Source organism: Pseudotamlana agarivorans (genome assembly GCF_001642835.1).
Taxonomy (GTDB): domain Bacteria; phylum Bacteroidota; class Bacteroidia; order Flavobacteriales; family Flavobacteriaceae; genus Pseudotamlana; species Pseudotamlana agarivorans.
The window spans coordinates 346029-403699 of record NZ_LXEI01000002.1 but is presented as its reverse complement, the minus strand read 5'-3'; the positions used below and the strand labels follow the sequence as shown (position 1 = coordinate 403699).

Sequence of the window (57671 nt, the reverse complement as noted above, 5' to 3'; positions counted from 1 at the left end):
TTTTATAATAAGGCGAATCGTCTAACAGCGGTGCATGATAACGTCCTGCAGCAATATTAGTAGCAAAATCGCCAGGAGCCACATTAGTCATTTCTATATTGAAGTTTTTCAACTCCATACGATATGCCTCTGTGATAAGCTCCAGAGCGCCTTTACTCGCACTATAAACACCACGGTATGGCAAGCCCATATAACCAGCTATTGAGGTGATATTAATAATTAATCCGGAGTTTTGCTTTCTCATTTGTGGCAACACCGCTTTAATCACTTTAAGGGGTCCGAAAAAATTCGTTTCAAAATTGTTTTTAATTTCAGAGTCTGGAATTTCTTCTATAGGTCCCGTTATACCAGCACCTGCATTGTTTATAACCACATCCAATCTTCCCTCCTTCTTAATAACATCTTGAACAGTATTGGTTATAGTTTCACCATCTTTAACATCGAGAGCAAGTATGGGAAATGGGCTATCTTTATAATGCTGCGGATTTCTACTGGTACCATATACAACATAACCTTTAGCTTTTAAAAACGTTCCTATAGATTTCCCAATTCCTGAAGATCCTCCAGTGATTAATACAACTTTCGACATGCAATTTTAAAATTTAAGGTCGTAAAAGTACAATAATTATTTAAGGCTTTTCTTGATCTACGTTGGTTGCACCTATGCATCTTAAAATATTTTTTATCGGACACAAAAAACAGCTACAAAACAAAGTATTTATTACTTATATTTGTAGCATAATGAAAATAATAGCTAAAAACATAAAACATTTACGGACCCTAAAAAAGTTGTCTCAAGAAGTTCTTGCAGATGAACTGAAGGTGACACGATCTCGTATTGGGTCTTATGAGGAAGGCCGTTCGGCACCAAGCATTGACATGCTTATACTGCTGTCTGATTATTTTAAATTACCCATAGATATTTTATTGCGTAATGATTTAACTAAGGCGACAGACGCTTCTTTTATTGAAGTAGGTAATCAGCGTGTGTTATTCCCCATCACCATAGATAGCGACAACGAAAACTTAATTGAAGTCGTTCCTATTAAAGCTTCGGCGGGGTATTTGGCCGGTTATGATGATCCGGAATACATTGAGCAATTACAAAAAATAAAATTGCCTTTCCTACCCACTGGAAAACACAGAGCCTTTCCTATAAAAGGAGATTCCATGTTACCAATGAAAGACGGCTCCTTTGTTATTGGGCGTTTTATAGAAGATAGAAATGACATAAAAACAGGGCGTACCTACGTTTTAGTTACATTAAATGATGGTATGGTATATAAGCGTGTTATGAATAACATCGACTTTAACGGCTCCCTTTTATTAATGTCCGACAACAAGAAATACAATGATTACAGCATTCCTATGGATGAAGTTTTAGAAATTTGGGAATACACCTGTAGCATTAACACCCAAGAATATAGCGAGGAAGAACTCAAACTAAGCAGTATTATAAATATGTTTACCGAACTAGGTATTGAGCTCAAAGCTTTAGAACGATTAGTAAAATGATTTATACCGTAATTGACGTAGAAACTACGGGACCAAGTAATAAGATTACTGAAATCTCCATTTTTAGATATGACGATGCTGTTTTAGTTGATGAATTTACAAGCCTTGTTAATCCAGAAACATTAATTCCCGATTATATCACAGATTTAACTGGAATCGATGATTACATGGTGTCTAAAGCGCCTAAATTCCATGAAATTGCTGAAAACATCTTAGCCATCACACAACAGGCGGTATTTATTGCACACAATGTGAGTTTCGACTATAATGTTATAAGAAACGAGTTTAAAGCCCTTGGTATCACTTTCAACCGAAAAAAACTATGCACCGTAAGGCTATCTCGAAAACTCATTCCCGGACATAAATCGTATAGTTTAGGTAAAATATGTCAGGATTTAGATATTCCCATACACGGCAGACACCGCGCTAAAGGCGATGTAGAAGCTACGGTTATTCTTTTTCAAAAATTATTAGAGCAACCAGATGCTCAAGATGTCATTCAGGTATTTCTGAAAAAAGACGCTAAAGAAACCAAGTTACCTAAAAACCTGAAAGCAGAAACTTATAATCAATTACCGAAAGCCATTGGGGTTTACTATTTTAAAGATAAAAAAGACACTGTTATCTATGTCGGTCATGCTACCGACATTCAAAAACAAGTTTTAAAGCACTTTAATAGCAAAGCAGAAAAAGAAGTGCTTCTAACACAAGAAACGGTCGATATAGATTTTGAACTTTCTGGAAGTGAAACCATCGCTTTACTTATGGAAGATGCTGCCATAAAAGAATACAACCCTAAGTACAATCAAGTATTAAAAAGGGCACCTAAAGCCTACGGTATCTTTAGTTATCAAGACCGCAATGGCATCATACATTTAGCTTTTAACACCCTAAAGGCAGCCCCCTCTCCTTTTCAAATCCTGTATAGCGTAAAAACATGTCAGCAATATTTAGAAAAGCTCTGTAAACAGTTTAATTTATGTCCTAAATACTGTCATTTACAGGAAGGTCTTCAAGAATGTTCTGGTTACGAAGTTCAATCCTGTAAAGGTGTTTGTAGAAAAACAGAATCGGTAGCACTCTATAATATTCGTGTTAAACAAGCTATAGAATACTCCAAAACCAACTCAAAAAATATGATCTTAAAACAACCAGGCAGACATGATAATGAAAACGCTTTTATCATGATAAAAGATAGCTTGTATTGTGGTTATGGGTTTATAGATAAAGAAGAACAAATGATGACTTCGGAAGATTTAGAGCCTTTTTTAATTCAGCAGAATGATAATGTTGATGTTCAAAGAATACTTCAACCTACGTTGCTGAGTGTTTAGTTAAAAGCCTCCTACGATTTAATTTTCTACTATTTATACTAAACACTTTCATTATTAATTTTAAGTATTCCCTGATGTAGCAACGTTTATGATCATTAAAATTTATGTAATTTAGTTTTTGAAATTAAATATATTTTCATTCATGAAACGATCACATACAACAGGGCTAGTGTTATCTGGTGGCGGTTACCGAGGGATTTCACACATTGGCGTTTTAAAGGCCATGGAAGAGTTAGGGATCAAACCAGATTATATTTCTGGAACTAGTGCAGGTGCTATTGTAGGTTCTCTATATGCAGCCGGAAATTCTTGTGACCAGATATTTGATGTTTTTACGAAAACTGAATTGTTTTCTTACCACAATTATACCTTAAAAAAACCTGGTTTAATAGATGGTGCTAAAATTGAAAGACTATTAACGTCACATTTAAAAGAAGACAGCTTTGAGCATTTAAACATTCCTATGTACGTTGCCACAACCGATTTAATTCAAGGTAAAACCTGCTTTTTTAATTCTGGGCCAATCATAAAACCTATTATTGCCTCGGCAGCGGTTCCTGGTGTTTTCACGCCAATTCCTTTAAATAACATGCTATTGTGTGATGGTGGTGTAACGAACAACTTCCCTATTGAACCTATATTAACACCTTGTGACACCATTATAGGTGTATTCTTAAATTCACTTTTAGAAACTTCAATTGAAGCACTTTCAAATACTAAAGCTGTTATCGATCGGGCTTATAGAATTTCACGTGTCAATGCATCAGAGGCAAAATTTAAGGCCTGTGATGTATTTATAGCTCCTAGCGAATTAGGGAAACATGATGTGTTTTCAAAAACTCATGCCGAAGACATCTTCCAAATGGGTTACGAAGAGGCTAAATTAAAATTAGGAATGCTCGTTTAGGGTATTTTATTTTCGAATACATAAAAAAACCATGTTGTTAGCTCAGTATAAAGATTTACTTCCCGATACAGAAATATATTTTCCTTTATTTACAAGGCTTAATAGAAAATGAGGTACAATAAGTCTCGGAAGTTCCACAGAAATTAGCAATGCTTTAAAAGTAATTTCAAATGGATATTAATTTCATTCAAATTTACCAAAATCAGGTCTATTTAACGTGTATTTAACCTGCATTGAGTATAATTTATTGTTATACATCACATCACAAGTGTTCACTTAGTTCAATTTCCGTTGCACTTAAAATTTGAATTAACATAAAAACAATCAATCAGCTCTCAAAGACTTTCTAATTTCGCCAATTAATCTTACTCTGGTTTCTTCAAAATCTAAAATTAATGATGTTTTGCTAATGTAATCGTCTTTAAACAAATCAAAATTAATTATTGGTAACTGAAATGATCTAACATGAATTTTTTGATTCTCTGCCAAGCTATCAACCATTGATAATTCCGAGCTTTCTGGATTCTCATGGTTTAACGTATTGGGATAATACAACACGATTTCAGACACTCCAAATCGCACGGCATAAGCCAACATTTGATACAAATCATTTTGTGAAATGCCTTTTTTAGGATCTGTACTATCTGAATAAACGATTTTGTACTTTGTGTCTGCAATAACCTTTTTATCGAGAAAACTCAAATACAAATCTGGTTTTAATTTAAAGTTTGTTTCTTCGTCTAAGTAGGTGTTTCCTAATTGACTTTTTGCTTTTATCTCATCGATTTCCTTATCTATAAATCCAAAAACAAAATCCTCAAAAACATATTCCATGGGTAATAGGAATGCAAAGAGCTTCATGGAACTTTTATAATTAAAGGACACGCTATTGTCTAAAAACAACACGCAATAATCTCTAATGGTTTCAAAGTTTGAAAACATGGGGTTAAAAGACATGCGTTTCATTTTATCAGCAGAAACTCGAATATCTTTAACATCGTCCAGAATAAAAATAATATCGTTTAAAAAACGCTTATTTTGATAATCCTGACTTACTCCTAGCAACAATTTTGAAACAAATTTTACACAGCGATTAAATTCATTATCCATTTCAAAAGAATCATAAGTACAACTCACTTTATGGTGTCGCGCCGTTGCTAGGTTGGCTGCGATGTAACTATTAAAGTTAATACGTCCTTTTACAAAAGAAAGCTCTCTATTTACTTCAATATACTTTTGATAAATAGAAGAATTTAGAAGCTCTCTCGTGTATTTACTGAATAGATAAATAAGAATTTCAAAAAAATCTGATTGGGTGCTCGATAAACCTGAAAGATAATTTGGGAACTTAATTTTTCTGCAATAACTCAACCACCATAAAATGTGGGTGCTTATTGCTTTTACATGTTTTGGTTGAGGAGCACTTCCTGTAAAAAATATCTTAGGTAATAAATTTAAGGTTTCGCCTTCGAAATGAATAACACCAACATATTTGTTGGACTTCAAAGTTTTGGACTTATGCAAAAACTGAATAAACCGTTGTACCTCTTCCCTGTTTTCATCCTCGGTATAATAATTAGATTTTTCTCTTTTTGCCCAAACCTCATCCAAGAAAACTTCAAGGTTTTCAAAGTGGTTTTCAGGAAAGGGTGCTGTATTTTTATATTCAAAAAGGTTAATCATTCGTTATCATTTCCATTGGCCAACCTTCAACTTTTATTCCCGAATTAGCAAGTACACGTTGTACTTCCTTTTCATCATTCATAAAATATTCTAACAATAGCGGAATCACTTTATTATTAATAACACTTTTAAAATTGAAATCATCACCCATAAAATAAGCATGACCAATAGTAAAATCATGTCCTTTTCCAGAGGCTACAATCTCATTATTCAGTGTTTTTAAAAATTCCTTTTTATGAACTTCTCTATCGGTTAATTCATATTTTGGATACATTGCCACAAATTCGAAGCGTCGCCTTAAAGCTATATCTAATAAAGCAATCGATTTATCGGCGGTATTCATAGTGCCAATAACATATAAGTTTGAAGGCACAATAAAATTTTCACTAGAAGGTAGTTTTACTTTTAAAGGAATTTGACCATGAGAACGTTTATCATGCTCCAAAAGCGTAATTAACTCTCCAAAAACTCGCGAAATATTAGCCCTGTTTATCTCATCTATAATAATTACATACTTAGGAACCTTATGCAGATCTACTTTGCGTAAATCGGATAAATTCACATTAGTAAGCAGGTCCTTTTTACGTTGATAAGAGATATCATCATAATCGAAATCTGCCTCATCTTTATCCTCAAAGGTATCAACGGTTTCTTTATAGCTGTCTAAAAATGAAATAAACTCTCTTAATGCCACATAGTATATTGAAGAATTACACCCACCAATGGCTTCCCTAATATCTTCATGTACGCGTTCAATTTTATTAATATCTGGGAAGACTTCATATAATTTCAATAAACGATTTCCTGAAACCAAATAAGATTTCACACCATTATCTGGCTTAAATTCAATATTTTGTCTATCTGTAAAACTAACCACCTTAACGGTCATCCCAGTTTTGGTTTCAAACTCTTGACCAACAGTTAAAGATTTAAAAAATTCGATGTAAGCTTCATTAATATCAATACTAACATCTTCTTTAGATTTCTTTAATTTACTTTCCTTTTGATGTACTTTATAATACTCAAAAAGTGCATTAGTAGCTATTTTTGCAAATAAACCATCTTCCCTATTAAAACTTAAAGCTAGCTGATCTACATCTGGTCTCAAGCCCTGAACAAAATCCTCATAACTATAATTTTGATGGAACGTTATAAATTCTATGCGCTTACCCAAATGGGTGTTAAAAACCTGTAGAGCTTCAGCATAGCTTAAAGTTTCATTCTGCTCTATAATCTTTGCTGCTTCTAAAACCGTATTATAGGTTTTTCCTGTTCCCGGTGGGCCGTATAATATTTGGTTTAGTGGGGCTGTATAACCAATATAAGTATCATCTTCATTTTTTATTTCATCAGATTCGTTAAAATAATCCCCTAAAAACTTAAAATAATTTGCACGACCAATAATTGCCCTTGGCACATGATTACTCTCAACTTTACTAAATTTAAAGAAAGCACTTGTGTCATCGTTATAAGCAATATTCTCAATTTCTGCTATTACATTTTTATAACTACTTTTTGAAACATTAAAAATGTCGATATTAAAAAAGGTGTTATAATAGTCTAAATTTTCACTTAGGGTATCCGATTTTTTATTGAAAAAATCAGCACTAGAATTCAAAATCAACCATTCAATAAACTCTGTTTTAATGTTTACCATATTTTCAAACAATAATTTAATATCTTCCTGCCTCTTTACTTGTACAATTGTATCGTGCCAATTACCAGCACCAGTTCCTCTTGGTGCTTTACCTTTATAAAGAGCTCCTTTTATTTCTTTTAGCTCTAAACGTTCATTTTCTTCATCTTTTGATACTACTTCACCTTTATAATGAACAATTAAATCGTGTGAACCACCATACCCCTTAATAATAACATAATCTCCTGTTTGAATCTTCTCAAATAACTTTCTAGCCCTTTTTGCCGCTGCTCGAGTATCTCCTTTTTTATAATCTATTGCTTGCCAATACCCTTCTTTTTTAAAGAGATTCAATCTGTCTATATTTGAATTAAATCCTAATCCCCAATAATTATTAGGTTTTCCTTTAATTTCATTATTCTGAATGATATTATTTCGATATGCTAAATTAAAAACAGCTTTCCTAAAAGCACTATTATCGTACGATTTTGCCAATGCATGGTTGTCTCTCTCTATTTCAATTTCAATAGCAGATTTAATAACCTCATAATTTTTATAAACGTCTCCTGAGTTTCTGTTTTTATACAGGTATGCCGTTTCAGAAGCTGTAAATGTTTCCCTATCTGAATTACCTTCTTCTAGTTCGATATACGAAATATAATCGAAAAGTGCTTTATTAACATTCAAACAATACCGCTTTCCTACATGAAAGCTTAAACGATTACTTGAGGTGCTAAACACGAGCTTTTCTTCATCTTGAATATCTAAATCTTCTTTTAATTTATCAAGCACCTTGAAATAATCAGCTAATGCTACTGCATCAACTTGCTTTACTGCTTTTATTAATGCCTTTTCATCATTTAATAATATGAAATTAACCGCTGAGTTTAATTGTAACCACTCCTCCTTAGTCTGTTGTGTATGCTCTATATAATTCTCCCAATTATTGAACTGCAAGTCTTGGTTACTAAATACTTGTTTGGTTAAACTGTGTCCTTTATGCAAGCCTCCAACTACACCGTTTTTATTTATAGTGAAAAATATTTGATAAGCATATTGCACACTAGGAGCCGTTTCTGGAATTATTGCAACCCAAGTATGGTCAGATCCATAGTTGTTCGATCCTAGAAAACTAACAATATGTTTAGATACATTTTCCAGTTGATTGGCTTGAATAACCTCATCTGCCAACCTTTCGAGTTGTATATTTACTTCTGCATTTACTGCGTTATTGTACAAAAAAGGAAATAATACATTAAAAGCGTTCCCCCAATTAGGAAACATACCTTTTTTACTCTGCTTGTAATTAGATAAACTTTGATTTACAGTTTCATTAAAATTATAGTAAACTGAAATATCTCTTTCTTCAATGGCTAGTTTTAGTGCATCTAGAATTTTAACATCAACCTTATTCCCTTTTTTAAGCTCATTAGCTATTAAGAAACGTAAGGTATTAACGGGTTTGAATACAGTTTCTGGTTTATACTGTTGGATAATCTCTTCTAAATTATCTTGGTTAGTATTTATATAATTAAAAAGCGCTTCTTCGTCTTTACTTAAATTATTAAGAAAAATGGCTTTTTCTTTTATAAAATCAACGATCATATTTGACATATTAATACTTTTATTTTTTGGTATTTGCTACATCTAAACGTAACAGAATTTTAAAAAAAATTAATCCTTTCCGGTTTGTTTTTCTTCAATGAGCGCATTGTAAATATACTCCGGCGTCTCTTTCTTTATTTTATCCATTTTACTTTGAATATAACCCGTGAGAAATGCTTTTTCTTTTTCGTTCAAATTATCAAGAACTCCAACTTGACCATAAAAACTAATGTTTTCATCATCTTTATGAACTAAGACTATTAATGGGTAACCGTTTTGAATATCATTTGGCCTAAAGGCATATTCGACATCTCTTAAATCAAGATTATTTTCGGATCCTTTTTTAGGAATAGAGCGATCTAAGAAATAACTAAATCTTACATCCTTAATTGTGTGGTGATCAAAAGGATTACTATTTGAACCAATAAAATCCAGAATCCCTTGAACTTCATATAAATCATCTTCGCTGTAGTCTGTAATTTTAGGATCCGACTTGCATGAATAAAATACACTGATTATAAAAATGGATAAGACTATGATTTTTTTCAAAATGACTTATAATATATTTTAATAAGCCTGTAAAATAAGGAAAAAAATCGAGGTACAAATGAGATACAAAAACACCTCAAAAAAGATAAGACTCATAAAAAGATTAGGACATTGTCATCTTTAAAAAATAATTTTTATTTTGTCTTAGATTTGATTTTATTGGCATTTTTTTATTTAAAATAATCCACAAACATGGTATTAAAAAGTTGTACATTTTAGATTACTAAAAAGATTTCTTTATTTATTTTTCGTGAATCAAATATATTGTTTTACTACCTCAATCTTATATATTTCAGCTGAATTAACCTTTTTAGTTTTAGGATAAATTAACTCATTTGGGCTGACAGAAAGCTTTCTAAATTCTTTGGACAAATGAGTTTATTTACCCTCAAAACACAATAAATAGCTATATTTCTTTTTACGTCCAACTAAAAGATATAATAGATAATGCATTTGTTTGAGGTAACACCTCCTATTATTCCCCCTATAAACACACAAAATACAAGTATTTTACTGCTAACTTCCTAACTAGCTTATTTTCCAAAACCAGCAAAATCTACTAAATAAATATATCCTCTGCTCTTAGACGACTCACACCATCTGCTTGCATAGTTTGTACTGTGTTTCTCATCATACTTTAAGGTCTCAACATAAGTATATCTTTCAATTGATGATACCAAGAATCCGTTCAATTCTGTTTTATTCGTATTTGGATAATATCTCGATGTTATTTGACCACTTATTCTGTTGTTACATACTACCTCCCAAAAAGTGTATAAACCATTAATTTTCTTAATTAATCGCACCGGAGCTCCTAGCTTAATACTATCACGTAAATGATTAAATACCTTGAGTCTAGTTTCTTGATAATCTTGTGCACCCCAAGAGATATTCATCTTATCAATTCCTTCTGGTATTTTAACACCCAATCTATTCATGGTGTCATCAGGGAATTTATATATTTCTCCTTTGTCTAAAGAATGTTCTCTATCATACTTTATAACAATTAATTTATATTTAGCCCTCGTATAAGCAACATAAAGCAAGCGTCGTTCTTCCTCAATGTCTTCTTCTATTTGTTTTTCAGTGTATGCATTATCTCTTCCTAATCTAGGAGGCAGGTTAGCAAACGAAGGTGGTATAATTACGGCGTCATATTCTATTCCTTTTACTTTGTGCATAGTGGTAATCACAATTTCTTGCTCTGCTTTTTCACCTTCTATGCTTCTTATATTATTATCGTAAATTTTCCCGAATTGACCATCATCTCGATTAGCGATATCTTCCACAAAATCTATCAATTCTCCATAAGTAGCATCTTCATCTTTAATACGACTAAATTCTATAAGAATACAGTGAAAAAGATTTAGTAAATAATTATCCCAATTGGGAAATCTAGCTAGACATAATTCTTTCTCCTTTGCAAAAGACTTAATCAAACTGGACTCAACAAACTGTCCTGATATCCTTTCAAACGATTTTAAAAAGTAATAAAACTCACGCGAACGATATGGAGAGCTCTTACCTCCTTGAATACGAATTCTAACATTTTTCATTTTTTCTTTAACAGTATTAAATGCCTTATAAACTTCATCGTTAGTTCGAAACATTAAGGCAACTTGACTGTACTTGTTACTACCACTGTCTTCTTTCGTTTCAATCAACTCGTTTAGCCAATCCAACCAGGAAAGCTCTCCTTTTGCGTATTTTATAATATGACAGTAAGTCTCATTGTTTTTGGGTACTTTATTTGCTACTAATGGTGGTAAAATAAATTTTGATTTATTCAAACTTAATAATTGCTCTGCATTCCTAAGTATTTCGGGGTAGGATCTATAGTTGATATTCAAGTTTAACTCTTGTGGTTTATATATCTCTTTAAATCTATCATAGAATGGTTTAGGATTCATAGTATCGCCTACAGCTGCTCTTTCATAACCATATATACTTTGGTTGGGATCACCAATAACGCATACTTTGGTGTTTTCAGGATTCGCAATCAAGCTTAATAGCTCCATACGTTCGCTGGTAATATCCTGAAATTCATCTACAAAAACATATTTAACATTACCCAACTTCTGAGCTACCAGCCCTGGTTCATTACGTGCTTTTCGGATAAAAGTAGTTGTCCATCTATCAAAATCTAGGTTATCTAGTTCATTTTTTAAGCAAAATTTACAAAATCCGTGAAACGTATATACTTTTAGGCGCTTAATTAATTTGCCATAGCCAAGAGCACGAAACAGTCGTTCAAGGCGCTCTTTTAATTCAACCACAACTGCGCGGTTATAGGCCAGAACCAAAATATTGTCGGGGTTAACTTTCTCCTCTTGAATAAGTTTTGCAACCCTTAAGGTTAAAGTATGTGTTTTTCCACTACCTGGACCGGCTATCACCTGTAGGTTTTGGTTTACATTAGTATCATAAACCTTACGTTGCGCTTCATTTAGTTCTTCCTTAGCTTTGTTTAAGGCTTCTATTCTGAAAGCTTTTAAATTCTCATGCTCTTCACCTAGTTTATCCTCCAGAAGCCTTATAATATCACTGACACTTGCTCCCCTAAAGTAATCTTTTATGTAGGTATCATAATCTTCAGTATTAATCCTTGACAAACACTCAAGAGCTAATAATCGTAGTTCACGCATTTGATTACTTTCGTTAAACTCGTTGAAAACCTGATAATCGTTTGAGGATTGATCTTTTTCAGCAAATGAAGTCGTATCTTTAATAAATAATTCTATCCCCATCGGAACAAGGCTACCATAGCCCTTCAGATAAGCTAGTGCTTTGACTATAAAAACTAACTTTTGAAGATAATCTTCTTCCTGCTCAATAATGTCTAGTTTAACAATTAAGTCAACAATATTAAAGCGTTTTTTATTCTCAATAATAAATTCTTTTGAAATGTTTTGAATTAAGACATATAGCTTATCCTTAAAATCATTCAGTAGAGCTTTCCATTCGTCATGTTTTTGATAACCATTATAAACCAGCTGGGTTATTTCAGGGTGTTTGGTATCTGGATTAATTTGAATAACCGTCTTATGACGGATTTTTGGCAAAAAGCTTATAAGCTTAAGAGCAAATTTTGATCGTTTAGTAATAAAATCTTCAGCAAGTATTTTAGCAATTTCGTCCTTACTTATTTCCTTCTCATGTTTGCCTTTTGTTTCTTTCCAAAAAATATTATCAGGTATAAAATGATTAGTAGTTACTTCCTTCCTCAAGTGATCTAAATAGGCTCCATCAAAACTTCTTTGATCTCCCAAAGAGGTTGAATTTAAAATCTCATGAGCGAGTTCAAAGAGAGCTTCCAATATAGGTGATTTTGTATCATGACACCACTTCATTTCTTCCCATTCCTTTAACTCATCGATTCGTGTTTTTGTTGGCTCAAGTGTAATTGTTCGTTCTATACGGATAAGGTCAAGGTTTTGTACACGAAATAATAAGCCTAATAATTTCCCTGGTGATAGGTCTGGAACAAACGCTTTGAGTTTGTTCATCTCAATCATTACAAATTGTGAACTTGGAAAGTTATCCTTTTGGTATTCGTTAAGTCCATTTAGTAAGGAATTAATTTGCTGTTTCAATTTATCTTCTCCGACCTTTTCTATAGAGTTGCTGTTATCATTCATTAATTGAATTGGTAACTGAGTAGGTGTATAAACTCCTAGTTTAATACGTTCTAACTTTTCCAACCAAAAGAGAGAAACTCTAAAAAACGTATCTTTATTAAATTTATCATTAAATTCATCCGATTGTTCTAACAAATCGAGTGGCAAAGCAAAAGGCTGTTCTTCATCAACTTCTAGGGTTTTAAATTGTTTTACATAGTCAAATACGATTTCCCTAACTTCATTTAAATTTGTCCAGGTTATTTGCGATTCATGTAATTTATCCTTGAGTTTTTTAAAATCATCTTTCAAAAACAGACATATTGTTTGAATTGGATTTTGAGTTGAAAACCCAGCCTCTTCCAGCATTCCTTTATGGCGTCCAGCCCTTCCCACCTCTTGCAAGTAGTCTTCAAATGTTGAAGCAGGCCCCACGTGGTAGATGTAATGAATATTCTTAATATCCATACCCATACCAAACGCCTTGGTAGCTACTAATATTACGACATCACCGGCATTAAACTGATCGTATTTTTCTTCGCGTTCGATACCATCAAGACCGGCATGGTAGAAATCTATTTTATTTCCGTAAGCTGCACTTGTATCATTTAATTTTATACTTAAAAGCTCGGCAATATTTTCTGTCTTTTTACGAGTAGGAACAAAAATTAGAACACGACTTTTTTCGGGGTCAAAACCTTTTCTTGATAAATCATTAGAGATAAAAGCAAGTGCATCATCTACTGAATCTACCTGTTCAAAATTAATATTAATATGGTCGCGTATAGGATTATATACCTCCTTGTTTTCTAATCGGCTTATCATGAAAAAATCACATTAAAATCGTTATAAACTTTTTCCGAAACGGTAGCGGAGAATAATAAAATCGGAAAGTCTTGGTCACATTGTTGTCGTTTTTGACAAACTACTTTCGCCCCGTTTAAATAATCGGGACGAAACTCATTACCCCATTGAGATACACAGTGAGCCTCATCAAAAACAACATACTCAAGACCTCCATCTGATTGTAAACGCATATTTAAGGCATTAAGAAATCCACGACTTCTAAACCGTTCAGGAGTAATGTACAAAAGTGACAACTCTCCTCCAGCCAGGCTACGATATATTAACTGAACATCGCTGCTACGATCTGAGTTAATGTATTCAACACTACCAACAAACCCCTTCTGCCATAGATCTTTTACTTGATCTTCCATAAGTGCCTTGAGAGGAGTAATTACCAATGTTAATCGGTTGGTAAAAGTACTTTTGAAAATGGAAGGAGCCTGAAACAGTAAAGATTTTCCTCCCCCGGTAGGCAAGCTGATTAAAAAATCCTCCTTGCCCGGAATTATTTTATCTAGATATTCATGCTGATAGTCGTACCAATCGAACTCTTCACCCAGAAAAGCTTTTGATAAAATACTCTTTACCTCATTGTGCTCATATGGTATTTCATTACTTGGCTTAACACTGTTAATATGCTCATCGGCTTCTTTTGCATCGGCTTCATAACTCTCCGGATCGCTCCAAATAGATATGTAATTCCGTTTGGCTTTCCAGGTTTCTCCCAATTCTGGAAAATCAGTAATACGAGGGTCGAGCAACCAAATTTGATGTTCACTGTCGTTAGCATTTATAATAGTACGCAAATAATTTATATAGGGTAATTGAAGCTTTAACAGAAAAAAGGTGTCTTTTTCGTAAGGTAAATTCGACTTAAAAGTCATGTTTTTCTCTTCAGTTTCTTCATTTTCAGAATTTTGTCCGGCGGACTGGGTTTCCATACGCTTAAACAGCGAGGTTCCTTGCGCAGTATGGCACTTTTCTGCTAAATAAAAGCTATCGATAACCACAGTTAATGCTCCAAGGTAATTGGCGTGTAAAATTGCACCTATTTGATAAAGAGGAGCAATGAGCATTTTTCGATGACTTTTATCCGTATGTAAACGCTCCAACTGACGGCCGATGGGCATATCCCCATAAGGTATAAAGTAGCCTAAGCTTGCAAAGTAGTTTTTTAGATATTTTATTTCGTCGCAATGTTGAATGAGCAATATTAAAGGTTTGCTTGAATCAATTTGTTGCAATAGCATTTTTTGATATACCCAATAACGTGAGCGATATATGGTTTCAGGATTGTAACGCACCACCTTGCTGCTTTTGGCTGTTGTGCTTTTTACAACTGCAAATTGAACTTGCCCATTATGAGTATCGTTTACATCCGGATAAATTAAATGGCTATTACAGCTTTTTAATTTTGTAATTTCCTCTTCCCAATTGTGGGTACCATATATTCGATAACGTTCAAACTGGTATTTCTCTATCCAATAATGTGAGAATACCGTATCACCAGAATCGAGATAATTTACAGCTTGCTCTTTTGATAAACCAACAATACTTTGCCCTCCCGAAAATTTCATCCAAAGCTGATTAGCCCTATCATTGCTGAGCAAATTATCAATATTTATTTCCCTTAATAGCTCTTTGTTCGAAACCGATAATAAATCGGGATCGAGTATAAATAATTCGAGTTTTTCTAACTCATCAATTTGCCTGGCAAATTGTTTCAAACTACTTACAGCTGTAAAATAAGTTTTACTGCTTTCCCAATGTATTTCATCATTAGCTTTATCCAAAATAAAATCGATACCAGGTGTATTATATAGTCTCATTTTTATGGCTACAGCTAAATTCCCCCAATAGGGTTCTATTTGTTCTACTTTACAGTAGTTAAAATAACGTTGCAAAACGATAAAACTCCAATCATTTTCATCTGTCAATTCATCGACCTTACTTTGGCTTAACAGCCTATAGTCTTCGTCAGTATCAATGAAATTACAGACTATATTACTAACCCTAAGCAGTTCCTTTTCGTATACTTGGGGTGCTATAATTAATTTTGTTTTATCACAATGTTTACTTAGTTCTTCTTTCAACCTTGTTAAAACAGGATTAGCCTTAGGTTGGGGTCTGTAAAATTCATTCCGTTCACTGAATAGGAAATTTACTGGTAGCCAGTTTAAAGCCAGTGTATTCTTAAATATTTTTATTTTTTCAGATATCGCTGTGGGGAAATAAGCAATTATGAGCTCAAAGTCACTTTCAGATATTTTTACCAGACGAAGTAACTGATTAATAAAAAGACAGTGAGTCAATTTAGCATCATCAATAGCGTGATGTACGGTTTTTAAGGCAAACGTCATAAACTCGGGACTTAGCAGCATCTCAATTAGCATGGTATCCCAAAGCTTGTTGGGTGAAATATAAATGTTGTGTTTTTCCAGAATGGGACAATCAAATTCGGTAGCGTTGTGCCCAATAAACAGTTTGTTGTTATCCTTGGTTAAGGCCTCTAATGAATTTAATGAAATCGGCATATTGTCTTTATGAACACACTTCTCCCATTGCTTTTCATCTCCAAATGCGAGTTCTAGAATTTCTTTCGTAGTTGGGTTCACTTCAAGGTCGAAGCTTATAGCATTAAACGCTGTAATCCTTGGGTATACCACCAACTCCAAGAGCCTTTTAAGCAATGCCTCGTTTTTAATTTCATGTAGCTCATTCAACACATCAGGTAAAAACTTATCCTCAATGTGTTGTAATAATTGCTCTTGCTGCTCAACTTCAAAAGATGCCATGTAACGTACGGCAGCCTTTTGAGGAAAATCTAAATTCTGATCTTGTAACCAATTCTCTATTTGAAGCTTTGGTGTTAGTTTTAAATAGGCTTGAGCCAGGTTATCAGCTCGGAATTTCTCAGGCAGATAGGCAATAAATGCTTTTAAGCTATTGAAAAGGTTCTGCGTATCTATATCCCTGCAATTGGAAAAGTAGTATTGAAGCGATACTTCAAAATCATTATAAGACTCCTCGTTTACCTCCCCTTTAAAAATATCATGGAGGGCATTAGGTATATTCTCGGTATCAAAGTGCTGTAAAAAGTGTTCTACTAATAAATCTCCATAAAAATTAAAAGGTAAAAAACCTTCTTTCCAATTATCAAATAATAAATCTGCATTTATTTTATTCTTGAGTAGCTCATGGTTTAATATAGTTTCATTAATAGTATTCCATTTTATAATGAAATTACAAATACTGGTTTCTGTTTTGAAGCATTTGCCGAAGCTTATTTCATTTATCAAATTACGAGAAGTTATTTCCCTATACTTTTTTGGATCTATATGCTCTTTAGCTACTCCAACTAATTGTATTATCTCGTCACCTAGTTCTTCCTTCTTAAGTTCAAATTCTAGCTTTTCAACTAGCACATTATTTACTCCCTCTGTAAAATCAAGCCTTGTGTCTTTCAACCAAACTTTAAATTGTAGGTCTGGATTAATTATAAAGTATAGTTTTTCGTGTAATACTCTTCGAGATTTTAAAGGCAGAAAAGATATTATGGTATGGAGGTTATTATAATGTAAAGCATCATTGATAAGGCCTATTTTACTAAAATAAAAATCTAAAGATTCTTGTAATATAGTAATACTTGTATCTTGGATGTTGCCTTTGTAAACTAGATTTAGCTGACTCTCTACCTCTATTCCTTTGTAATAATCTATAACAATGCCGACTAAATGCCACCCCCAGTAATTAAATGACAAACCTCCTTGTTTCCAATATTCAAATAGGATGCTGGTATCCACCTTTGTTTTAAGCAGTTCATTATCCAATAAGCTGTTATCAAGCGTATTCCATTTATCAACGAATTTGCTTAATTTATCAACACTTTCAAAACTGGTGCCTAATTCAAATTCTTGGATAAAGAGTTCAGAAAGCCTGGCAGAAAACATTCCTTGGTCAACGATACTTCTATAAGCATCAATTAGGTATTTATCGGTTTTGTTGAGTGTAAATTTAGTTAATATATTTTCAACCTGACTTTTAATTCCTAATTCAACCGCTTCTTCATTCACTTCCCCCTTGGCTAATTCAAAAGTAAAAAACCATTTTAAACTCGACCTTGAATATCTATTATATACTTTTTTCTTATTATAAAACAACTCTAAAGTGGCATATTCTAACAACTCAGCCTGCTTTTCTGTATTGCAACTCAAACTAATCGTGAAATTCGTTTCAACAGTGTCTATCATAGTGAAATCGATAGCTGAAGGCTGTTTATGGATAATCCCGGTAAAGACACTACTTACCAACTGTGCAGACTTTGCTTTCCCTCGATTATTTGAATCACTTGACGAAGCACACAAAACTAATTGGCCTCTTTTTAAATCCTTTATATCAATACCTAACACATAGTCTAGTTCATTCTTTATACGAAAATCAACTTGCTTTATTTTTGCTATATTGTCAATACGCTTAACAAAGCCATGAGAATTATCATCAGCAACAAATTTTACGTAGGCTACAAAGACATCATTTACCAAAGGTTGTTCTGTTTTTTGTATACACTCGGATATGTTTGCAGGTACTATAATCTGACTCTCCACTTGTTTATCAGTTAACATAGACTCAATGCCGGTATACTCGCTAAGTAATTGGTTCCATTCATCGGGAACTGTTGTTGTTGCTCTAAAATCGTGGATAATACTTTTGCGCTCAAGGATAAGTTTTAGCTGCTGTACGTTGAGTTTGTAATGTTTAAGTAGCTTTGATAATTGCATAAATATTTATTCTTAATTATGTTGGAGCCATTCAATTATTCTATTTGCTGAAACAATTGATAAATTAAACTCTCTTATAAAGCTTTGGAACTAGCGGGTCTTGATTTTAGTGGGTATTTTCCGGAACCACAAAATGATGGTTTTCGGCGAATGCCTCATATTTCATATCGACATCACTTCTAACAAAGCCTTTTAATTCTTCGTTATACACATCGTACAAACATTTAAAGAATTTAAGTGGGGAAATATATTGTTCGTAATCTCCGGTATCAATGTTTCCACGTAAAACAATAGCCGCTCCCCAGAAGTTCTTTTCAAGTTCTTGCTCTGTCATTTTGTAACTATTGATAAAATTTGCTCAATCTGTTGTCCGGCATCACAAGCTTCCAACTGAGTTTCCATAGTGCTGAATTGCCATATCCCGTCTATTTTTTTTATTCGCCCCAGATAAACCCCTTTTGAAGTATCATTGAGGTTACTATGTTTTAAATCTTTAAAATAAAAGCTTTTATTCACCTCATTGGGATGACCAGTATAGATGCGATAATCGAAATGAGAAAGTTTTCTCAAGCTCTTCTCACTATAATTGCTAATACTAATATGTAACTCGAAGTTATTATTTACTTGATTTAAGTTAAGTGTAAGCCATTCATTATCTTTTTGGTCATTACCTTCCATATCGCCTTCCATATCGTCGTTACTTATACTGCCCCAAATGGAGCTTGAATTTTCCCAGTTAAGGATTTCTTTTGTGTTTTGATCACTATCAAGCAAAAAGCAGCAAAGGTCCAAGTCAACACCGACTCGTTGTTCTGATTCAAACCACCCCCTTTCAAAAATCGCTCCCCAGTTTATACCAATAATTACTTGATTACAATTAAGTTTTCTATCCATTAGTCGTTCAATAAATCGTTTAACAAATCAAAAACGCCATCCTGTTTCATTAATTTTTCTTGTATGGGCAATACTTCATGGTGCTTAATGACTTCATAATGTGTCGCACTATTTCGTTTTCTTCTAAAGTCAACACTTCTCAACATTTCAACCAATAATTTATAGGGATCTTCCTTCTTCTCAAGAATATTTAACATTTTATATAGGCTTAGCCCCCCTGTTTTTTCACATGTATCATTAAACTTTTCTTTTCTGACTAAATTTCTAAGCTCCATTTCAAGCGCTTTTGAATAAGAGGTAATATAAGGAGCACAATCTTTCTCGATTGCTTTTTGCTTTATACTAGCTTCTTTTAATTCATATTCAGGCGTGGCTATCGATTCTATTGTTTTTTCTTGAAAATTATAAAAACTATACTTTAAGTCTTTTATGCATTCTTTTAAATCAAGAGGTGTATTAATAAAGTTAAATAACTTACTCATTTCATCCTCAATCCCACATTCGCACTGATTCCAAAGGTTATTATAAAAGTCATGAATTGAAGTATTAGCCGGCACTTCCTCTTTTAATTCTATCAATTGCTGACGAAATATTGCAAGCTGATGTTGCATCTGCATATTTACAGTCCGACGCTCTTCATAATCTTCCTTCGTCTGTACACTTGCATTAAGATCAGTTGCATTTTCCAACACTTCCATAAGTTGACTTTTAATAGTAGACATTTTCTTCATTAAATCCTTATCATGAACTGGCTGAAATTCCCGATAATTTAGTAAATCAACAATATCTAATGTCTTATGATTTATTGAATCAAAAAATATTGAAGCTTTACCATAAGAAGTGAGGTAAAGGTGCTTAGAGGCACGCGTCATTCCCACATACACTAGTTTCAATTCTCTAACAATATCTGCCTTACTTTTAGGGTTCCAAGGAAACACACCTTCGTTTAAATCGGCCATAATTACCACTTCGCTCTCTAGACCTTTGGAACTGTGAACGGTCATTATGCGTACTTGATTCTTTTTTATAGAATCATCTCCTGATTTTAGAATTCCGCAATCAACACCCTTTTTCCGTAATGCGTCATTGAGTTTACTTACATGGTTCCAGGTACGAGCGGTTACTATTATATCATTAAAATTTAAAATTTCGCTATGCGTTTTTATAATGTCGTAGATATAATCAACCTGATGTTCAAAACTATTGCAATGTGCCCAAAATGGCTTAGTACCTGATCGGTTAATAAGTACCGGTTCAATTTCTTGTGTTATAAGCTCGTTACCTACAATTAACGATTGTGCTGCTTCTTGTATTTCATAAGTAGTACGAAAGTTGTGCTTTAAAATTTTGCTTCGGCCTTTAATGTCAACACCCAAGGATTTAAAACTGTGTCCATTACCCAGCCAAGAGCTTTTATATATGCTTTGTGTATTATCATACAAAAATGTGGCTGAAGCGTTTGGCCTATCAACCAAATAGTTTTTTAAGAAATCTAGTTGAGTACGATCCATATCCTGACACTCATCTATCACAATATGAGTATATTGTTTAGGAGGATTATCTGTTACTTGTTTTAATGCCAACAAACGCATTACCGGCCAATCTATCAAACCTTCATTAATAAGTAAATTGTTATATTTTCTACGAAGTTGGAAAATGGCTTCCCTAATGTTTGATTTTTTTTGAAGTTCAATTCGGGTTTCAGTAAATCTATTACGTCCACTTCGGGAAAAAACCTGGTATTCCTTTACCGTACTAATACCACAATTATTTATGTAATCAACCTCGTCTTTCAAAAATTCATCTCTGTTGTACGATTTAAGACTTGGATATTTAGCGCTTACTGAATCGAGCGCTATCTTAAAAACATCTTTTAAGTTTATGTCATTGGAAATTTTTTCGGGTAATCTTTGATAATGTTTATGCTCTGAATTCTGCCTCCTGAATTTTTGATATACTCCATATACTAAACTATCTATACTTCTAAAATCACAAACATTACCTGTATGAAAGATATCCTCGGTTTTTTTGGAATTTTCTTTCTCTATAAGGTGCTCGAGATAATTTATAAGAATTTTGTGAAAAGTAACCACAAGGATTTTTTCCCCGCTTACACATTTTGATGCTAAAAATGGAACCCTATGCAAACCAACCGTTGTTTTACCACTACCGGCAATTCCTTTTATAGCATATGCACCAGTCTTATTATAATTAATCGCTTTTTCCTGTTCTTTCGAAAGTACAATTTCTTCCATCCTTCAATTATCTATGTTATCTGTTAACAAATTGATTTAATGTTGCTTTGAGTTTTTCTCCCCCTTTTAAGCTGACCTTTCATATAGCTTTATCTGAATACTAATCTAATTGAGATAGGTAAATTTTATTTTTGACATTTTCATTTTTGAGAAAAAAGATACCTAATCAGGTTGAACTGCTAATGTAATGAATATGAATTATTTTTAATTATGGTTTATCAGAATTATAACAAAATATACAACTAGTTTATAGATACTAAGCCTATTTCAAAATCTTTTAAAATCATAAAATTCAAACTAAAAAAACCACTCCAAAAACCATTAATAATTTGGCTTATTGAAGTGGTTACATACATCTGTATCATTACAAAATAATTTAAATATTTAGGTTTTTAGCTGTCTTAAAATCAAGCTGAGCTGTTTAAGTTGTTGATTTATAGTTTGCATATCCCCTTTTGTCGCGGGTAGTGTTTGCGGTGCGAACAATTTCTGAGCCGCTTTAATTGTTGCATCACTAGCAGCACTACCCAATGCGGAATTTAAAATATTTTGATTTTGAGAATGCGTATTTTTACTCAAAGCCTCTAATTTAGAATCCATGTCTTTTAACAATGTTCGTAGGTCTTCGGTTTCGGTTCTTGGTTTTGCTAATGATAAACCTGTGTCTTCAACTTTTTTATAATGGCCAGATATGTACATATAGCCGTTACGCTTATAACTTGCCTTTGTCTTACAGCTTGAACAACAATACAAATGATTTGCTCTTCGGGCCTCAAACTGGCAACTACAATGTTTACATTTTTTTGTCTTGTTTAACATATTTTGTCTTGTTTTTGATGATTTTTCATAGATTAAAACGTTAAATAAAGTGTTATTTAACGTTTTAGCGCCTATTACTCTTTCCTGTAAAGTCAATCATATTGAACATTTCATAAAATCGATCATGGATTCGACCACCATACCTTACACCAATATCCATAATTGATTCTTCCATACTATTTTCTGGGTTTGTGTGATTAGAAGTTACAAAAGTTGTGTAACGTTTTTCGTTTTGGTTAAATAGAATTTCTTCTACCACATCACAGTTACCATAATTGTTTGCTATTCTTTCTGAATTAATGTCATCTATAAACAACCTTGGCCTAACCGTTGTGCTCATCATATAACTTTTATCAGACGGTGTAGCACAAGACTCATACATATTAACCAGCTCTTTTGCTGTATACCCTTTAAGCCTTAATTCTTTATGTTTATTAAATATTTTTTCAAAAACCTTCATGTATGCTGTCTTACCTACTCCAAAACCACCTATAATGAAGAGTCCCTTTTTAAAACTTGGACAACTTAAATCTGATCTTAACTTTTCACAATTAAAAAACTCCATGTCTTGTAAAAAATATAAAAACAGCACCTTAATATTCATCACACTATCGGGACACTTGATAAACTCTTTTCCATAAATGTTCTTGAATTCAAAAAGGAACTCATTCCACAGTTGTTTTTTAGAAATTAATGGCGAATGATCTTTAAAATCTTGATTAGAAATGGTAGATGATTTCTCTATTTTTAACTGATTAAAAACCTCATGCACTGTTTGTGTTTCATTTTTTCTCATAATCCAGTTATCTATTGGTTTGTAATTCTAGCTTAGACTTATCCCTAACCGATATTGGTCTCTCATAGGCCACCCATTTAGCAACACGTTTATCTAACTCCCAAAATTTTTCAGACTCAAATCGCATTAGTGTTTCGGACGAATTAATTTCGGACCAATAATTATAAAAATCATTTAAAATCTTATTTGAAAAATTAGTGAGAGAAAAAACATCTTCTTTAAATCTCTTTTTTCTTTTAATTATATTTTCTTCTTTTTCTTTCTTAGTAGTTGCTACTAAATTGCTATTCGTTTGTGTTTTAACTGCTAAACGATTGCTATTAGTCTTGCTAGTATGTTTGCTATTTTCAGGAGATTTAAATTCTGAATCATCAAAATAACTTGAAGTAATAATCACCTTAGTGTATTTTGTTTGAGGCTCCAATTTTAAATCTTGAGATGACTGTAACTTTACTAACGCTGTTCGCACTTTACTAACTGATAAACCTGTCTCTACCGCCAACCTTTCTTTTGAAGTTATAAACTCTCCTTTTTCAATAGTTATTCCTTGCCATTTTTTTTTGCTATAATTTGCTTTTATAAGACAATGAATAAACAACTTACACGTATTCAGATCTGTATACCACTCCCAGTCTACTAAATCCCTGTATAGTTTAATAAAACCTGATTGAAACATCATAAGCTTGCTTTTAAGTCAATCTATTTTGGTACAGGTAGGCATCTACTTTGCTTCTCATAGATACTTTTGTCTCTTTTTCACCCGATTTTATCCAATCAAACAGCTGTGATTTTTGAAAATACAAACGTTTCCCCTTCTTACTGTAAGGGATTTCCTTTTTATGGACCAAACCATAAATAGTTGCTTTAGATAGTTTTATCAGCTTCGCCGCTTCATCTATCGTTAATAACACATCTTCTTGAAAACTGTTTTGAGAATCATATTGATCTCTCAATTTACTTGAAATACGCTCTACCAGGTTTTCAATTTCGTCCTCTGAGAGCATAAAAAATTGTTTCTTCATTTTTTGTTTTTTTTAAAAATTATGTAGCAAACTTAAAATGAAGAAAGAAGTATTGAAGGCCGTGCCAGAAACCGACCGAAAGTATGCCGAAATCAATAAGTAACTTTAAATAAGGAAAATAAATAAAACAAAACACACTAAAAAGCAAAAAAAAGAACCTAATGTTTGATCAGATTCTTTTTTTTGCTACAGATTTTATTAGTTTTAGAGTAAGTCTAGCCTCTTTGATTTCAAAAGATCTATCATGAAACTTATATTATTTTTATTCAATTTAGCTATTGTAGAATCAATTAATTCCAATTTACGACTCGATGATTTATAATAACCTAAACCCTTATTAGATTTAACATAAAAAGTACTATTCTTTGATATTTCTGTGAAAATAGATAGATCCTCATAATGACCAATAATTTTAAATAACTTAACTAACTCCGTCAAAGGTGTTTTCGAAAGTTTATTTTTTATCAATTGATCGTTAAAGACAGACAACAATAAGGCACGTTCATTATCGTTGAAAATATTTATAATTGCTAACATTTTATTTTCGTCTGAAGAACACTTCTTTTTCTTCCCCAAACCTTTTTCGACTTCTATATTAAAATCTACAACATTATTTCCAAGGTTAGCCTTTTCACGTTCTTCTTTGAGACTTGGATATTTAAACTCTTGCATCTCCCTAAATTCACTCGAACTCTCATATGAAATCCCTTTAAAGTCTTCTAGAAAGATATAATTATATCTCTCTTGTTCATATACTAGCTCATAGTACCCAGAATGACTTACATAATGGCTAATTATATCATTTAAACAAGTTTCGATCGCTAAGTCTGCAACAAAACCATTATAAGTATACCCTTGTGAATACACAAATGCATTTAACACTTCTTCTTCTAAAATTTGTTTTAAAACTGCTTGGGAGTCACCTTCAACATACTCATGTCTGTTTTTAAAAATAATATAAGATTCTGCCGCTTTACCTTTTAAAACGTTTTCAAATTTTTCGGCTATATACCCACGTAAATCCATAAGCATATCATTCCTAAACTTTTCATAAGGCCTGTTCTTAACTTTAGCTTTCTTAAACTTTGAAATAATTACACGCTTCGTTATTATGAACGTTTTATCATAAAAGTGACTATATAATTTATGATAATCCATCTAAATCCAAGTTTATTCGATTTGCAGCTTCAATTTTATTTCTATCCATAACTTTAGTATAAATCTGTGTGGTTGAAACATTTTTATGACCTAATAATTTTGATACCGTATAAATATCTGTACCATTGGCTAGTTGGAGTGTTGCATAACTATGTCTAAAATTATGAAATGATATTTTTTTAATAATACCAGACTTTTTAATCCAATCATTTAGTGGTCTCACAATTTGATAATATTTAATATCTCCAAAAATAAAACCAGATTCAGTATCTTGTTTCTTTAAGATATTATAAGCCGTTTTTGAAATGGGATGGTTGTGAATATTACCAGTTTTTTTCTCTTGCAGCTTCACATATTCGCCTTGATGTTTATCCGAATATAAATTTTCCCAAGTTAGATTTTGAATATCAACAAAACGCAAACCTGTTAATGCCGAAAAAACAGCCATATGTTTAACTTTTTCAATTTTAACATCGGTATTCCAAAGTACTGATAACTCATCCTCTGTTAAATATTCTCGATGCGTCTCCTCTTCTTTAATATATTCAGCATGCAAGGACAAATCAGATGTTATAATGTTTTGCTTATACCCCTGCTTTAGTACATAAATAAACTTCTTATAATAAGATGAAGCCGTATTACGTGATAACTTTCCTTTATTAGTTCTTAAATTTTTAGTGCTTAATAAAAACTGTCGGTATTTTTTTAGGTGCAAAACAGACAGATTATGAGATTGAATTTTACTACCCGCAAAAGCCTTAAAATAGTTTAAAGATGCTTTCCATGATAAGTAATTATTATAACTTCCTTTATTTAAATACTCTTCAACAACAGTATCGTAAAAAGCAACAAAATTCACATCAAACAACATATTGTCTTTAAACCCATATTCTTTATCTCTAACTTGAATTAATCGCTTAGATCGAATAAGTTCTGCAAATTCTATGGTTTCCTTATTGTGTTGCTTTTCCAAATCTGACTTCGGAAATTCATAAATCTGTAATTTTAGAAACTCACGTCTAGTTTCCTTTCCCGTTTTTGAATTAATTATAGGTGGATAAAAATCTAAATACAGACTTAATTTATCATTCGCAATTTTCTTGTGCCTTAAAGTAACATTTGCCATAGGTTATGTTTTATTAGGTGCTCCAAACAGCTTTTTTATATCAGATTTTAGAACGTAGCTAAACCTTCCTTTTTTTATTTTATTTATATTATTTGATTTTATATGTCTCTCAATCGATTTTAATGATACGTTGTAATATTCCGTAACCTCACCCATGTAATAGTAATTATTAACATTAAAAAACTTTTCCTTATTACTTTTCACCTTAACTACTTTCTCTCTATATACAGGCTTTTTCAACTCACTCTCACAAAACAGATTCAGATCCTTCCTTGAAATTAAAACGCGACTAAAAACATTAAAACTTGCCAGTTCTCCTTGGCTAATTAACCGTTTAATTGTAGATCTACTAACATTTAACAATGTAGCACAATCCTCAACACTTAAGTAGTCTTTAATCTTTATTATCTCGAGTTGGTCTTTAAATGGCACCACCTCTTCTTTTAAAACACCATTTGTTTTTAATGCTTTAATACGTTCATTCTTAGCCCTATGCTTATAATGTTTTTGATTGCAGGTATGACTACAGTATTTGGTTTTTGTAGTTCTTGCCTGAAATTTTTTTCCGCAATATGTGCATTTTTTATTTACTAACATACGTCAAGTTCTCACCCCTATTTTATCAATATTATCAGGTTCTATAAGGATCTACGTGGTTCTACATGGGTCTATATGGTTCAAAAAACTCAATATACGTCACATTTTTAACAAACATATTAAAAAATAGAAAACGAGGTACAAAATAGGTACAAAAAAAGACAAAAAAAGCATGATTTTAAGAAAACAATAAAAAGTATAAAAAGCAAAAAACCCTTATTTTATAAGGGTTTTATTTGTTTTTCTTTGTGATGTTTTGTGTGATTATTTGCCGATACAGAAATTAGCAAAAATATTCCCAAGCAACTCATCGTTAGTCACTTGCCCTGTAATCTCACCAAAATGATAGAGAGCCTGACGGATATCGATAGCCATTAAATCGCTAGATAAATTGGTGTCGATGCCTTCTTGGACTTTTTGGATTTCTTCAAAAGCTTTTATTAGGGAATCGTAATGGCGCGTATTGGTAACAATGGTTTCATTGTTTCGTAAAGCGCCTGTGTTTACAAAACCTATCAGTTGATTTTTTAAATCCTCCACACCCCTATTTTCCTTAGCGGATAATAAAATGTATTTAGAATTTTCTATACCACTTAAAAACGCTTCTAATTGTTCTACTTCAGCTTCAGATAGCTTATCAATTTTATTAGGTACAATTAATAGTGGTTTTAAAGGGTATTTGTTTTTTATTTTTTCAATTTCCACTTGAAACTGTGCTGCATTTTCAACAAACTGCGTCGCATCAAACAAATACAAAACCACTTGAGATTGTTCTATTTTCTCAAAGGTCTTTTTAATTCCGATGCCTTCAACCACATCTTTGGTTTCTCGAATTCCGGCCGTGTCTATAAAACGAAATCCGATACCTTCAATCACCAATTCATCTTCAATGGTATCTCTAGTCGTTCCTGCAATATCACTTACAATGGCACGATCTTCATTTAAAAGCGCATTCAATAAGGTTGATTTACCCACATTTGGCTCGCCAACAATGGCTACTGGAATACCATTTTTTATCACGTTACCAACAGCAAACGAGTCTATTAAACGTTTTAAAACGAAGGTGATTCTTGAAATGAGTTCTTTAAACTGTGTTCTATCGGCAAACTCGACGTCCTCTTCAGCAAAATCTAATTCTAACTCAATTAAAGAAGCAAAATTTAGAAGTTCTTCCCGGAGTTTAGCAATTTCCGAAGAAAACCCACCTCGCATTTGCTGCATGGCTATTTGATGACTGGCCTCATTATCGGAAGAAATTAAATCGGCCACAGCCTCTGCCTGACTTAAATCTAATTTACCATTTAAAAAAGCACGTAAGGTAAATTCCCCTGCAGTAGCCATTCGGCAACCATGTCGCAAAAATAACTGAATAATCTCCTGTTGAATATAACTTGATCCGTGGCATGATATTTCAACCACATTTTCGCCGGTATAAGAATTCGGGTTTTTAAAAACCGAAACCAAAACCTCATCTATGGTTCTTGAACCTTCAATAATATGTCCTAAATGAATGGTATGCGTGGGCTGTTTTGCCAACTGTTTACCTGAAACCGATTTAAATTGAGCCTCTGCTAAAGTGATGGCATCTTTTCCAGATAAGCGAATTACAGCTATAGCACCTGCTCCAGAAGGTGTTGCTAAAGCGACTATGGTATCTTGATTAATCATGACACAAAAATAAATATAATTAACGAAGCATCGTAGTAAGACTTTCGATTCTTTATCGAACGATAAATCGCTTTTAAAGCGATTTTAAAACACAATCAACCAACTTGTTAATTCAATAATTTTTTAGTGCAAAAATTATTTATTATCTTAATACTCCCCTAATAACTTCTTGCAAATTAATAATTTGATAATATTTTAAATTACAAATTGGCAAGCGTATATTTGTATCGCCCTAAAAAATAGCATCATGTTAGTAGCAAAATCTCCCTTAATAACACATCATATTAAAATTGAAAAAACCAATTTAGGTGATCTGTATTTTTTTAAAAACTATGTAATCGCCGAGTTTTATGAAGGCGTAGAAATCGATTATTTAAGTTTTGAACAATGCCAAAACCTTATTAAAAAGTACTTTGGAGAAAATGATTTCGGATTTATAAGCAATCGCATTAACTCCTACTCTGTAGTGATTACAGAAGCTTACCTTTTTAACAAGGCATTCCCTAATGCAAAGGCATATGCAACGGTAAGCTATAACGTTTTTACTCAAAAATCATTTGAAGTAGAAAGTCACTTCTTTAAATTTAACAAACGTAACTTTTTATCATTAACAGAAGCGGTGTCTTGGGTAGAAAACACTTTAAAGAAATAATTTAAACCAAATAAATACCGTCTGATTTAATTTCAATCTGGCGTTCTTTATAAAGCGCTCCAATGGCTTTCTTAAAGTTCTTTTTACTCATTTGAAGTTGCTCCTTGATGGCTTCAGGGCTCGATTTATCAGTAAGATTCATATACCCCGAATTATCTTGCAATTCATGTAAAATACGTTCGGCATTAGGCTCGATATTACGGTATCCTATTTGCCCTAAAGAAATATCTAACTTATTACCTGGGCGTATTTTCTTAACAATGCCTTTAAGCTTGTCACCTACACTAATGTCTTTAAAGATTTGATCTTTATAAATTAAACCCGAATGGATTTTATTAACAATAACATTCATGCCAATATCTGATGGATGAGACATGATAATATCGACCTCATCAAACTGCTGAACCGTTAGGTTTGTATTATCTAAAAAACGATTGGTTTTACTAGAAGCGACCAACCTATCTGTTTTTTCATCTAAATAACAGTGTACCAAATACCAACCTCCAGGTTTCATTTTGAAAGCCTGTTCTTTAAACGGACAAAACAACTCCTTAACCAAGCCCCAATCTAAAAAAGCCCCATAATCGGTGACTTGATTACAACGCAACAAAGCAAATTCATCACGTTTAATATATGGCATATCGGTTGTAGCTACGGGACGCTCTTCATTGTCTAAATAGACAAAAACATCTATTTTATCCCAAATTTTAAAGCTTGTTGGTACGTAGCGATTAGGGAGTAAGACTTCGTTGTCTTCGTTATCCATTAAATAAATACCGTGATCTGTTTCACGTATTATTTCTAAAGTATTTACTTGTCCGAGTGTTATCATGCTGCAAAGGTAATGATATTAGCGAAAGTTATGTTTATGAAAAAACAAAAACGCATAGTAAATATCCTATGCGTTTTAATTTAAACTTTATTATATAAAAAGTGAATTAACACCCTGTTCTATAGACTTAACAGACTATTTTTCAACCTCATCACTATCTATTTTTTTCTTAGGCGTTTCTTTTAAGTGCTCAAAGTATTTTAAAAGCACTTCGTCGTTCACTTTTTTAGGCGTAAAAATCTCTAACAATTTAGGCTGATTGGCTTCAGCATAAAAAGATGTTAAGGATGAAGCTAAGGCTTCTTCGTTATCAACCGATTGATAATCTAGGCCATACATTTTACACAAGTGCTCTGCTGTTAGGTTATGATTGGTTTCAAAATAGGTGTCGAAGTTCTCGGTGTCTTTATGTCCTGGCAAAATTCTAAAAATACCTCCACCTTGATTATTCACCACAATAATTCTAAAATTACTAGGAATATGATTATTCCAAAGGGCATTACTGTCGTATAAGAAACTTAAATCACCCGTTAATAACACTGTAGGCTTATCTTCTCGAGCTACAGCACATCCAATAGCTGTTGATGTACAACCATCAATACCACTGGTACCACGGTTGCAGTACACTTCTAAAGTTTTGTTTACTTTGAATAACTGCGTGTATCTGATAGCGGAGCTATTCCCTACTTGTAAAATGCTATCGTCTGGAATCGATTTTAAAACCCTATTAAAAACTTTTAAATCTGAAAACGGAATGTTTTTAATATAATCTTTATGCTTTTTAAGGCGCTTCGCTTTTACATCTAGCCAATGGGTTTTATAATGACTTTTTACGTAATGTAGTATTTTAGGTAAAAAGGATTCAAAAAACGTATTAGGTGTCGCTTCAATATGGTTGTCTAAACAGAAAAAGGTATCGTAGGCTCTTTTTCTATCGATATGCCAGTGGTGCTTTGGTTGATAATTTCTTAAAAACTGTTTTACTTTTTTAGAAACAATTAATCCTCCAAAGGTCACTAAAATATCTGGTTGAAGCGCTTCTTTTTCTTCTGTAGATAATCCGTCAATTAATTGATCGATGCTAGGAAAAAATCCACTATGATGTATATTAGAAGTCGACTCGGTTAACACAATAATACTATCATCTTCTGCTAATTCATCAAGCCATTTCATTTCAATCTGATTAGGCATATTCGCACCCACCAGAATCATTTTTTTAGGCGACACATCCCATTGTTCCAAACAAGTTTGTAAAACATAGTCTTCAATCTCGTGAGGCTTGGCCACTGCTTCAATGATTTTTGGTTTTACACTTTCCTTTTCAACCACATCATAAAGAGGCTCATCAAATGGAATATTAATATGAACAGGCCCTTTTTTCATCAAAGCCATGTTTAAAGCCATATTAATTTCTTCTTCATTATAGCTTTGAATGTTTTTCTGTAAACCTAATAGACGTTCAAATCGATCTTCAACTTTAACTAAAACCGGTACATCTTCATTAGAATGAATGTGTTTTTCATCCTTTAAATCCAATTTCAAATCTGTTGAAAACAAAGCATGATTCTCAAAAACATTTTTTTGGTTAATGGTTTGACCATCACCTACATCAATTAAGTTTTTTGGGCGGTCTGCCGATAACACCACTAAAGGAATATTGCTATAATACGCCTCTGCCACAGCTGGATAATAGTTTAACAAAGCACTACCTGAGGTACAAACAACAGCCGTTGGCTCCTGTAATTGTTGTGCTATACCTAAAGCAAAAAATGCCCCGCAACGCTCGTCAATTATGCTATAACATTTAAAAAATGAATCGTTGGTAAAACCTATAGTTAATGGGGCGTTTCTACTACCTGGAGAGATAACAATGTGCTTAATACCTTTAGATTTACACAGGGAAACTAAAGTTTGGGCGAGTGGTATTTTAGGATAAATCATTTAATATAATAATCTTGGTTACTTACCAAAAATAAGAAATCGATTAATTATATAACACTTTTAATCACTAAAGATTTTAAAACGGTTTCTTGCCACTCTTTTTCGGCATCAGAACTTTGGGTAATTCCGCCACCAACATAAATCATGGCAGCTCCTTTTTTTAACTGCATACAACGCAAATTCACATACAATTGTGTGCTATTTCGAGTTAGCGCATAAGCTCGGTTTTCTATATTTCGTCGGCCAGAACGTGGTGCAATTTTGGTCTCAAAATTCAATTCGCCTAAGAAACCGGTGTAAAACTCGCGGTTATAATTTTCTTGATCTAAAATAAATTCCTTAGCCTCTTGCTTGGGTAATCCACATACTGCTGGTGTGGGATGTATGGTATTTATAATACTTGAAAGGGGCACATCATCTTTAAGTTGGGCGGAAATCATTGTTTTTAAATGCACCAAATTGCCTGCTTTCACAGTTTCCACAGCCGAAGTATTAAAACTTTCGGATAGCGGTTTGATGTGATCTAAAATGAAATCGGTAACAAATTGCTGCTCTTGAATTTCTTTGTCTTCCCAAGTTACGTTTAAATCACCCGTATAATTTTGAGTACCCGCCAAGGCCATTATAGAAAAACGTTTTCCTTCAATTTTAATTAATGTTTCTGGCGTAGCCCCCAACCAAAGTCCAACTTTAGGATGAAACCAGCAGTAAACAAAAGCCGATTTATAGCGGTTTAAGAGATTTTTAAAGATTTTAATTGGATTTGTATCTGATAGCTTGACTTCTTCCTTTCGAGATAGTACCACCTTTTTAAAAGCTGACTTCTTTATAGCTTCTACCCCTTGATTTACAAGGTTAATATGAAACGCCTTATCTGTAGATTCTTTTGTTTCTATAAACTTTGAGGTTTGTAAATCTTCTGAAGACTCATAAAGTGTCGTGTGTACTTCTGAAGCTTCAAAAGGCATAATCACTGTTTTTTGAGCATTATCAAAAGGCGCGAATACAAATCCTTTCTCAGAATAATCTTCTGTAAAAAACAAATCGGCATTTTTTTGAAATACCCCTTGTACTTTCGATACATGAGGCTTCCTATAAGCCACAAAAGGCAAATGGTTTTCGTATTGTGTTTTAATACGTTCAAAAAAAGCTTCAGTAGTCATGCGATTTATTTCGATTTTGGGAGTGCAATAGTAGTTAATTTACACAACGAAATCAAATTATCATGATCGTCGGTAACACGAATTTCTAGGAGTTGGGTCGTCCTCCCTTTATGCAAGTAAACAGCACGGGCATAAACAAAACCGTCTTTAACACTTTTTAGGTGGTTGGCAGAAATTTCAATACCTCTTACAAACACATCTTTATTATGCATTAAAATCTGTACAGCAAAGCTTCCCATGGTTTCAGCCAGTGCAGCTGTAGCACCGCCATGTAACACCCCATCGGGCTGATATACTTTTGATGTTACAGGCATTTTTCCTAAAATAAAATCGTCGCCAACATCGATAATTTCGATGTCTAAGGTTTCCATTAAGGTATTTTTGCAAACAGCATTGGCTTTTTCTAATACGGCTTCTTTCGATAATTCCATTGAATACAAATTTTTAAAATTCTAAAATAAAAAATACCGTTTCCAAAATATAGGGTTTTGAAAACGGTATTTTAATCTTTTAAAAGCAGATTTTTACTTAGTAAACTGCGCTAATACTTTCTCTGCATAAGGTTTAGCAATTCCTGAAGCTGAATCTGGATCTGTAATTTCTGAAGCTACAACAGCAACCAACTGTTTACTAGTGTCTTTAGTTAAATCGTAAACTACAGTTTCTAACTTATAGATATCTGACTCGTAAGTACGTTGAGAACTTGGTACATACATACCGCCCATTCCATAAGGTGAATAGAAAGAACCATAATAACCACCAAATCCACCATAGAACCCAGGGTAATAACCTCCTGTTGCGTACCCTCCAGATTGTTCGGTATTAAGTTCTGTTTTTACATCTTTTACCACAGTTAAAGCAACCGCTTGATAGCCATCACTTTTAAATTGCTCAATTTGTTTATTAACTTGGGCTTCTGTTAGTTTTTTATTTACAGCAACATTAGGATAAGCGATATAGCTAGCCATAGGGTTCATACCTGCCTCTTTTAGTGCACTTGCAATTTCTTGTTCAAATAATTGTCTAGAGGCCAAATCGTCCATTCTAGCAATTACTAAGATTTTATCTTGTTTTATTTGGTTAACATCTGGAGATTTCCAAGTACTAGTTACTTTAATGGAAGGTCCGCAGCTATAAAATACAATAGCAACTAAAAGTGCGCTTAAAAATGTAAATTTTCTTTTCATTGTTTGTTCTTTTATAAAATTATTCTTGTGTTCATTTAGATTTTAAATCAAATATAAGCATTAAGTTCAAGTGCATAATTAATCTTTTTAAAGATTTAAGCCCTGAATAACCATTTTAACATACCAATCGTTTAACAATTTCCTTTACGGGCAAAATTTTATTACTGTGTTCTATACTAGGTCCAGCAACCCAGACGGTTTTATAAGTAGCCTTAGTCGCTGCGTTTTTGGTCGCATTCATACCTATGGCAAAACGAATCATTTTTACCCATTTTTTAAGTGCTTTATTTTTATTTAAAACGGACTCCAACCAAGTTTGATCGGTTCCAATACGTTGCACATAAGGCGTGTTAATCACTGTACAGGGTGTTCCTGAAATGCGCTTGGTCATGACAATATCATTTTTACCGTAGTCTACGCAGGCCTGTTTATACTCCTGAGTGACACCAGCTTCTTCTGAAGCTATAAATATACTTCCAACCGAAACCCCACTAGCACCATAGCTTAGGATTTTTTCAATATCGGTTTTAGTGCCCACCCCACCGGCAGAAATAATGGGAATATGACAATGTTGGTCGAGTTCCTGAATTAATGCTTGCGGTGATAATTGGCCACGATGACCACCAGCTTCGTTGTTAACTGCGATAATAGCATCGGCACCCAAAGATTCTACTTTTTTAGCATAATTTAAATCGACCACATCACAAAAGACTTTTATGCCTGCTTTATGAGCTTCCTTAATTGTTACTTCTGGACTCCCAAGTGATGTGATAATAAAATCGCACCCCAATTCACAAATAACATCTAACTGACTTTTAAACTTTACATTAGATTTATTTACAATGAGGTTAAAACCAAAAGCGCCATATTTAGGTTTTGCCGCATTAAGTTCCCTAATAGCAACTTTTAACTCGTCTAAAGTTCTATAATTTAATGCTGGAATACAGCCTGCTATTCCACAGTCCATAGCTGCTTTTACCATATCTACATTTGATACGAGAAACATAGGTGCCTGGATAATAGGATATTTGATATCTAAAAGTTGTGTGAGTTTAGTAGACATTAATCATTTTTCTCAAATATAACAAAATATTATGCACGCATAACACCTAAAAATCAATTTGTTAGTTTAACAAAGCATCACAGTTGATATGATATTTATCATTTTTTTATTATGCACGCATAACTAATTTTGTAAGATAAAAACCAGTACTCATGAAAAAATTCTATCCGTTACTATTCATTTCGTTTTTAGCCTATAATATTAAAGCTCAAACGATAGCGCTATCTGACACTTACATATCGCATAACCAAAACTATATTAATGCGACAAGCCTAGTCCATATTTCAAAACATATTAAAACCTTAGAAAACCAACTCCTAGCCTATAATCATAAGTCAGAACTTGCAGATTTATACGATGATGAAAATGATTTGTATACGGTATCCTTTTACAGAACTTTCGGTAAAATTGAAGCAGTGTATAACAAAAATGGTAAGATTATTAAAACCTTTGAAAAGTATAAAAACAAAAGGTTACCACTTGAAGTGATGCAAGCTATTTCTAAAAGATTTCCAAATTGGTCTATTATTGAAGGTGTTCAATACATAAAATATGATCATGAACAGGATTCTTTAAATCAAGTATTCAAAGTAAAAATTAAAAAGGAAGAAGACATCTTATCGCTTAAAACGAACGAAATCGGACAATTTTTATAAGGATTTTAAATTAATCCAGAAAACGATAATAACCACACTTCAAATAGGCTCCTTCAGGAAACCCTATGGGGTGATCGGTATCGTGCTCGGTATTTAAAATCATTTTATAAGGACGGTTTGTCTTATCTAAAACGCCTCTATTGATTTCAAAAAAATCTTGAGCCAGTACTCTTGATGAGCAAGAAGCTAAAACAAGTAATCCTTTTTTTGCCGTTAACTGTTCCCCTAACTGCGCCAATTGTGCATATTTCTTTTTGGCAAGATTAATTTCTGAAGCTTGCTTGGCGAAACTTGGTGGATCGATTACCACAACATCAAACGTGAAATTTTCATTAATAAGATTGGTCAATGCCTCAAAAGCATCGCCAACAATCACTTTATGCTTTCCACTGTAATCATTAAGTTTACCATTTTGGACAGCAATTTCTAAAGCTTGTGCACTAATATCTAAACTGGTGACTTCCTTAGCGCCGTTAAATAACGCATGTACCGAAAATCCGCCAGCATAAGAAAACACATCTAAAACCGTTTTACCTTTACTCCACTGCCCTACTTGTTTTCGGTTAGCGCGATGATCTAAAAAATAGCCTGTTTTATGCCCCTTAATAACATTAGCTGAAAAATTAACGTTGTGTTCGACAAACTTTACCACTTCATTTTCTAATGAACCGTAAATTACTTCGCCATTTTCAAATTGATGTAATTTTGATTGTTCTAAACTTCGACTTAATCGCAATACGACCGTTTCGGCTTTTGCTGTTTTTTGCAGACTTGGAATGATACTTTCGATATAAGGCAACCAAATTTCAGAGTAAATTTTAACCACTAAAACATGTGCATATACATCGGCTATAAGCCCAGCAAAACCATCGTTTTCACCAAATAGCAATCGATAACTGTTGGTATTTGATTTTAAAAGCCCTTTTCTTTTTGTAAAAGCTTCTTCAATTTTCTTATGAAAAAACGCGGCATTAATTTCGGCTTTTTCATAACCACTATGCAGCATTTTTATTCGAATAGGCGAGTTCGCATCATATAAACCAAGTCCGATCACACGGTTTTTACTTTTTCCAAAAATAATAGCCAAATCACCCGACTTGGCGCCGTCATTAATTTTAATAATGTTATTAGAAAATACCCATGGATGGCCCTGTAAAACAAATTGTTCCCCTTTGGTATTTAATTTAACCGCCAGTCGTTTGGGCTGTTTTATACTTTTTATTTTTTCAGAAAAAAGAGCCATGACGTTTTTGTTGGAATTTTAAATTTGAAGTGTTATTATTCGTCTAAAGCAGTAAAAACTACCTGACATATTTAGCCGTAACTCGAACCGTTCCTACTGCCATGGTACCACCAATCAAGACGTCTTCAGTTTGAACAATACCGATTACCAATTCATTTTCGGTGAGTTTATGAATTTTAGCTTGATAGGCACCTCTCTCATTTTCACCCCATAAAGTATCGCCATCCATTTCCCAAGTACCACTTCCTAAAAAGGATAAATCTTCAATGGTTTCAATCTTTTTAACGCCTTCTAAATCATATTCAATTTCTACACTGTATGTGCCCTCCGAAACCAAAGTATTCGGATTTTCGCTAAAGGTTAATTCTGTAGAAATATCGAAAGCTTCACCTGTAAAGTCCGATTCTACGGGCACACCGTAAACTTCTGTTTCAATAGTACCTTCATAGGTCATTTCAGTACCTATCCAATTTCCTACGATGTCTCCAGAAATATGAGAACCCTGATCATCATCCTTAGAACAAGAGGACAAGATGCAAATGAAGGCTAAACAAAGTGTTGTAATTTTTTTCATAATGTTATTAATTTACACTGCGATACTTGGCTACAACCTCAAAATCTACCGTAGTTGTTTGTCCGTCAATCACCACAGTTTCCTTTTGTGAAGACGTGAGCGTCATGGTTGATGGAAGTAATTCGTCGATATGATAAACTTCCTCTTCACCGTTATTATAAATTGTTAGTTTTGTACTATTTTGAACCCAACTATCACCAACTAAAAGTTGTTGTGAAGGTGCTGGATGCACTTCATCCACACCGTTAATGGTAACAACGAGCTCTAAATTAAATCTACCCTGAGTAAATAACGTTTTTGGGGCGTCATTAAATCTCGTCGTCATATTATTTACATTTAAACCATTACCTACAATATTAGCTTTTGATGACTGCCCGTTTACAGTTACTGTTACTGAGCCTGTGTAAGTCACCTCAGTACATTGCCAATTACCGATAAGATCTTCGGAAGTAAAATTATCATCGTCATTAGAACACGAAGTCAAAGCGACACTTAATACGGTAAATAAAACAAGTATTTTTTTCATTTGAAGGAATTTAAAATTTAAGCAATATTACAAGAATTAGGCGTATTATACCAATTCCATTATAAAATAAATGTTCTTATTAAAACGGTTTATACGCTATACTATCATAAAAAAAAGAGCGCAACCGTTATGGTTACGCTCTTAGGAGTTTTGACTTTAAAATTTAAAGTCTAAATGTGAGTGTTTCTAATATAAATTATTTCACTTCTTCGAAGTCTACGTCTTCAACGTCGCTTCCTTCGTTTTGTGGTTGCTCACCTGCACCAGCATCTGGTCCTGGTTGTCCACCTTGAGCTTCAGCTTGCGCTTTGTACATTTCTTCAGAAGCTACTTTCCAAGCCTCGTTAATTTTATCTAAAGCTGGTGTAATTACCGCGATATCTTTAGACTCATAAGCTTTTTTCAATTCTTCTAAAGCTTCAACGATTGGTTGTTTTTTATCTTCAGATAATTTATCACCAAACTCTTCTAATTGCTTTTCAGTTTGGAAAATCATAGAATCAGCTTCATTTAATTTCTGAGCGTTTTCAGCTGCAGCTTTATCTGCTTCAGCATTTGCTTCAGCATCAGCTTTCATCTTTTGAATTTCTTCCTCACTTAATCCTGAAGAAGCTTCAATACGGATATCTTGTTTCTTACCAGTCGCTTTATCTTCCGCAGACACTTTAATAATACCATTAGCATCGATATCGAAAGTCACCTCAATTTGTGGCGTACCACGTCTTGCTGGTGGAATATCACTTAAGTGGAAACGTCCAATAGTTTTGTTATCAGCTGCCATAGCACGTTCACCTTGTAATACGTGAATTTCTACTGATGGCTGGTTATCTGCTGCTGTAGAGAAAACCTGAGATTTTTTTGTTGGGATGGTTGTATTGGCTTCAATAAGTTTTGTAAATACATTACCCATTGTTTCAATACCTAGAGATAAAGGTGTTACATCTAAAAGTAATACATCTTTAACATCTCCTGTTAATACACCACCTTGAATACCTGCTCCTAAAGAAACAACCTCATCTGGATTCACACCTTTACTTGGCGCTTTTCCGAAGAATTTCTCAACAGCAGCTTGTACTGCAGGGATACGTGTAGAACCACCTACTAAAATAACCTCATCGATATCAGATTTTGATAAACCTGCTGCTTTTAAAGCCGACTCACATGGTGCGATGGTACGTTTTACTAAATCGTCGATTAATTGCTCGAATTTAGATTTTGTTAAAGTACGCACTAAGTGTTTTGGTCCACTAGCAGTAGCTGTGATATATGGTAAGTTGATTTCTGTTTGAGCTGAAGATGATAATTCAATCTTCGCTTTTTCAGCAGCTTCTTTTAAACGTTGAAGTGACATTGGATCTTTTCTTAAATCCATGTTTTCTTCCGCATTAAACTCATCAGCTAACCAGTTAATGATTTTCTCATCAACATCATCACCACCTAAGTGTGTATCACCATCTGTTGAAAGTACTTCAAATACACCATCTCCTAATTCTAAGATAGACACATCATGTGTTCCTCCACCAAAATCGAATACTACTATTTTTTGGTCTGTTCCTTTTTTATCTAATCCGTAAGCTAAAGCTGCAGCAGTAGGCTCGTTAATAATACGCTCTACTTTTAAACCTGCAATTTCTCCAGCTTCTTTAGTAGCTTGACGTTGAGAATCGTTGAAGTAAGCTGGTACTGTAATTACAGCACGAGATACATCTTGACCTAAATAATCTTCAGCTGTTTTCTTCATTTTTTGAAGAATCATAGCCGATAATTCTTGAGGTGTGTATAAACGACCGTCAATATCAACTCTAGGTGTGTCATTATCACCTTTTACTACATTATATGGTACACGTTCTGCTTCCTTTTGAGATTCAGAATATTTATTTCCCATAAAACGTTTAATTGAATAAACTGTTTTTGTTGGGTTTGTTACTGCTTGTCTTTTAGCTGGATCACCAACTTTAATTTCGCCGCCTTCAACAAAGGCAATTACAGATGGTGTTGTTCTTTTTCCTTCTGCATTAGGAATAACTACAGGCTCATTACCTTCCATTACAGAAACGCAAGAGTTGGTTGTTCCTAAATCAATTCCAATAATTTTACTCATAACTTTTTATTTGTTTATAGATTTCCGTCTTCACGGAAACATGTGTTCATTTTTATTTTCGAGTTGTATAAGTCAATCTTTATGCCATTACAAAAAAACTGACAACCTGTCACTTTAAAATTTCCAAGACCAACAAATAAAACGCTCAATGTTTCATTAATAGTTAAATTCACAGTAAATTCACATACTAAACCACTATTTAAGAAAAACTATGAAAAAGCACATCCTATTTCTTGCATACTTCACCTTTTTTCTCACAAACGCTTATACACAGCAAAATAATGAGCAGACTGCTAAACAGCATGACACCCTTCAGCAAAAAAAAGTGGATTTTAGTGTTATGCCATACATGAGTTACAATAGGAATTTAGATTTTATGATAGGTGCCATTCCTATGATGATGTATAAATTGGATGGAGAAGATAAGGTGTCACCTAAATCTTTATCAGGACTTTCAGCGGTTTACACAACAAATGGTTCGTATTTTATAGCTTTTTTTAATAAATGGTATTTTAAGGAAGATTCGTGGCGTGGTAAATTATTTGTTATGACTGGTGACAAAAATTCTCAGTTTTACATGACAGATATTGAGGCTCCTGGCTTTTATGATTACGGTACAAACATTACGGTGGCTAGTGTTGGGGTACAGCGGAAAATAGTTAAAAATTTATATGCAGGTCTAACATATACCTACGCCCATTATGATACCTTATATGAAGATGATGTTCAACCTGAAGACATCACAGAAACAAATGCCTTAGAATTAAACGGTTTATACGATTCTAGAGATGCCGTATACTATCCAACAACAGGTTCTAAAGCGTTACTAAGATATTTATCCTTTCCTACTTGGTTTGGCAACGACGTGAAGGCTCAAAAAATATTGTCAGAATATAACACATATTTCCCAACGAGGAAGGGCAAAGATGTTATTGCCGCACGTTTTGCTGGTCAATTTGGTTTAGGTGATATCGCGTTTCAGCAGCAAGTAACCATTGGCGGAAAAGATATTCGTGGTTACTCTGAAGGTAAATACCGTGGTGATGGTTTAATGGCCATACAAGGCGAGTATCGCTATAATTTTAATGACAAAATGGGGTTGGTTGGTTTTGCTGGTATTGCCACCATGTATGGTTCTGACACCGAAGAATTTGACTGGAAAGCTTATCCAGGTCTAGGTGTAGGGTATCGCTATGCCGCTTTTAAGAAAGTAAAATTTAATATCGGGTTAGATGCAGCTGTAGGTAAAGACGATTGGGGTATCTATTTTAGAATTGGTGAAGCTTTCTAAAATAACGATTTAAAAAATCTTGAGACTCTTAATGTTTCCTTGGAATAAGCAACTGGGATAGTGCTTCGGGGTAACCGCGTTGCAACGTAAACTGTCGAGCCAAAGCGTCTATCTCGACTTTTGAAACACTCTCTAATAAGGCGTTTTCATCACCTTTTTTACCCAAATTCGACATAATCCCAAGGTCTTGAATTTGATGTATTATTTGATTGGCAACAGTTAATGCCGAAGACGCCTTAACAATTTCACTACGGGCATAAGTTTTACAAGGAAAACTCACCTCGCCTACTCTTAAACTTGGATCATCACCAGGAATTTGTTGAGCGCCGAACAATGGTGGTCCGCCCACGGTTGCCGATTCAAAGGCAGGTAAAAAATGGGTTACCGAAGCTATCGCCTTTTCGGTGCGTTCATTAACTTCATTAGTTTCCCAGCCATGTTTTAATTTTTGTGTAATGGCTTTATCAAATTCAGGTTTTATTTCGGCATCTGATTTCACCAAGCCTTTTTCAAATAAAGTAATCGCATTGGTCATGGCATGTATTTGGTAGTAGTGATCGCGATACGGTGTAAGCTGTACCATGCCTCGAGGTGTTCCCCGCTCACCATGGAAAATAAGCTCTGGTATTAAGCCAGTAATGGGTTGCCACTTCGATACATAAGCCGCCTTAAACTCAATTAAACGATCGGCTTTAATGCGTAACGAGGCATCAAAATCTCCTGTCTTAAAACCCGACGAATTCACTAAATAGCGCACCTTAAAAACCTGATCTTTTGTATGGATTTCCCAATTATAGTCAAGATTTTCATGCCTTACATCCTTAATGCTCCTTACATTAGTCTGCATTTTTAAATCGCAATACGTGCTTTTCTCTAAAGCTAACTGAGCCTGTGCTCCTAGCCTAAATAAATTCCAACCATATTCTTGAACTAGAATAACGGGAGTTTTTAATTTACTATAATCAATAAGTTGAAGCGTATTAATCATCCATTGGTCAGCTGATTTTGGCACCGAAACAGTTGGCTGCTTCGCTAAGTCAGCCAAATCAGATTGACTATACACTTTATAATAGGCTTCTGGCTTACCAAGAATGGCATTGGCGTCATCTTCCTCTATAAGGGACTTATAATATGAAACGAGTGCATCCAAACGTTCTGTAAGCTGTGCTATTTCGTATTTTTCAGTTTTAGGTACACTTATAAATGTTGGTCGTTCATCAATAGATTCTGGGAATAAACGTGCCATTTCTATAGATTGCTTCATAAGCAACTTGCATTGTTCTATAGAAATGTCGGGATAAAGATTACCGCCAGCATGTAAATGACAAAAAGGTGGTCCGTTAACCACACTTTTTTCCTGTTCAAACAATACAGAATCTATGTTATGTTTTGCCAATTGTAATGCCGTGACGACTCCCGAAACACCTGCACCGATTATACCAACATTATAAATTTTACTCATAGCTATAACAGGTTTTGCAACTCGGAAAACGCATCGACTACCACAGTAGGATGATAATCTGCAATATTTTCATTGTAATTATAACCATAACTGACGCCTATACTATCCATTTTAGCATTTTGTGCTGCTAGAATATCATTTTTAGAATCGCCAACCATGATGCTATTTTCAACCGTAGTTTGCATGGCCTCTACTAAATGATGAAGTGGCAACGCATGAGGCTTCTTCTCTGGCAAGGAATCTTCACCAACCCAAAGCTCAAAAAACGCTTTAATCTCTAACTTATCTAAAATAGGTTCAATAAATCCATAAGGCTTATTGGTACAAATTGCTAATTTATATCCTTTGCTTTTTAAGTCATTCAAGGTTTCTAGCACCCCAGGATACATAAAAGTATCTTTACAAGTATCTGCTTCATATGCCGCTAAATAAACTTGAAAGGCTTCATCAAGAAAATCCTCTGTAAGTTCTTTTTGTGGCAACCCTTTAGCCAAGGCTCTTTTCACCAAAGACATAGCGCCATTACCAATAAAAGGCGTTACCTCTTCAATGCTTAAGGGCGAAGCTTGATAATGCTTCAACATTTTGTTAACTGCTAAAGTAAGGTCTGGAATACTATTGATGAGGGTGCCATCAAAATCAAATATGATAAGGTTCTTGTTTTTAAAATCCACAGCGCTAATTTTAAGGCAAAGATGCGGAAGTTTTCCTTAAATATTAAGGGATTCAGCCATTTTATAGGGTTAAGTTCTTGTTAAAACAATAGGGATACAACATTTTAAATGACCGTTACATGATAAAAACTTATAAGAATATTATTTTGGTTTATAATATTACACATTGATAATTTTAATTGATAAATGTATCTTTATGCCCTGATACCACGTTTTACTAAAACACCTAACTTAAACCGACTTGAAATACACACCGTTAAGAATTTCTGTATACCTAATCATCGTTTTGTTGATTTTATTAGGATTAACCTTCCTTACAGACTCCAAGCCGTTGCCTAATGGCACCTTTCAGGAAGGCTTTTTTATTGGAGATGTTACCGTGAAGTATCCCAAATCGGACACCTTTCTTCAGAAGGAAGACATATCAGAACCTCAGGTAACCACTATTGACAGCATTGTAACCAATGTAGAAACATTCATTGAAACTAATGAGGTTGAAATAGCAGAAGTTGAAGATCTGCCACCACCACCAAATTTCAGAAAAATAGACACTTCAAAAGTGAAGCGTATTGTCTATCCTGAAAATAAACTTGAATACTTAGAGAAACTAAAAAGTAGCTTAAGCTCAAATCAGTGCCGCATTATCCATTACGGAGATTCCCAATTGGAAGGCGATAGAATTTCAGCTTATTTAAGAAACAGGCTTCAAGGTATTTATGGTGGTACCGGACCAGGCTTTGTACCTATTGTTCAGGTTTATGAGCAAATTAGCAACGAAGTGGCAGCTTCAGAAAATTGGACCCGCCATGCTTATTTCGATAGAAGAGAAAAGCCTTTTGAGCACAAAAAATATGGGGCTTATTCGTCATTTTCAAGATTTACTCAAAGTCATGATAGTATCAATGAAGCTTTGTTAGATTCCTTACCTGTAACTATAGGGAATATTTATATCAGTCAGCCTTCAAAGTCCTATAGCCGATTAAAAACGTTTACCAAAATTGGTTTACACTACGGCAATTCGGTAACACCGACCACCGTAAATGTATATAACAATGGAGAACTTATTAAAACAGATGAACTTATTAATGATGGTGATTATCATGAATATAAAATTAACCTAGCTACAACGCCTACTAATTTAAAAATAGAACTAGCTAGTAAGATTAGTCCGGATTTTTACGGACTTACCTTAGATGGTGATAGCGGAATAAATTTAGATAATGTTGCCATGCGTGGATCGGCGGGTACGATCTTCGCCGGAACAAACGCTGCGAATTTTAATCGCATGTACAAGAAATTGGATCCTAAATTGGTGATTTTTCAATACGGCGGAAACTCGGTACCATACTTTGAAGATTCGCTACATGTGAAGCGCTATGCCGGTTATATTAAAAATCATGTGAATTGGGTAAAACGAAAAACCAACGATGCTAGTATTTTGTTTATAGGCCCTAGTGACATGTCTACTTCTGAAAACGGCAAAATGGTTACCTATCCGCTTTTACCTTACCTAAACACCTGTTTAAAAGATATTATGACTGAAAACGGTGCTGCATATTGGAGTATTTATGATGCTATGGGTGGAAAAAATTCCATGCCCTACTGGGTAGACCAAAAACTTGCAGGAAATGATTACACTCACTTTTCGCCCTCGGGAACTAAAATTATTTCCGAAATATTATTTCTGTCCCTTTACCTAGACCTAACAGATCTTAAATGAAAATAGTCCTTTTAATTTTCTCCCTGTTATTAAGCACGTCGATTTTTGCTCAGCATTATGTGTTGGACAGCATCACACCAAGCTTAGGTCATCTTATAAATTTTGAAGCAAACACATTAAAATTTGCTGATAAATCACCTGCTTTTGATCGTTTTTTCGCAAAATTAGACAGTATTTACTCTGGAAAAAAAGACAAACTACATATCTTTCATATTGGAGGTTCACATATTCAAGGTGATTTTTACTCGAATAAAATGAGAACCTATTTACAAAACATGAACGCCAATAGCACAGGGCAACGAGGTTTTGTTTTTCCGTATCACTTAGCACATACCAACAACCCTTTAAGTTATAGAATATCAACAAATACCGAAAGTAAGTGGCAGGGCTACCGCTGTTCTATTACTTCCGATAGTATTGCTTGGGGTTTGGCAGGTATTACAGGTGCCTTTCGTGATGTTAGCGACACCATAATTGTAAAGGCTAACCACAGAAACTATAATATAGATCGCTATAACTTTAATAAATTACGTGTGTTTTACAACACCTGGAAAGACGATTATAATTTAAATGTTCTGGACAGTACTTTGGTGAGTTCTGATACGATTAATTACGACAAAATGTACCGTGAGTTTCGTTTTAAGACTGCGGTAGACTCTGTCTCTTTTGCACTTCAACTTAAAGACACCACGAACATTCATCCAGAGTTTGCCATGATGGGCATGGAGTTTATGAACAACAATCCTGGTATAGAATACACCTCCATTGGGGTTAATGGGGCGAGCTTTAAACTCTTTGATCGCAGTGCGTATTTTGAAAGGCAATTTGACTTATATCATCCCGATTTGTTTATCATTTCAATAGGAACAAACGATGCCTATATGCCAGAAGACAAGTTTGATGCAGAAAATTTCAGGTATTATTACAAGTCTTTTATAGACATGATACAACGTAAAAACCCCGATTGTGCCATACTGCTTACCGTTCCGAACGATAGCTATTATAAGCGTAAAAAACCCAACCCTAATACCATTACACAAGAACAAATTATTTTAGAAATTGCTCAAGAATACAACATGGCAGTTTGGGATTGCTTTGAAATTATGGGCGGTTTGGGTTCTTCCCAAAAATGGTATAAAAACAATTTAATGCCCAAAGACCGTGTACATTTTACACTTTTTGGATATAGTGTTAAAGCCGATTTAATGTTGGTTGCTATGGTCAAGGCTTGGGCTTCATCAACCGGAAGAAACGCAGAAGAATTACTTAATTATTTTAAACACTTAGATGAATAGGCTTTACGACATTTTTACATTTTCGGAAGAATTTCCGTTAATTTTTACGCAGGTTAATTTCTGGATATTCTTTGCAGTAGCCTATACCCTATTCGCAGTTTTTTATAAAAAAATAAAACAACGAAATGCCTATCTATTTCTAATTTCCTTGTTTTTCTATTATAAAACTAGCGGACTGTTTATTGGTATTTTGATTTTTAGTACCATAGTCGATTTCTTTATTGGAAGAAGTATTTATAACAGTGAAAATAGTAAAAAGCGCTATGCCCTAGTGACCATAAGTGTTATTACAAACCTTAGTGTGTTGTGTTATTTTAAGTACGCTTACTTTTTTACCGATTCGTTTAATATGCTTTTTCATACCGATTACCAAGTGATGAATTGGTTAGCTCAGTTTGGAAACAGTTTTAATGATCAAAATTATTTCACGGTAGATAAAATTATCCTTCCTGTGGGGATTTCCTTTTACACCTTTCAAACCATAAGTTATAGTGTTGATATTTTCCGTAGAAAATTAGTGCCTTTAAAGTCTATATTAGACTTCGGGTTTTACGTAAGTTTCTTTCCGCAGCTTGTAGCAGGTCCTATTGTACGAGCTGAAAATTTTGTACCTCAAATCTCTGCACCTACGGTTTTAACCAAATCAGACTTCGACAAAGGCACATTCATGATTCTAAAAGGGCTCATAAAAAAAATGATTTTTGCCGATTTTATAGCCATGCAATTCCTGGATCGTGTTTTCGATACCCCCGATATGTTTTCCGGTTTTGCCAATGTGATGGCTATGTTTGGATACTCTTTACAAATTTATGGCGATTTCTCAGGTTACACCGATATTGCTATTGGGCTAGCCTTACTCATGGGATTTAAACTCCCTGTTAACTTTAATTCACCTTATAAAGCCATTAATACTGGTGATTTCTGGAGGCGTTGGCACATTTCGTTATCCACATGGCTACGCGATTACTTATACATCCCTTTAGGAGGAAATAGAAAGGGTTCTGTGGGATCCTACATAATCCTATCGATCATTATTTTAGGAACTTTATATGCTTATCAAAATTTACTGGTAGTATTTATCACCTTAGGGATTTGTTTAACCATTTTTATTCTGGCACAGTATAACAAAACTGTAGAAAATAATATTAATACCAACATTAACCTGATGCTTACCATGCTTATTGGCGGTTTATGGCACGGGGCTTCTTGGAAGTTTGTTATCTGGGGTGGATTAAACGGACTAGGCATTGTGGTTTACAAATACTGGCGTAAAATTAGTCCGTATGAAAACTACAACCAATGGTACGTGCGTTGGTGGAAAATTTTAATTACTCTAATATTTATAACGTTTACACGGATTTACTTTAGAGGAGAAAGCATGGATCATATTGCAAAGTGGTACAACCAAGTGGCGTATCACATGGACTGGCACTATGCTTGGCACGTCTTGGCAAGTTACAAATCTGTTTTTATTGTGATGCTTATAGGGTACATTACACATTGGTTACCATCTTCGACTAAAAACCACATTGAAAATCTATACGCGAACAGCCCTATTTATGTAAAAGCTGTAGCGTCTGTTATCGTAGGTGTTATTTGTTATCAAGCCTTTTCAACCGATTTCCAACCATTTATATATTTTCAGTTTTAATAGAATCAATAAGTTAATTGATATTTTGAAGCATAAACAAAGAAGAACACCTACTAAAATAGTATTAGAATTCTAGATTCTTTTTCCTTGAATACACATCTTTTGGCATGGATAAGTTTGGACAAAATATTCCTGTAGCGATCATTTATAAAGCCATTGAGTTATCTAACGATTATTATTCTACCAAATACCCTCCCATAAACTTTGCTCCAAGACATATAAACACACCAAATCCAATCCAAAAAAATAGAAAAGCAAGTATGTTTTTATTCCAACGTTCATTTTTTGAAAGTGACTTATATTCCTTCTCTATATGCCATTGATGAATTGCTTTTTTTATTTTTTTTTCTAAAAAAAACTGAAATGGCAACATTATTATTCCTAACCCAATGAAGGTCGGCAAGAAAGATGTAAACTTAAAATCTAAAGAACCTAATATCCAACAATACATGCCAGCCATTATAAAACTAAAAGGAGTTGTAAAAATATGCATAGTTGCTGGAATAATTCTTTCAGGATTTTTTTTATTAACCCAACGTTTAGCAAAACTATAGTTCGCTAACAATAAGTTTTTAAATGAAATTCTAAACATTTAATCTTTATAGATATTTGATGTTGTTTTAAATTTTGGAGCTACGTAAGGATGATCTTTTTTTCTTTTTTTTTGCATTCTAACGTTATGCCTATTCAATTAAATATCCCCCAACATATGTGACGCCCAAATAGAAAAACAAGAAAAAAGCTACCCAAAAAAACAAGAAAGCAAGAATGTTTTTATTCAAACGTTCATTTTTAGAGAGGGTATTAAATTCCTTTTCAATTCCCCATTTAAAAATTACTTTTTTAGCCCTTTTCTCTATATAAAATTGTAAAGGTAACATGACTCCCCCTAACCCTATTAAAATAGGTAAATGCGTCTCAAACCTATAACTAATTGTACCTATAATTACAAAATATAATCCCGCTCCAATAAAAGCGAACGGTGTTGCAAAAAAGTGTAATGTAGAAGGAATAATTCGTTCAGGCATTTTTTTATTTACAAGCCATTTTGCTGCACAATAATCTGCAAGCAACAAACGTCTAAAACAAAATTTATACATTAATATTTAAATTTATAACAACGCAAATATTAAATAGCTTAACTATTTAATTTTCTCTAGTAGGAATATTAAGTTTAACCGATTACTCACAAATAAATCTACATCGAACTTATAGCAATATTTGCTAGCCAAAATTGAAATATAAACGCACCCCAAAAAAAGATAAAAGCAGTTACTATTTTATTTATGCGTTCATTTTTAGTCAAAAATTTATAATCCTTTTCAATTCCCCATTCATGAATACCGTTTTTAGCAATTTTTCCAGAAAAATAATAAACAGGACTAATAAATAATAATACACCTACAACACACACTATAGGACTTTTAACGGTATTCAGTATACGCTCTAATATATACATACAAAATATTCCTGTAGCTATAAAGGTAAAAGGAAAAGAGAAAGTCAATATAGTTGATGGAACCAAATTTTGAGGCATTTTTTTATTTACAAGCCATTTTGAGGTACAGTAAAACGCCAGCAATAATGGTTTAAATATAGTTTTGGTCATAATTAAAACCTCATTTATAAAGTCATGGAGGTATCTAACGATTATCATTCTATCAAATATCCTCCCATAAACTTTGCTCCAAGACATATAAACACACCAAATCCAATCCAAAAAAACAGAAAAGCAAGTGTGTTTTTATTCAAACGTTCATTTTTTGAAAGTGTCTTATATTCCTTCTCTATGTGCCATTGATGAATGGCTTTTTTTACTGGTTTTTGTAATCCAAACCCAAAAACAAAGGCTATTAGAACTAAAACAAGCTCAGGATATTTAATTTTATAAACAATACTACCTAATATAACACATGCTAAACCTGAGGTAATAAAAGTAAAAGGTGATATAAAAATATGTATAGTTGCTGGAATAATTCTTTCAGGCATTTTCTTGTTTACCCAACGTTTAGCAAAACTGTAGTTCGCTAATAATAAGTTTTTAAATAAAATTTTAAACATTTAATCTTTATAGTTATTTGATGGTACTGTTAATTTAGGAGCAACGTAAGTATGGTCTTTTTTAACTTCATTAAACAAAGGAGTTCTTCGTGTTCGAAAATTATGTATCGGCTTTTTATCCCAAAAAGCAGAATTTCTACCAAATTGCTCGTCTATGCCCTCACTTATATCAAAAGCATAATCTAAAAGTCCGTAAATAGCGATGCCAATAACTACAGCCGGTGCTCCAAAAGTGGCTGCAACTACTCCTACAACTAAAAAAGCTCCATCTACAACAGTATGTGCGTCCCAAGTATCAGTTTTATATTCATAACCTATGGTTCCTATGGTCAAGGCATTCCCTAAAGACCCTAAAAACTTACCTTTTTTAGCAATCCTCTCTGCCCCTTGAAATATTTTACCCGCTTTTGCCGGTTTTCCCACTTTTTTGGTAACCTTTGATATTTTATAAGCGTAACTACGTTTAAATTCTTTTGGAATTCTGTTATAAAGTTCGGTAAGATTATCTAACCCGCCTGTATGCTTTTTTGTAGCACCATAAGCCTGAGAAGCTAAATTCATCCAATCGTGTTCTTCTTTACTGATATAATCATCTTCCAGCTGTATAGAGATATCATGCCCATATAATACTTTATTCTGTTCTTGATACGATTTTAAATGCTCTGTAGAAGTAAATGTTGCATAGTTACTTCCGTGACTGATAGTCACCGAAAATGCGCGTTGTCTACTCAAAGAAGTCGTTTTAAAATCGACACAAGCATCATTAGGAACAAGCACCCATTTATCACCAACAAAAACCTCCTTGTGTGATAATAGAGTACTTGAATATCTAATGTATTTCGTAAAATCAGGTGGTTCAGGAGTTTTCTTTTGATTCTTTAATTGCTCTTTTGCTATTTCACTTAAAAGAAAATTAATTTCATGATTTCTAGAATTCAAAAGAAACTCAAGGTGCTTACCAAAGCCTGTACAACTAAAACCGCTCTTATTATCACTTAAACTAAGTTCTAAAGCATAATCAGCTTGACTTTGTACTAAGTCTTTTAGTTTTTGTAGGTTTCCGTTTTCCATAAAGCAAAATATAAATCAATTAAGCTACAATATCATAATACATTTTTGTCTTATTTAATAGGCCAATTATTGGAAAAAGTAGTTCCTTTTATAGTAATTTCATGAGCCGAAATCATCAATAGGGTTTGCATAGGCTCAGTATCATGCGCATTGAAATGTTCATGATAACGCAAACAATAAGCGTTTTTAAACTCTATTTTTTTTAGGCTTGCCATATTTTCTCGTTTGTAAAAAGTAATGGTACCGTTTTTTACCATTTCTGGCGAAATCGCCCAATCCATAAAATCGGTTTTAGAGGTCGATTCTACAAGTAATTGTATTTGTCCGCCACGCGGATTTTCAGCTGGACGACCATTATAATCGGCTTGCTGAGAAAATTCGAATGCACAATCTAGCACATTCATTTCATCGCCTTCAATGCTCAATTTAGATAAAAATGACATAACTATTGGTATTAAATTATTGTTTGAGTTTAAGCTTCAACACGTTGAACTACGATACTATTTTCCTCCCGAATGCCATTCCATTCAATGGACTTATTAGCATCAATATGTCGCAAAGCACGCCACCATCGTGGCTTAAAATAAAAGATCCAAGCCGAAGCCTCGCCTTCACTATCTGTGATTTCAATTTTACGTTCGGGGTGCAAAGCATTATAATCGTCAACAAAAAAATAAAACAACTTACCAAACTCCATCTGCTCTGGTGCTTTTACTTTAAAACGACTTAATTCTTTATCTCCGCTTTTCTTTTTAAATTCTAAGGATATCACCAGTGGGTTACTCAGCTCTGACGAAGTAGGCTCTTTAATTTCTTGACGTATTGGGAATAACCATTTTTTATAAACCTGAACCGGAATAGCCATCGCATATTCGAACGTTTTTAGAACCAAAAGCGGCGTGATAAAAACAAGTCCGGCTGTCATGTAAATGCTAACAAATTCTGGTCTAAATCGACTAACAACCTGAATAAAAACGAATAGAGCTATACCTAGGAAAACGAGAGTCAACATAAACTCATTTAAAAACTCTAGCTTTTGTCCAATCACGGATTTAAAAGTGTTACGCAATGTAAACACATGAATGATTCCTAAAATAAAAAAGATGAGCTCAATAGCCATAAAAGCCTGGGTAGGCGAATTATTTAAAACTTTATCGTAAGCTAAAAATCCTGTAAGTGCAAAAAGAAGCGCTAAAACTACCGCATAAATTAATGCTTTGAGTTTGTTCTTAGAAAAAATGGTTCTCACTTCTTTAACCAAGACCATAAGTACAGAACTTATTAAAAGTAATATTAAACTAATCTTAAAAACATCACTGTGAGCGAAACTTGTCATCATAATTATCATTTTTAAACTCTGGTAGCCATTCCCAAATAAGCATCATATGCGCTTCCCAGAATAAAGTCATCGGCTTCTTTAACCTGAATTTCAGTTTTGATATGGTACTCAAAAGGGATAAAAAACTTGTAAAACACTTGCAGAAAACGCGTAAAACCTTGACTTCCTAGAATTGAAGCTAGATGACTATTAGATTGAGGCTGTACTTTAATATGTAAGGTAGGTTGTTGAATAGTTAAAGAATCTTGTTGTAAGACAAAATTAACGCCTAATTTATTTTCTGAAGGTTGATCAATAAGCAACTCAAGGGATTCAAAACCTTTTTTATAATTAATATCAACACATAAAATTTTCTTTAAGCTAAGAAAAGTGAGCTCTAAATTTCCTGAAATCTGATGGGTGTACGGCAGTAATCGTAGTAATTTAACCGCTAAATCTTTGGGTATTGATGGATCAATTTTCCAAAAATTCAACAAAAATGGGTCCTTTAAATTACTAAAATCACGTATGGTTTTGTCTTGTTTTTGCTCTGCCTCAACACGGCTCCTAAAAAAAGCATCTTCCAGCGGAGCAAACAAAGACCGTGCTTGCCGCTCTTCCTCCTTTTGAAGCTTATTTAGCTCCTTATAGGACGACGTTTTGCCCTTTGATTCCACACTGTGAAACACGCCTTCAGGCAGTAAATCATAAATCCCATGTCGAGACAAATCCAGCTTCAATAACTCTTGATCTCCTCCATGACTATCGATTGATACATTTATGATGTCATTTCGGTAAGACCGATTAAAATCACTCTGGTTTGAAACCAAAATGTGATCTGATGTGACGGTAGTTTTATCTTCAATTTCAGCAACCAACACTTCCGCTTTTACATTGTAGTGAATATCTTTGAGTTCGTTATGTATGGCTTGTAGGTCCTTTTTCATGACATGACATTTCGCTAGCGCGCTCAGTTATTGTAAATCATTTCGTTTACCCCCGGCTACATAACGTTTCTCCCAAAACGGCTCGGTAATGTCACAAATTTTAACACCTGCAATACCACTTTTACCCTTATAGGATGTAGCGTTAACAAACTTATTATTCATCAAGTAGACACCCACGTGACTTATCGTTTGTTCGCCTTCCCTATTGAAAAACAACAAATCGCCTTCTTCTAAAAACTCTTTACCTCTAAATTTACTAATGTATTCAGATTCAAATTGCTTATGTGCCGTGCGCTCGATATACTTTTCAAAAACAACCATATACAAAAGCTGTGAGAATGACGAGCAATCAATGCCATCTTTGGTTTCGCCTCCAAGAAGATATTTGGTATCCTTCCACTCATCAATAAATTGGTATAATTTTACATTTTGCAATGAATCAGGAACTGTATTGAGAATTTTGGCATATTCAATTTGAACAGGCAAGAAGGTCTTTTCTGGAATAATAGGTTTGTAAGTCACCACAATATCATCATTATTCTTAGTGGTTTTGGAACTCTTACAGCTTAACGGAAGGTATAAAAACAAAATACCAACAATTAATTTAGCAAATACTCTTATCATCTATATTATTGTAAACATCATGTAATTAAACTTATCAAAATCAAGAAATATTAAATTTTATAATTTATTTCCTATGATTTATTTAAGTTTTTTCTTACTAATTTTGCCAAATTTACAATATTTTAATAAATCAACCTTATTTTTTTGTAGTAATTTTTCTATGAAAATTTAGAATTAAAAGAGTGAACAGATTTACTATAAGACCATTCAAAGTATATTAAGATGTTTTGTATGCTGCAGTACGTAAACCCAAAACGATGATGCCCTGTAGAAATAAAAAAATCTTGAAACTAAGCTGTTCAAGATTTGAGTATTGGGTACAAAAAAAGGCAAGCTACCTACATCACACCGCTACGACCATTTACCTTTGCTTCGTTCCCGACCTGGAGGATTCAACAGGAGCTGGTTGTGTAGGACTTGCCGGCTGCAAATATACAACCTTTTAAAAATATCACAATGATTTTTCAAACTGATTTTAAATAAATATCTTGCCTTAAATTACATAATTAAGATGACAAGACTTAAGCAATTCACAATCACAATTTTAACAGCCACTTTAATCGCTTGTGGATCTAATGGAAATCATAAAAAAAGTGATTTTTCAATCATCACGAATGCGTTAAAAGGGAATATCTCGAATCAAAAAACGCTAAAATTAGATTTAGAAAACAAAAAAGGTCACACTATAGACTCGGTTTCTTATAAATTAGATGGTATTTCTGTTCCTGAAAGCTTTAGCTTAGAAAACAAGAAATTAGGTAAACATACTATTGAAGCCTCTGTATATTTTAATGGTGAAAAGCAAACAACAACTTCGGTAGTTACTATTTTAAATCATGAGTTACCTAAGGTTTACACCTATAAAATAATTAATGAGTATCCTCATGATATCACCTCTTATACCCAAGGTTTAGAGTTCTATAATGACACGCTTTACGAAAGCACCGGTCAATATGAGGAATCGAAACTTAGAAAAGTAGATTATAAAACTGGAGAGGTTATAAAAAACACCGATTTAGATCCCGCCTATTTTGGTGAAGGTCTTACCATTTTAAATGACAAAATTTATCAGCTTACTTGGCAAAAAGGTACTGGTTTCGTTTATGATGTGAATAGTTTTGAAAAATTAAGCACTTTTAAATACGGAAACAGTAAAGAAGGATGGGGTTTATGCCATGTTGATCAAACCATTTATAAAAGTGATGGTACTGAAAATATTTGGATTTTAGATCCTGAAACTCTAGTGGAAGAAGATCACATACAAGTATACACCAACAAAGGGAAAATAATAGGTATCAATGAAATGGAATGGATTGAAGGGAACATTTACGCAAATAGATACCAAAAAGATGGCGTGGCTATTATAAACCCTAAAAATGGTGCTGTTATTGCGGTGGTCGATTTCACACCTCTTAAAAACTTAGTAACTCAACATGAAGGTTTAGATGTGTTAAACGGCATTGCTTATAACCCAAAAAGCAAAACCATTTTTGTTACAGGAAAACGCTGGGACAAACTCTTTGAAATTGAAATTGTGAAAGAATAATATTCCGCTTAGGGTGTTTTTTCGTCATTTTACTACAAAATAATTAGGGTTTACAGAACGATATCTTTTATATTTGTTTCAATACATTAAACCCTCTTTTTATGGATAATTTAGATGCCGCAAGACTGCAAATGGCATTTACCCTTATTTTTCACATTGTATTTGCTTGTGTTGGTATGGTTATGCCTTTTTTTATGATTGTAGCCCATAAAAAATGGTTAAATACTAAAGATGTTATCTACTTAAAACTTACCAAGTCTTGGCAAAAAGGTGTTGCTATTTTCTTTGTGGTTGGAGCTGTTTCTGGTACTGCCCTATCCTTTGAACTGGGTTTACTCTGGCCGGAATTTATGAAATATGCTGGCCCCATAATCGGGATGCCTTTTTCATTAGAAGGTGCTGCATTTTTCGTTGAAGCGATCGCCTTAGGGTTTTATTTATATGGCTGGGATAAAATTCCTGAAAAATTTCATTGGTTTACAGGGGTTATCGTTGGAGTATCGGGAGTTGCTTCGGGGATTCTCGTCGTTTCAGCTAATGGCTGGATGAACGCCCCTTCAGGCTTTGATTATATTAACGGCGAATTTGTTAATATTGATCCGATTAAAGCCTTACTCAACCCTGCTTGGTTTACTCAAGCTTTACACATGACTTTAGCTGCATTCACCGCTACGGGATTTGCCGTTGCAGGCATTCATGCTTACCAAATCTACAAACATCGTCATGTGGAGTTACATAAAAAAGCATTCAAAATTGCCATTACCTTTGGCGCCGTAGCCGCTATTTTACAACCTATTAGTGGCGATTTATCTGCCAAAGACATTGCGAAACGCCAACCAATAAAATTGGCTGCCATGGAAGCGCATTATGAAACTCAAAAGGGAGCCCCCCTTTATATTGGTGGTATTGTAAATGGAGAAACTCGAGAAGTTACACATAAAATAGAAATCCCAAAAGCCTTATCTTTTTTAGCTTTTGGCGATTTTGATGCCGAAGTAAAAGGCTTAAACGATTTTCCTAAAGATGTGCAACCCAACGTACCTATTGTGCATTATGCATTTCAAACTATGGTCGGCTTAGGAACTTTGCTTTTAATTTTCGGACTCGTTTTTTTTGTGAGTCTTGTGAAAAAATCATGGTGGACAAAACGAAAATTCTGGTTAATCTTTGCGCTTCTAGCCCCTTTAGGCTTCATAGCTTTAGAGGCCGGTTGGATTGTAACTGAAGTCGGCAGGCAGCCTTGGATTATTCACAACATCATGAAAACT

The 57671-nt window shown here is 33.7% G+C and carries 49 protein-coding genes and 1 other RNA gene (2 of these 50 cut by a window edge); 11 read left to right on the top strand and 39 right to left on the bottom strand.

What is annotated here, in order from left to right:
* Positions 1-589, bottom strand: the 5' portion of a protein-coding gene (locus tag A6I66_RS05095) for an SDR family oxidoreductase (RefSeq protein ID WP_067146269.1). The gene continues 215 nt to the left of window position 1, outside the view; the window shows 589 of its 804 coding nt (coding positions 1-589); its start codon is at positions 587-589; its stop codon lies off the left edge, out of view.
* Between the two features lie 152 nt (positions 590-741).
* On the opposite strand from A6I66_RS05095, the gene A6I66_RS05090 reads away from it, so the two are divergent.
* The 3 genes from A6I66_RS05090 (at position 742) to A6I66_RS05080 (ending at position 3756) form a co-directional block, all read left to right on the top strand.
* On the top strand, positions 742-1515 hold the full coding sequence (locus tag A6I66_RS05090) for an XRE family transcriptional regulator (RefSeq protein WP_067146267.1): 774 nt from the start codon (positions 742-744) through the stop codon (positions 1513-1515).
* Complete coding sequence (locus tag A6I66_RS05085; RefSeq protein WP_067146265.1) at positions 1512-2849, top strand: exonuclease domain-containing protein; 1338 nt, start codon at positions 1512-1514, stop codon at positions 2847-2849. The genes A6I66_RS05090 and A6I66_RS05085 overlap by 4 nt, the downstream gene beginning before the upstream one ends.
* A 142-nt stretch (positions 2850-2991) precedes the next feature.
* A complete protein-coding gene (locus A6I66_RS05080; protein ID WP_067146263.1) occupies positions 2992-3756 on the top strand; it encodes a patatin-like phospholipase family protein in 765 nt (254 codons plus the stop codon).
* A gap of 324 nt (positions 3757-4080) precedes the next feature.
* Here A6I66_RS05080 and A6I66_RS05075 read toward each other — a convergent pair whose 3' ends face one another.
* The 16 genes from A6I66_RS05075 to mnmE form a co-directional block, all read right to left on the bottom strand.
* Entirely contained in the window at positions 4081-5439 is a 1359-nt protein-coding gene (locus tag A6I66_RS05075) for an McrC family protein (protein WP_067146261.1), read from the bottom strand.
* The gene (locus A6I66_RS05070; RefSeq protein WP_067146259.1) at positions 5432-8689 is read right to left on the bottom strand and encodes an McrB family protein; all 3258 of its coding nucleotides are present in this window, start codon (positions 8687-8689) and stop codon (positions 5432-5434) included. Before A6I66_RS05070 ends, A6I66_RS05075 begins: the two co-directional genes overlap by 8 nt.
* 60 nt (positions 8690-8749) lie before the next feature.
* Positions 8750-9229, bottom strand: coding sequence for a hypothetical protein (locus tag A6I66_RS05065; RefSeq protein WP_067146257.1), 480 nt, complete (start codon positions 9227-9229; stop codon positions 8750-8752).
* A 533-nt stretch (positions 9230-9762) separates the two neighbouring features.
* Positions 9763-13671: an ATP-dependent helicase gene (locus A6I66_RS05060; RefSeq protein WP_067146256.1), complete on the bottom strand. Its 3909-nt coding sequence runs from the start codon at positions 13669-13671 to the stop codon at positions 9763-9765.
* On the bottom strand, positions 13668-18470 hold the full coding sequence (locus tag A6I66_RS05055) for a DEAD/DEAH box helicase (RefSeq protein WP_067146254.1): 4803 nt from the start codon (positions 18468-18470) through the stop codon (positions 13668-13670). Before A6I66_RS05055 ends, A6I66_RS05060 begins: the two co-directional genes overlap by 4 nt.
* A 106-nt stretch (positions 18471-18576) precedes the next feature.
* A complete protein-coding gene (locus A6I66_RS05050; protein ID WP_067146252.1) occupies positions 18577-18804 on the bottom strand; it encodes a type I restriction-modification system subunit M N-terminal domain-containing protein in 228 nt (75 codons plus the stop codon).
* A complete protein-coding gene (locus A6I66_RS05045; protein ID WP_067146250.1) occupies positions 18801-19364 on the bottom strand; it encodes a TerD family protein in 564 nt (187 codons plus the stop codon). The genes A6I66_RS05050 and A6I66_RS05045 overlap by 4 nt, the downstream gene beginning before the upstream one ends.
* A complete protein-coding gene (locus A6I66_RS05040) occupies positions 19364-21619 on the bottom strand; it encodes a 3'-5' exonuclease (RefSeq protein ID WP_067146248.1) in 2256 nt (751 codons plus the stop codon). The genes A6I66_RS05045 and A6I66_RS05040 overlap by 1 nt, the downstream gene beginning before the upstream one ends.
* Positions 21620-22003: 384 nt before the next feature.
* A complete protein-coding gene (locus A6I66_RS05035) occupies positions 22004-22318 on the bottom strand; it encodes a hypothetical protein (RefSeq protein WP_067146245.1) in 315 nt (104 codons plus the stop codon).
* A gap of 184 nt (positions 22319-22502) precedes the next feature.
* Positions 22503-23234, bottom strand: a complete 732-nt coding sequence (locus A6I66_RS05030; RefSeq protein ID WP_067146243.1) for a hypothetical protein — start codon at positions 23232-23234, stop codon at positions 22503-22505.
* 7 nt (positions 23235-23241) lie between these two features.
* Positions 23242-23913 carry a hypothetical protein gene (locus tag A6I66_RS05025; RefSeq protein ID WP_157614088.1) on the bottom strand — a complete coding sequence of 224 codons (672 nt, stop codon included), beginning with the start codon at positions 23911-23913 and terminating at the stop codon, positions 23242-23244.
* A 10-nt stretch (positions 23914-23923) separates the two neighbouring features.
* Positions 23924-24256, bottom strand: a complete 333-nt coding sequence (locus tag A6I66_RS05020) for a helix-turn-helix domain-containing protein (protein WP_067146239.1) — start codon at positions 24254-24256, stop codon at positions 23924-23926.
* 204 nt (positions 24257-24460) lie between these two features.
* Positions 24461-25414 carry a hypothetical protein gene (locus tag A6I66_RS05015; protein ID WP_067146236.1) on the bottom strand — a complete coding sequence of 318 codons (954 nt, stop codon included), beginning with the start codon at positions 25412-25414 and terminating at the stop codon, positions 24461-24463.
* A complete protein-coding gene (locus A6I66_RS05010) occupies positions 25401-26540 on the bottom strand; it encodes a tyrosine-type recombinase/integrase (RefSeq protein WP_067146234.1) in 1140 nt (379 codons plus the stop codon). Before A6I66_RS05010 ends, A6I66_RS05015 begins: the two co-directional genes overlap by 14 nt.
* 3 nt (positions 26541-26543) lie before the next feature.
* On the bottom strand, positions 26544-27137 hold the full coding sequence (locus A6I66_RS05005) for a helix-turn-helix domain-containing protein (protein WP_067146232.1): 594 nt from the start codon (positions 27135-27137) through the stop codon (positions 26544-26546).
* Between the two features lie 264 nt (positions 27138-27401).
* A complete protein-coding gene (gene mnmE, locus A6I66_RS05000; protein ID WP_067146230.1) occupies positions 27402-28805 on the bottom strand; it encodes a tRNA uridine-5-carboxymethylaminomethyl(34) synthesis GTPase MnmE in 1404 nt (467 codons plus the stop codon).
* Positions 28806-29052: 247 nt separating this feature from the next.
* Here mnmE and A6I66_RS04995 point away from each other — a divergent pair, with 247 nt between their 5' ends.
* A complete protein-coding gene (locus tag A6I66_RS04995; RefSeq protein WP_067146228.1) occupies positions 29053-29457 on the top strand; it encodes a hypothetical protein in 405 nt (134 codons plus the stop codon).
* Between the two features lies 1 nt (position 29458).
* Here A6I66_RS04995 and A6I66_RS04990 read toward each other — a convergent pair whose 3' ends face one another.
* The 6 genes from A6I66_RS04990 to A6I66_RS04965 form a co-directional block, all read right to left on the bottom strand.
* The gene (locus tag A6I66_RS04990; protein ID WP_067146226.1) at positions 29459-30289 is read right to left on the bottom strand and encodes a CvfB family protein; all 831 of its coding nucleotides are present in this window, start codon (positions 30287-30289) and stop codon (positions 29459-29461) included.
* A gap of 135 nt (positions 30290-30424) precedes the next feature.
* The gene (gene menD, locus A6I66_RS04985) at positions 30425-32230 is read right to left on the bottom strand and encodes a 2-succinyl-5-enolpyruvyl-6-hydroxy-3-cyclohexene-1-carboxylate synthase (RefSeq protein WP_067146224.1); all 1806 of its coding nucleotides are present in this window, start codon (positions 32228-32230) and stop codon (positions 30425-30427) included.
* A gap of 47 nt (positions 32231-32277) precedes the next feature.
* The gene (locus A6I66_RS04980) at positions 32278-33393 is read right to left on the bottom strand and encodes a chorismate-binding protein (protein ID WP_067146222.1); all 1116 of its coding nucleotides are present in this window, start codon (positions 33391-33393) and stop codon (positions 32278-32280) included.
* A 5-nt stretch (positions 33394-33398) separates the two neighbouring features.
* On the bottom strand, positions 33399-33824 hold the full coding sequence (locus A6I66_RS04975) for a PaaI family thioesterase (protein ID WP_067146220.1): 426 nt from the start codon (positions 33822-33824) through the stop codon (positions 33399-33401).
* 93 nt (positions 33825-33917) lie between these two features.
* Positions 33918-34580 (bottom strand): hypothetical protein, encoded by a 663-nt coding sequence (locus A6I66_RS04970; RefSeq protein ID WP_067146218.1) that lies wholly within the window; start codon positions 34578-34580, stop codon positions 33918-33920.
* 115 nt (positions 34581-34695) lie between these two features.
* Positions 34696-35643 carry an NAD(P)H-dependent flavin oxidoreductase gene (locus A6I66_RS04965; protein WP_067146216.1) on the bottom strand — a complete coding sequence of 316 codons (948 nt, stop codon included), beginning with the start codon at positions 35641-35643 and terminating at the stop codon, positions 34696-34698.
* A 152-nt stretch (positions 35644-35795) separates the two neighbouring features.
* On the opposite strand from A6I66_RS04965, the gene A6I66_RS04960 reads away from it, so the two are divergent.
* Positions 35796-36299 (top strand): hypothetical protein, encoded by a 504-nt coding sequence (locus tag A6I66_RS04960; protein WP_067146214.1) that lies wholly within the window; start codon positions 35796-35798, stop codon positions 36297-36299.
* Between the two features lie 10 nt (positions 36300-36309).
* Here the strand turns inward: A6I66_RS04960 and A6I66_RS04955 are convergent, their stop codons facing one another.
* From A6I66_RS04955 to dnaK, 4 genes are all read right to left on the bottom strand, one after another.
* A complete protein-coding gene (locus tag A6I66_RS04955) occupies positions 36310-37542 on the bottom strand; it encodes a class I SAM-dependent rRNA methyltransferase (RefSeq protein ID WP_067146212.1) in 1233 nt (410 codons plus the stop codon).
* Positions 37543-37600: 58 nt separating this feature from the next.
* A complete protein-coding gene (locus A6I66_RS04950) occupies positions 37601-38116 on the bottom strand; it encodes a lipocalin family protein (protein WP_067146210.1) in 516 nt (171 codons plus the stop codon).
* A gap of 7 nt (positions 38117-38123) precedes the next feature.
* Positions 38124-38642, bottom strand: coding sequence for a hypothetical protein (locus tag A6I66_RS04945; RefSeq protein ID WP_067146208.1), 519 nt, complete (start codon positions 38640-38642; stop codon positions 38124-38126).
* 196 nt (positions 38643-38838) lie between these two features.
* A complete protein-coding gene (gene dnaK, locus A6I66_RS04940; protein ID WP_067146206.1) occupies positions 38839-40743 on the bottom strand; it encodes a molecular chaperone DnaK in 1905 nt (634 codons plus the stop codon).
* 211 nt (positions 40744-40954) lie between these two features.
* Here dnaK and A6I66_RS04935 point away from each other — a divergent pair, with 211 nt between their 5' ends.
* Positions 40955-42034, top strand: a complete 1080-nt coding sequence (locus A6I66_RS04935; protein ID WP_067146204.1) for a BamA/TamA family outer membrane protein — start codon at positions 40955-40957, stop codon at positions 42032-42034.
* Between the two features lie 28 nt (positions 42035-42062).
* Here the strand turns inward: A6I66_RS04935 and A6I66_RS04930 are convergent, their stop codons facing one another.
* Together A6I66_RS04930 and A6I66_RS04925 are read right to left on the bottom strand one after the other, a co-directional pair.
* Positions 42063-43496: an FAD-dependent oxidoreductase gene (locus A6I66_RS04930; protein WP_067146202.1), complete on the bottom strand. Its 1434-nt coding sequence runs from the start codon at positions 43494-43496 to the stop codon at positions 42063-42065.
* 2 nt (positions 43497-43498) lie between these two features.
* Entirely contained in the window at positions 43499-44170 is a 672-nt protein-coding gene (locus tag A6I66_RS04925; RefSeq protein ID WP_067146200.1) for a phosphoglycolate phosphatase, read from the bottom strand.
* Between the two features lie 241 nt (positions 44171-44411).
* Here A6I66_RS04925 and A6I66_RS04920 point away from each other — a divergent pair, with 241 nt between their 5' ends.
* Genes A6I66_RS04920 through A6I66_RS04910 form a run of 3 tightly spaced genes read left to right on the top strand, consistent with a single transcriptional unit; the run spans position 44412 to position 48836 of the window.
* Complete coding sequence (locus A6I66_RS04920) at positions 44412-45890, top strand: SGNH/GDSL hydrolase family protein (protein WP_067146198.1); 1479 nt, start codon at positions 44412-44414, stop codon at positions 45888-45890.
* On the top strand, positions 45887-47185 hold the full coding sequence (locus A6I66_RS04915) for a GDSL-type esterase/lipase family protein (RefSeq protein ID WP_067146196.1): 1299 nt from the start codon (positions 45887-45889) through the stop codon (positions 47183-47185). The genes A6I66_RS04920 and A6I66_RS04915 overlap by 4 nt, the downstream gene beginning before the upstream one ends.
* On the top strand, positions 47178-48836 hold the full coding sequence (locus A6I66_RS04910; RefSeq protein WP_067146194.1) for an MBOAT family O-acyltransferase: 1659 nt from the start codon (positions 47178-47180) through the stop codon (positions 48834-48836). Before A6I66_RS04915 ends, A6I66_RS04910 begins: the two co-directional genes overlap by 8 nt.
* Before the next feature lie 175 nt (positions 48837-49011).
* On the opposite strand, the gene A6I66_RS04905 is transcribed toward A6I66_RS04910, so the two are convergent.
* From A6I66_RS04905 to ffs, 10 genes are all read right to left on the bottom strand, one after another.
* Positions 49012-49428 (bottom strand): hypothetical protein, encoded by a 417-nt coding sequence (locus tag A6I66_RS04905; protein WP_067146191.1) that lies wholly within the window; start codon positions 49426-49428, stop codon positions 49012-49014.
* Between the two features lie 91 nt (positions 49429-49519).
* Positions 49520-49936: a hypothetical protein gene (locus A6I66_RS04900; protein WP_067146189.1), complete on the bottom strand. Its 417-nt coding sequence runs from the start codon at positions 49934-49936 to the stop codon at positions 49520-49522.
* A gap of 98 nt (positions 49937-50034) precedes the next feature.
* Positions 50035-50445, bottom strand: a complete 411-nt coding sequence (locus A6I66_RS04895; protein WP_157614085.1) for a hypothetical protein — start codon at positions 50443-50445, stop codon at positions 50035-50037.
* 44 nt (positions 50446-50489) lie between these two features.
* The gene (locus A6I66_RS04890) at positions 50490-50897 is read right to left on the bottom strand and encodes a hypothetical protein (protein ID WP_067146185.1); all 408 of its coding nucleotides are present in this window, start codon (positions 50895-50897) and stop codon (positions 50490-50492) included.
* On the bottom strand, positions 50898-51968 hold the full coding sequence (locus A6I66_RS04885) for a hypothetical protein (RefSeq protein ID WP_067146183.1): 1071 nt from the start codon (positions 51966-51968) through the stop codon (positions 50898-50900).
* Between the two features lie 50 nt (positions 51969-52018).
* Positions 52019-52411 (bottom strand): type VI secretion system tube protein TssD, encoded by a 393-nt coding sequence (gene tssD, locus A6I66_RS04880; protein WP_067146181.1) that lies wholly within the window; start codon positions 52409-52411, stop codon positions 52019-52021.
* 29 nt (positions 52412-52440) lie between these two features.
* Positions 52441-53307 carry a TssN family type VI secretion system protein gene (locus A6I66_RS04875; RefSeq protein WP_157614083.1) on the bottom strand — a complete coding sequence of 289 codons (867 nt, stop codon included), beginning with the start codon at positions 53305-53307 and terminating at the stop codon, positions 52441-52443.
* A gap of 11 nt (positions 53308-53318) precedes the next feature.
* Positions 53319-54233 carry a hypothetical protein gene (locus A6I66_RS04870; RefSeq protein ID WP_067146179.1) on the bottom strand — a complete coding sequence of 305 codons (915 nt, stop codon included), beginning with the start codon at positions 54231-54233 and terminating at the stop codon, positions 53319-53321.
* Between the two features lie 27 nt (positions 54234-54260).
* Positions 54261-54857, bottom strand: coding sequence for a C40 family peptidase (locus A6I66_RS04865; RefSeq protein ID WP_067146177.1), 597 nt, complete (start codon positions 54855-54857; stop codon positions 54261-54263).
* 324 nt (positions 54858-55181) lie between these two features.
* An RNA gene (gene ffs / locus A6I66_RS04860) (signal recognition particle sRNA small type) lies at positions 55182-55280 on the bottom strand.
* An 88-nt stretch (positions 55281-55368) separates the two neighbouring features.
* Here ffs and A6I66_RS04855 point away from each other — a divergent pair.
* Positions 55369-56403 (top strand): glutaminyl-peptide cyclotransferase, encoded by a 1035-nt coding sequence (locus A6I66_RS04855; protein WP_067146175.1) that lies wholly within the window; start codon positions 55369-55371, stop codon positions 56401-56403.
* Between the two features lie 101 nt (positions 56404-56504).
* A protein-coding gene (locus A6I66_RS04850) for a cytochrome ubiquinol oxidase subunit I (RefSeq protein ID WP_067146173.1) crosses the window boundary here: on the top strand, positions 56505-57671 show its 5' portion. Its footprint extends 138 nt past the window's final position; 1167 of the gene's 1305 nt are visible here — the first part of the coding sequence; it begins with the start codon at positions 56505-56507; its stop codon lies off the right edge, out of view.

What these genes read in the sequence shown, in the direction of transcription:
- A6I66_RS05090 (WP_067146267.1), top strand. Translation starts at nt 742, where the DNA reads ATGAAAATAATAGCTAAAAACATAAAACATTTACGGACCCTAAAAAAG.
- A6I66_RS05085 (WP_067146265.1), top strand. Translation starts at nt 1,512, where the DNA reads ATGATTTATACCGTAATTGACGTAGAAACTACGGGACCAAGTAATAAG.
- A6I66_RS05080 (WP_067146263.1), top strand. Translation starts at nt 2,992, where the DNA reads ATGAAACGATCACATACAACAGGGCTAGTGTTATCTGGTGGCGGTTAC.
- A6I66_RS05075 (WP_067146261.1), bottom strand. Translation starts at nt 5,439, where the DNA reads ATGATTAACCTTTTTGAATATAAAAATACAGCACCCTTTCCTGAAAAC.
- A6I66_RS05070 (WP_067146259.1), bottom strand. Translation starts at nt 8,689, where the DNA reads ATGTCAAATATGATCGTTGATTTTATAAAAGAAAAAGCCATTTTTCTT.
- A6I66_RS05060 (WP_067146256.1), bottom strand. Translation starts at nt 13,671, where the DNA reads ATGATAAGCCGATTAGAAAACAAGGAGGTATATAATCCTATACGCGAC.
- A6I66_RS05055 (WP_067146254.1), bottom strand. Translation starts at nt 18,470, where the DNA reads ATGCAATTATCAAAGCTACTTAAACATTACAAACTCAACGTACAGCAG.
- A6I66_RS05050 (WP_067146252.1), bottom strand. Translation starts at nt 18,804, where the DNA reads ATGACAGAGCAAGAACTTGAAAAGAACTTCTGGGGAGCGGCTATTGTT.
- A6I66_RS05045 (WP_067146250.1), bottom strand. Translation starts at nt 19,364, where the DNA reads ATGGATAGAAAACTTAATTGTAATCAAGTAATTATTGGTATAAACTGG.
- A6I66_RS05040 (WP_067146248.1), bottom strand. Translation starts at nt 21,619, where the DNA reads ATGGAAGAAATTGTACTTTCGAAAGAACAGGAAAAAGCGATTAATTAT.
- A6I66_RS05035 (WP_067146245.1), bottom strand. Translation starts at nt 22,318, where the DNA reads ATGTACATATCTGGCCATTATAAAAAAGTTGAAGACACAGGTTTATCA.
- A6I66_RS05030 (WP_067146243.1), bottom strand. Translation starts at nt 23,234, where the DNA reads ATGAGAAAAAATGAAACACAAACAGTGCATGAGGTTTTTAATCAGTTA.
- A6I66_RS05025 (WP_157614088.1), bottom strand. Translation starts at nt 23,913, where the DNA reads ATGATGTTTCAATCAGGTTTTATTAAACTATACAGGGATTTAGTAGAC.
- A6I66_RS05020 (WP_067146239.1), bottom strand. Translation starts at nt 24,256, where the DNA reads ATGAAGAAACAATTTTTTATGCTCTCAGAGGACGAAATTGAAAACCTG.
- A6I66_RS05015 (WP_067146236.1), bottom strand. Translation starts at nt 25,414, where the DNA reads ATGGATTATCATAAATTATATAGTCACTTTTATGATAAAACGTTCATA.
- A6I66_RS05010 (WP_067146234.1), bottom strand. Translation starts at nt 26,540, where the DNA reads ATGGCAAATGTTACTTTAAGGCACAAGAAAATTGCGAATGATAAATTA.
- A6I66_RS05005 (WP_067146232.1), bottom strand. Translation starts at nt 27,137, where the DNA reads ATGTTAGTAAATAAAAAATGCACATATTGCGGAAAAAAATTTCAGGCA.
- mnmE (WP_067146230.1), bottom strand. Translation starts at nt 28,805, where the DNA reads ATGATTAATCAAGATACCATAGTCGCTTTAGCAACACCTTCTGGAGCA.
- A6I66_RS04995 (WP_067146228.1), top strand. Translation starts at nt 29,053, where the DNA reads ATGTTAGTAGCAAAATCTCCCTTAATAACACATCATATTAAAATTGAA.
- A6I66_RS04990 (WP_067146226.1), bottom strand. Translation starts at nt 30,289, where the DNA reads ATGATAACACTCGGACAAGTAAATACTTTAGAAATAATACGTGAAACA.
- menD (WP_067146224.1), bottom strand. Translation starts at nt 32,230, where the DNA reads ATGATTTATCCTAAAATACCACTCGCCCAAACTTTAGTTTCCCTGTGT.
- A6I66_RS04980 (WP_067146222.1), bottom strand. Translation starts at nt 33,393, where the DNA reads ATGACTACTGAAGCTTTTTTTGAACGTATTAAAACACAATACGAAAAC.
- A6I66_RS04975 (WP_067146220.1), bottom strand. Translation starts at nt 33,824, where the DNA reads ATGGAATTATCGAAAGAAGCCGTATTAGAAAAAGCCAATGCTGTTTGC.
- A6I66_RS04970 (WP_067146218.1), bottom strand. Translation starts at nt 34,580, where the DNA reads ATGAAAAGAAAATTTACATTTTTAAGCGCACTTTTAGTTGCTATTGTA.
- A6I66_RS04965 (WP_067146216.1), bottom strand. Translation starts at nt 35,643, where the DNA reads ATGTCTACTAAACTCACACAACTTTTAGATATCAAATATCCTATTATC.
- A6I66_RS04960 (WP_067146214.1), top strand. Translation starts at nt 35,796, where the DNA reads ATGAAAAAATTCTATCCGTTACTATTCATTTCGTTTTTAGCCTATAAT.
- A6I66_RS04955 (WP_067146212.1), bottom strand. Translation starts at nt 37,542, where the DNA reads ATGGCTCTTTTTTCTGAAAAAATAAAAAGTATAAAACAGCCCAAACGA.
- A6I66_RS04950 (WP_067146210.1), bottom strand. Translation starts at nt 38,116, where the DNA reads ATGAAAAAAATTACAACACTTTGTTTAGCCTTCATTTGCATCTTGTCC.
- A6I66_RS04945 (WP_067146208.1), bottom strand. Translation starts at nt 38,642, where the DNA reads ATGAAAAAAATACTTGTTTTATTTACCGTATTAAGTGTCGCTTTGACT.
- dnaK (WP_067146206.1), bottom strand. Translation starts at nt 40,743, where the DNA reads ATGAGTAAAATTATTGGAATTGATTTAGGAACAACCAACTCTTGCGTT.
- A6I66_RS04935 (WP_067146204.1), top strand. Translation starts at nt 40,955, where the DNA reads ATGAAAAAGCACATCCTATTTCTTGCATACTTCACCTTTTTTCTCACA.
- A6I66_RS04930 (WP_067146202.1), bottom strand. Translation starts at nt 43,496, where the DNA reads ATGAGTAAAATTTATAATGTTGGTATAATCGGTGCAGGTGTTTCGGGA.
- A6I66_RS04915 (WP_067146196.1), top strand. Translation starts at nt 45,887, where the DNA reads ATGAAAATAGTCCTTTTAATTTTCTCCCTGTTATTAAGCACGTCGATT.
- A6I66_RS04910 (WP_067146194.1), top strand. Translation starts at nt 47,178, where the DNA reads ATGAATAGGCTTTACGACATTTTTACATTTTCGGAAGAATTTCCGTTA.
- A6I66_RS04905 (WP_067146191.1), bottom strand. Translation starts at nt 49,428, where the DNA reads ATGTTTAGAATTTCATTTAAAAACTTATTGTTAGCGAACTATAGTTTT.
- A6I66_RS04900 (WP_067146189.1), bottom strand. Translation starts at nt 49,936, where the DNA reads ATGTATAAATTTTGTTTTAGACGTTTGTTGCTTGCAGATTATTGTGCA.
- A6I66_RS04895 (WP_157614085.1), bottom strand. Translation starts at nt 50,445, where the DNA reads ATGACCAAAACTATATTTAAACCATTATTGCTGGCGTTTTACTGTACC.
- A6I66_RS04890 (WP_067146185.1), bottom strand. Translation starts at nt 50,897, where the DNA reads ATGTTTAAAATTTTATTTAAAAACTTATTATTAGCGAACTACAGTTTT.
- A6I66_RS04885 (WP_067146183.1), bottom strand. Translation starts at nt 51,968, where the DNA reads ATGGAAAACGGAAACCTACAAAAACTAAAAGACTTAGTACAAAGTCAA.
- tssD (WP_067146181.1), bottom strand. Translation starts at nt 52,411, where the DNA reads ATGTCATTTTTATCTAAATTGAGCATTGAAGGCGATGAAATGAATGTG.
- A6I66_RS04875 (WP_157614083.1), bottom strand. Translation starts at nt 53,307, where the DNA reads ATGATGACAAGTTTCGCTCACAGTGATGTTTTTAAGATTAGTTTAATA.
- A6I66_RS04870 (WP_067146179.1), bottom strand. Translation starts at nt 54,233, where the DNA reads ATGAAAAAGGACCTACAAGCCATACATAACGAACTCAAAGATATTCAC.
- A6I66_RS04865 (WP_067146177.1), bottom strand. Translation starts at nt 54,857, where the DNA reads ATGATAAGAGTATTTGCTAAATTAATTGTTGGTATTTTGTTTTTATAC.
- A6I66_RS04855 (WP_067146175.1), top strand. Translation starts at nt 55,369, where the DNA reads ATGACAAGACTTAAGCAATTCACAATCACAATTTTAACAGCCACTTTA.